This is a genomic window from Rhizobium sp. CNPSo 3670, from assembly GCF_057784555.1.
This window is the reverse complement of record NZ_JBXSOL010000007.1, coordinates 111321-168991: the sequence shown is the minus strand read 5'-3', so window position 1 is coordinate 168991 and position 57671 is coordinate 111321. Positions and strand designations below refer to the sequence as shown.

The window sequence follows — 57671 nt, the reverse complement described above, 5'->3', positions numbered from 1 at the left end:
GTGACAGACTGGCGACGCAGGAATTTTCAGAAAAGGAAATCCGCAATCTGGTTCGCCTGCTGAAGGCGATCGACGCCAATTTGCAAGCCGAAGCGCACGGTATCGAAGAACCGGACGAAGACTGAAATTTCTCCTGAAAGACGAATTGCCTCCGCCGGTTAAATCTTTTAATTAAACATTTTAAGGGGACCGCGCCGGTTGCCGTGCGGTCTTGCTGTCTTGCGTGCTGCCTGGAGGAGGACACGTGGTCCAGAAGATCAAGCTATCGACAATCGCCGAAACGCTCGGCATTTCAACAGCGACCGTATCGCTCGCCTTGCGCGACAGCCCGCTGGTGGCCGGCAATACGCGGGAGAAGATCAAGGAGCAGGCGCGCGCGCTTGGCTATATCTACAACCGGCGTGCCGCCAGCCTGCGCACCTCACGCTCGGGCATCATCGGTGTCGTCGTGCACGACATCATGAACCCTTTCTACGGCGAAATCCTGAAGGCGATCGAAAGCGAGCTCGACCGCAGCCGCCATACCTTCATTCTATCCAATCATTATGACAATGTCGAAAAGCAGCGCACCTTCATCGAGACGCTTCTGCAGCTCGGCGGCGACGGCGTCATCATGTCGCCGGCGATCGGTACCCCGCCGGAAGATCTGCAGTTGGCGGAAGAGAACGGCATGCCGGCGATCCTCGTCGCCCGCTCGATGGACGGTCTGGAGCTGCCGACCTATCGCGGTGACGACAGCTATGGCATCTCGCTCGCCACCAATCACCTGATCGGTCTCGGTCACCGCTCGATCGCCATGATCGGCGGTACGGACCAGACATCCACCGGCCGCGACCGCTACCAGGGTTATGTCAACGCCCTGCGCAAGGCGGGCATCGAAGTCGATCCGAATCTGCGCATTCCCGGGCCCCGCTCGAAGCAGGGCGGTTTCGAGGCGGCGGTGCATTTCCTCTCGCTGCCGCAGAAGCCGACGGCGGCGGTCTGCTGGAACGATCTCGTCGCGATCGGCCTGATGAACGGCATTGCCCGCGCCGGTCTGGTGCCGGGCCGCGATATTTCCGTCACCGGTTATGACGATCTCGAGGAAGCCTCGATCGCCACGCCGGCGTTGACGACCGTCTGGAACGGCCAGACCGAAGTCGGCCGTCTGGCTGCGCGCGCACTTCTCGATCGTCTTGCCGGCAGCCACGAACCTGACGGCATGCATCTCATCAAGCCGGAAATGCGCATCCGCCAGTCGACCAGCCCCCATCGGCCCCGCGCCTGAACCAGACCCCGTCCAAGAGGAAAAGCCATGTCCCGCATCGCCATTCTCGTTCCTGGGAAAATACACGAACGTGTTCTCGAAAGGCTGAAGGATCGTTTTGAAATCATCGCTGTCGCTCGCGAGGAAAGGCTGACGCTCGACAGCGACACTGCCGGCCGCATCCGCGGCGTCGCCGTCTCCGGCGCTTTTCCCGGCGCCTGGATGGACCAGTTGCCTGGTGTCGAGGTGATCGCCAGTTTCGGCGTCGGTTATGACGGCATGGATGTGAAGCGTGCAGCCGAAAAGGGCATCGTCGTCACCAATACGCCAGATGTTTTGAACGACGAGGTTGCCGATACGGCGATCGGCCTGCTCCTGAACACGATCCGCGAATTGCCGCGGGCCGAAGCCTGGCTGCGTGCCGGCAACTGGAAGCCGGGCACGGCTTATCCGCTGTCACGTTTCTCGCTCAAGGGCCGCCATGTCGGGCTCTACGGCCTTGGCCGCATCGGCCTCGAGATCGCCAGGCGGCTGGAGCCGTTCAAGGTGAAGATCAGTTATCACACGCGTTCGCGCCATGCGGATGCGCCCTACGATTATCACCCGACGTTGAAGGGCTTGGCGGAGGCCGTGGATACGCTGATTGCCATCGTTCCGAAGACGCCGCAGACGCATAAGACGATCGATGCCGATATCCTGGCCGCTCTCGGTCCGAACGGAGTTCTCGTCAATGTCGGCCGCGGCTGGACGGTTGATGAAGAAGCGCTGAGTGCCGCCCTCGCATCAGGCGCGCTCGGTGCGGCCGGCCTCGACGTCTTTTATGAAGAACCGAGCGTGCCGTCCGGCCTGCTGGAACCGGCCAATACGGTGCTGCTGCCGCACGTCGCCTCGGCCTCCGTGCCCACCCGCGTGGCGATGGCCGATCTGGTTGCCGACAATCTCATCGCCTGGTTCGAGAAAGGGGCAGCGCTGACGCCGGTGCCGGAGACGCCGCAAAAAAATTCAGCGCGGCTGAGCTCGACTGCCTCCTAGGCGGTCGCCGGTGCTGTGATAACCGGACGTTTGCCGCCGGCGTAGCTGCGGACGGCGTCGCCGAAGGCGGCAAACAGCTTGTTCGACGCCTTGTCGGTTTCGGCCCAATATTCCGGGTGCCATTGCACGCCGACGGCGAAGGCCTTGGCATCGATGACGGAAACGGCTTCCACGGTGCCGTCTTCGGCGATTGCTTCCACCTGCAGGCGCGGTGCGGTTCTGGCGATCGCCTGGCGATGCAGCGAATTCACGCGGATATCGCCTGAACCGAGAATGCCTGCTATGCAGGAGCCTTCCTTGACATGGACGGTCTGGCGGATGGCATACATGCCGTCACGGTCGACCCCTTCCGGCCGGCGATGATCCCAGATGCCGGGCTGCTCATGGATCTCGCTTGCCAGCGAGCCGCCGAGAGCGACATTCAGTTCCTGAATGCCGCGGCAGATGGCAAGCAGCGGGATGGCGCGGTCGATGGCGCGGCGGATCAGCGGCAAACTGGTGGCGTCGCGGGCGGGGTCGAAGGGACCGTCCCTGTCAGTCGCCTCGGCGCCATAGAGCGAGGGATGCACATTGCTGGCCGAGCCTGATACCAGCAGACCATCGACGCGGTCGAGCACCGCGTCGGGATCGTAGCCTGCCTCGAAGGCGGGGATCACGAAGGCCATGACGCCGGCCGCATTCAATGCGGCACCGACATATTGATGCTGCACGGCATGCCAGGTCGCGCCGTCGAAGCTGCGGATATCGGCAGGAATGGCAACGATTGGTTTCGTCATGTTTGCACCGGTAAAATCTTCTGCTCGTCGTTTTTGCCGCCAGAACGGCGGTGGAGTCAACGCCTGGCTTTGTCCGAGGACCAATTGCACCGCAAACGGCGCCGCGGCTCCGGGGCTCGCGCTAAGCTGCTGATTTTGATGGACGCCTTGCGCGCTACCTATTGCTATCCTGATGCCAAAGGTTAATAGACTAAAGCTTGAATCGCGGCCCCCTCCATGCTTAGCTCTGCCCTCGCTGCGGGTAGGGATGGATTGGCCGCGCAGTGCCATCTGTACGGGAGGTTTTTTGATGGATCGTCGTTCGTTTTTTAAGAAGGCGGGAACCGCCAGTGCCGGCGCGGTTGCGGCAACGGCGCTGGCGGCGCCTGCGATCGCGCAAGAGAATCCGAAGATCGCTTGGCGCATGACGTCTTCGTTTCCGAAGAGCCTGGATACGATCTATGGCGGTGCCGAAGACATCGCCAAGCATGTTGCCGCTGCGACCGACGGCAATTTCACCATCCAGCCTTTCGCGGCCGGTGAAGTCGTGCCGGGCCTGCAGGCTGTCGATGCGGTGGCCGCCGGTACGGTCGAGGCAGCCCACACCACCTCCTATTATTTCGTCGGCAAGGATCCGGCCTATGCCTTCGGAACAGCCATCCCGTTTGGATTGAACAGCCGCCTGACCAACGCCTGGTTCTACGAAGGCAATGGCAATACGCTGATGAACGAGTTCTACGCCACGCAGGGCATGTATGCCCTGCCGGCCGGCAATACCGGCGCACAGATGGGCGGCTGGTTCCGCAAGGAAATCAACACGCTTGACGATCTGAAGGGCGTGAAGATGCGCATTGCCGGCCTTGCCGGACGCATCATGGAGAAGGTCGGCGTCGTCCCACAGCAGATCGCCGGCGGCGACATCTACCCGGCGCTCGAAAAGGGCACGATCGATGCGGCGGAATTCGTCGGCCCCTATGACGACCTGAAGCTCGGCTTCCACAAGGTGGCGAAGTACTACTATTACCCGGGCTGGTGGGAAGGCGGCCCGACGGTGCACGCCTTCTTCAATCTGGATAAATGGAGCAACCTGCCGAAGCACTATCAGGCAGCGCTCACCGACGCCTGCGCCTTCGCCAACACCAACATGCTGGCGAAATACGACATGAAAAACCCGACGGCGCTGAAACAACTCGTTGCCGAGGGTGCGACGTTGCGCCCGTTCAGCCAGGAGATCATGGAAGCCTGCTTCCAGGCGGCAATGGGCATCTACGGCGAAATCTCGGCCAATAACCAGTATTTCAAGAAGATCTACGAGGATCAGACCGCCTTCAAGCGCGACGCCTATCTGTGGATGCAGCTTTCGGAATACACCTTCGATACGTTCATGATGATCCAGCAGCGGGCCGGGAAGCTTTAGCCTTTCCGCGACCGACATCGACGCTTTAGGCGAATGTAAGAAAAACCCCGGATCGTTGATCCGGGGTTTATTTTTGTTTGGCTATTTGGCAGGCGCGGGCGGGGCTCCCGGCAGGCCGTTCAGCGGCGGCAGGGTGAGGCCCGGTATCTGCGGCGAGCCGTTGCCGCCGCCGCCCACCGGCGGCAGGCCGAGCTGGCCGCCAAATCCCGGCACTTCGATCTTGATCGAGTTCGGATCGACCTTGGGGCCATGGTCAAGCCAGTAGGTGACCGATTGCGGCCAGAAGATCACGATCGCAACCAGAATAATCTGCATGCCGACCCAGGGCAGGGCGCCCATGTAGATATCGGAGGTCTTGACGTCCTTGCTGGCGATCGAGCGGAGGTAGAACAGCGCGAAGCCGAAAGGCGGATGCATGAAGCTGGTCTGCATGTTGACGCAGATCAGGACACCGAACCAGATCAGGTCGATCCCAAGGCTGGAGGCAACGGGCGCGAGCATTGGAATGACGATGAAAGCGATCTCGAAGAAATCGAGAAAGAAAGCCAGCACGAAGATGAAGATGTTGACGAAGATCAGGAAACCGACCGGCCCGCCGGGAATGCCCGACAGCATGTGCTCGATCCACCGCGAACCATCCATGCCCTGGAAGACCAGGCTGAAGCAGGTGGAGCCGACCAGGATCATCACCACCATTGATGTAATATGCGTGGTCGATGTCATTGCTTCGCGGATTAGCGGCCAGGTGAGACGGCGGTTCATGGCTGCCAGCGCCATTGCGCCGACGACGCCGAGCGCGCCGGCTTCCGTCGGTGTCGCAAGGCCCATAAAAATCGTACCGAGCACGAGGAAGATCAGCACGATTGAGGGCACCATGCCCATCAGCACTTTCGCCAAAAGCGCCCAGTTGAAGTCGCCGCGCACCTCTTTCGGCAGCGGTGGCATCGATTTCGGCTGGATGATCGACATCACCAGGATGAAGAGCACGAAAATCGTCACCTGCAGGATCGAGGGGCCGATGGCGCCGAGATACATGTCGCCGACCGATCTGCCAAGCTGGTCGGCGAGAACGACGAGCACGAGCGAGGGCGGGATCACCTGGGTGATGGTGCCAGAAGCGGCGATGACGCCGGTGGCAAGGCGCGGGCTGTAGCCGTAGCGCAGCATGATCGGCAGCGAGATCACCCCCATGGTAATGACGGAGGCGGCTACCGTGCCGGTGATGGCGCCGAGCACGGCGCCGACGAGGATGACGGCATAGGCGAGGCCGCCGGGAACGCCGCCGAAGAGCTTGCCGGTGCCTTCGAGCAGATCCTCGGCAAGGCCGCAGCGTTCCAATATCGCTCCCATGAAGGTGAAGAAGGGAATGGCGAGCAAGAGGTCGTTGGAGACGATGCCGAAAAAGCGCAGCGGCAGCGCTTGCAGAAAGGCTTCGCTGAAATGGCCGGTGACGATGCCGATGATGCCGAAGAACAGGCCGACGGCAGCGAGTGAAAAGGCGACCGGAAAGCCGTAGAGCATGAAGATGACCATGCCCAGGAACATGGCCGGCGGAATGATGCCGAAATCAAACAAATCCGTTCCTCCCGGGAGCGCTACTGCAGTGGCTTTTCGTATTTGGTGTCGATGCTGATTTGGCCGGTCAGCGCTGCGATCCGCTTGATCAGCTCGGAAACGCCCTGAAGGGAAAGCAGCGCGAAGCCGGCGACGAGGATCAGCTTTACGGGCCAGCGGATCAGCCCGCCGGCATTGGCCGATATTTCCCCCTGCCGGTAGGAAAGCGCGAAGAAGGGCCAGCAGAGCCAGGTGAGGAAGACGCAGACGGGGATGAGGAACAGGATGAGGCCGACAATGTCGATCCAGATCTTCGCCTTGTCGGACACTGCGCCATAAATCAGATCGACACGAACGTGCTCATTGTTGCGCAGAGCATGCGAGGCGCCGAGCATGACGACGAAGGCAAAGAGGTACCACTGGATCTCAAGCCAGCCGTTCGAACTGTAGTTGAAGGTGTAGCGAACGATGGCATTACCGGCGCTGATGAGACAGCAGAACAGGACCATATATTCGGAAAGTTTGCCCATGATCCGACTGATCGAATCAATCAGCCGGCTTGCCGCCAAAAGTGTCGACATTCGTTTCCCTTGTTCTTGTCCTGCCATTTTTCGGCAGCTTTCCCTCTTTCGAATCGGTGTAGACCACGGCCTTTGAAATTGGAAGGATAAATGCCTCTGGTTAGAGCATAGTCTAAGTCGCAACAGGCGGCAGTCGATGTTTTAACAACCTAAGCGTGGATAAATTATTTCCTTATTCTCGCCAGGAGGATGCATGATCTCGCGTAGGCTGCGGTGTTCATCCGCTGGTTTTAGAAAATTTGACCAAATGTTTGATTCGATTGAAATCAATTTTTAAAGGGTTGGGCTTAGAATCCCCGCGCACAGGGAAAGTGTGGATGAAGCCAGATAACCCGAAAAGGGTCCCTATTGATGTATATTTGTCGTTTGTGAGCTCCCTTTCCGGGAACCGCATGACGCTTCTTGTCGGCGTGATCGTTCATGTCGCGACGTGCCTTGCTGTGGCTGCCAAGACGCAATACTCCATCTACATCCTGCTGTCGGTTGCCTTCCTTCTGGTCTTCAGCGCTCGCATGGCCATCTTCCGGCAGTTCGATCATGTCGACAAACAGAGCCTGTCGCGCGCGGGAATCGAGCGTTGGGAGCGGATTCTTGTTGGCGCCGGATCCTGCACCACCGCACTCCTCGGCATCGCCAGCGGCTACGCTATCTTCGTCGTGCACGATTCCTTTGCGGAGCTTGCCTGCATTTCCGTCACCATGGCGACCATGGTTTCCGTTGTCGGGCGCAACTACGGCTCGCGCTTCGCAGTCGACCTCCAGACGGCCTTCTGCTGCCTGCCGATGATCGTCGGCAGCCTGCTGGCGCTCGACTTCTATCGCGGCGTGCTGTCGATCTTTCTCATCCCCTTTTGGCTGACGACGCGGGCGATGGCGAACGGCGTGCGCGAATTTCTGTACGAGAATGTTATCGCGCGCCGGGAAATCACCATCATCGCCGACCGTTTCGACACGGCGCTCAACAACATGCCGCATGGCCTCGTCATGGTCGATGACGAAAACCGCATCCAGGTCGTCAACCGCAAGGCCTGCGAACTGCTGAAAATCGGCGCGCCGGAGCGGCTGAAGGACCGCGATCTTGGCGCCGTGCTGCGCTATGGCGCACGCTACAGCTTCATGGACGCCTCACAGCCGGAGCTCATCCTGCGCCAGCTCACCCAGGTGGCCGAAGGCAACTTGTCGCGCACGCTCATTCACTTTCCCGAGGCCCTGTCGCTCGAATTCTCCGCCAGCCGCAGAGCTGACGGTGGCGCGGTGCTGATCTTCGAAGACGTATCCAGCCGTGTGAAGGCCGAGCAGAAGATCATGCATATGGTCCGCTTCGATGCGCTGACCGGCCTGCCGAACCGTGAATATTTCGGCCAGCTGGTGCAGGAGTATCTCGCCAAGAATCCGAGGAAATCGGGGCCGCTTGGCTTTATGGTGCTCGATATCGACGAGTTCAAACATGTCAACGACATGCGCGGTCACGTCACCGGCGACCATCTGCTTTGCGCCATCGCCGCCCGCATCAAACAGGTCTGTGGCAACGCCATCCTCGGCCGGTTGATGGGCGACCAGTTCATCGTGTTCTTCCCGCATGCGAAGGAGCCGGCCTCACTCGATCTCGAGATCCGTCGCGTGCACGCTGGGATCCAGGGCCATTATGAAGTCGACGAGCTGACCTTCCTCATTTCGCTTAGTGCCGGTTACGCCATTCTCGAAAGTTCCGCTTTTGCGATGGACGAATGGAGTGTCAAGGCGGATCTTGCGCTGTTCGAGAGCAAGTCTCGCTTCAAGGGCGGCATATCAGGCTTCGAGCGCGAGATGGACGGGCGCTATATCGAGCAGCAGAAGCTGAAAGCAGATCTTCGCGAGGCGGTCGCGGCACAGGCGCTGCACCTCGTCTTTCAGCCGATGTTCCGGGCTGACGGTTCGCGCATCGAATGCGCCGAGGCGTTGGCGCGGTGGGTGCATCCGGAGAAGGGCTCGATCCCGCCCGACGTCTTCATTCGGCTCGCCGAGGATATGGGCATCATCTCCGACATTACCCGTTTCGTGCTGTCGCAGGCCTGCAGCGAATGCATGACCTGGCCGGAGCACATCGCCGTCTCGGTTAATCTCTCGGCACGGGATTTGCGCGATGCCGACATTTTGTCGGTGGTCGCCGACGCGCTTGCCCATTCCGGGCTCAACGCGGCGCGGCTGCATCTCGAAGTCACCGAAAGCTGCCTGATCGACGAGCCGCAGGCTGTGCGCGCGATCCTGGCGGAACTCAGAGCCCGCGGCATCACGATTGCGATCGACGATTTCGGCACCGGCTTCTCCAGTCTCAGTTATCTCGACACGCTGCCGCTCGATATCGTCAAAATCGACCGCTCCTTCGTGCGGAATATCGTCGAGGATACTCGCCGCCTCAAGCTGCTGCGAGGGACGGTCAATCTCGCCCGGGAACTCGGTCTGAAGATCGTCATCGAAGGTGTCGAGACTGACGAGCAGCTCGCTCTGCTCAACAAACACCGCAGCACCGATCTGGTACAGGGCTATGTTTTCTCGCGGCCGGTGCCTTCCCAGAACATCCCACTCCTGCAACAGGGCGTCGGCCGCCGCGCGGTCCAACGTCGCCGCAACAAGGTCGCCTGAGCCTTCGGTAGCCGCCGATGTTCCTTGTGATACCCCGCCGTTAACCTTAATACTTTATAAACGGCCCGAATTATCAGATTTTCTTGCCTAAACCTCACTGACGTATGATTAATGATCCGTTAACGAGTGGATCAAAATATGTCAGACACACTGTTCACGCGTAGTGATTTCAGTACGAAAATTTTGGAAATTCTGGATCATGTCGAATATCGCCGTGTCGAAAGCAGCGAAGACATGGAGGAGGTGGAGCGGCTGCGCTACAAAGCCTACAAGGCCCACGGCGCGCTGTCGCTTGCCCCGGAAGGCCTGTTGGACGATGTCGATTTCGACAGCCATGCCTATATCTTCGGTCTCTACTATTATGGCGAACTGGTCAGTACGATCCGAATTCATTATGTGACGCCGGAGCATCGTATCAGCCGGTCCGGAGAGGCCTTTCCCGAGGCGATGGATGAGCTTCTGGACGCCGGGCTAACCTTGATCGACCCGGCGCGTTTCGCGGCGGACCCGGAGCTCACCGCCAACATGCCTTGGGTTCCCTACCTGACGCTGAGACCCGCCATCGTCGCAGCAGCGTATTTCCGGGCTGACCGCGTTATTCAGTCCGTTCGGCCCCCGCATGCCGCCTTCTATAAGCGGGTCTTCTATGCCGATACTATTGTGCCCGGCCGACTGGCGGAGAGTTACGGGGTTGATGTGACGCTGATGGCGACGAATGTGGTGGAGGTCGGGCGCAAGCTGTTGACGCGCTATCCCTTCTTCATCTCCAGCGCCAGCGAACAGCGCATGATGTTTTCGCGCAATCCCCACGATACGCTGCCGCCGCTTACCATCATCCCGACGGCGCGCTTCGTGCCGCAAGGTGAACTCGGCACCGACCTGCCGCTGTAATTTCTCCTGCTCTGCGAATGAGGAGAGGTTATGCAGCAGTGAGGAGATCCGCAGCCGGCGCCCTCACGTTTTTCCTTGCGGAAGAAGGTGGCTTGGAACCCGCGGCTGCGGCATTCTCATGCATTGCGCTTTCGCCTGTCATTGTGTAATTCGTGCAGGCAGGGACTTCCCTCGGCCTAAGAGGGAATCAGGCAGCGCAAAAGCATTTCAGGGAGACGATATTTATGGCCGAACATCATACCGGACCGGTCGAGACCGGCGCGCCGATGGATTACAAGGAACATGAGCAGACCTACAACATGTTCATTGCCGGCACGAAATACGGCACGATGCTTCTCGTCGTTCTCCTGCTCGCAATGACCGCCGGTTTCTTCGGCGGCGCCGGCCTTCTCGGCGGTCTCTTCGTCTTCATCGTTCTTCTCGCCGCCGGCATCTTCCTGTTCCGCTGATCGCGGCTGGCGCATCGGCTGAAAATCGCAATCGATTTTCGGCAAACACGATGTGTCTATTCAAGGGGGTTGGAGCGTCTTTCTGCGTCCGGGGGGACGCAGGCGCTCTAAGGGGAGGGGAGGCTTCTCCGAAGCCTTGTGAATTAGGTGCTTGGCCTGCGCAGGCGAGCCTGCGGCGGTCTGGCTGACCCGGAGGAGGGGGCAGTTGGGCAATATTGTTTTCGTTGCAAGGGAAACCACGGACGGGGAGACGCGTGTCGCGGCCTCCGCCGAGACTGTGAAGAAGATGAAGGGTTTCGGTTTCGACATCGTCGTCGAGGCCGGCGCCGGTTCGGCTTCGCGCATTCCGGACGCCGAATTCGAGGCCGTAGGCGCCAGGATCGGCAGTTTTGCCGATGCAGCCTCCGCCGACGTGGTGCTGAAGGTGCGCCGCCCGAGCCCACCGGAAATCGCGGGTTACAAGAGCGGCGCCGTTGTCATCGCGATCATGGACCCCTACGGCAATGACGAGGCGATTGCCGCACTCGCAAGCGCCGGGCTTTCGACCTTCGCCATGGAGCTGATGCCGCGCATCACCCGCGCGCAGTCCATGGACGTGCTCTCCTCTCAGGCCAATCTCGCCGGCTACCAGGCCGTCATCGAGGCCGCGGCGGTCTACGACCGCGCCATGCCCATGATGATGACGGCGGCAGGCACCGTGCCGGCGGCCAAGGTCTTCGTCATGGGCGCCGGCGTCGCCGGTCTTCAGGCGATCGCCACCGCGCGCCGCCTGGGTGCCGCAGTCTCGGCGACCGACGTGCGCCCGGCCGCCAAAGAGCAGGTCGCCTCACTCGGCGCCAAGTTCATCGCCGTCGAGGACGAGGAGTTCAAGGCGGCGGAAACGGCCGGCGGTTATGCCAAGGAAATGTCCGCAGACTATCAGGCGAAGCAGGCAGCCCTCGTCGCCGAACACATCGCCAAGCAGGATATCGTCATCACCACGGCTCTCATTCCCGGCCGGCCGGCGCCGCGGCTCGTTTCGCGCGCCATGCTTTGCTCGATGAAGCCGGGTGCGGTCGCCGTCGACCTCGCGGTTGAGCGCGGCGGCAATATCGAGGGGGTCGTTGCCGGCGAGGTCGCCGACGTCGACGGCGTCAGCGTGATCGGCTTTGCGAATATGCCGGGCCGGGTCGCGGCCAGCGCCTCGGCGCTTTACGCCAAGAACCTCGTCACCTTCCTCGAGACGATGGTCAACAAGGAAACGAAGGCGGTCGTCGTCAACCTCGACGACGAGCTCGTCAAGGCGACGATGCTGACCTATGCCGGCGACGTGGTTCATCCCGCCTTCGGCGGCGCGAAGAAGGGAGACATGTGATGGCCAGTGAAGCAATGGACAGAGCGCTGCAGCAGTTGAACGAAGCGGTGACGGCCGTTGCCACTGCAGCCGCGCAGGCTCCGGAAGCGGCAAGTGCGGCGACCGGCGGGGCGATCGATCCCTTCGTCTTCCAGCTGGCGATCTTCGTCTTGTCGATTTTCGTCGGCTATTACGTCGTCTGGTCGGTGACGCCGGCGCTGCATACGCCGCTGATGGCAGTGACCAACGCGATCTCGTCGGTCATCGTCGTCGGCGCGCTGCTGGCGGTCGGCATCTCCACAAGCGGTCTTGCGACCGGTTTCGGTTTCGTCGCCCTGGTGCTGGTTTCGGTCAACATCTTCGGCGGCTTCCTGGTCACGCAGCGCATGCTTTCGATGTACCGCAAGAAGGACAGGTGAGCGATCGATGACCAGTATCGCAGCTTTCCTCTACCTCGTTTCCGGCGTTCTCTTCATTCTGGCGCTGCGCGGCCTCTCCCATCCGGCCACCAGCCGCAAGGGCAATCTCTTCGGCATGATCGGCATGGGTATCGCCATCCTGACGACGCTGGTGCTGGCGACGCCCAACTTCGGCGGGTTCGTGCTGATCATCCTCGGCCTTGCCATCGGCGGCAGCGTCGGCGCCTATGTCGCCCGCACCATCGCCATGACCTCGATGCCGCAGCTCGTCGCCGGCTTCCACTCGCTGGTCGGGCTTGCCGCCGTGCTGGTGGCTGCCTCGGCGCTCTATACACCAGCTTCTTTCCGTATCGGCGAGATCGGCCATATCCACACCGAGGCGCGCATCGAAATGGCGCTCGGCGTGGCAATCGGGGCGCTGACCTTCACCGGCTCGATCATCGCCTTCCTGAAGCTTGACGGGCGCATGTCCGGCAAGCCGATCCTGCTGCCCTACCGGCACCTGATCAATGCAACCCTGCTGGCGCTGATCGTGCTCTTCATCATCGGCCTTGCCGCGACCGAAAGCCATTTCGACTTCTGGGCGGTCGTGGCACTGTCGCTGGCGCTCGGTGTTCTGCTGATCGTGCCGATCGGTGGCGCCGACATGCCCGTCGTCGTTTCGATGCTGAACTCCTATTCCGGATGGGCTGCGGCCGGCATCGGCTTCACGCTCGGCAATCTGGCGCTGATCATCACCGGAGCGCTCGTCGGCTCCTCCGGCGCCATCCTGTCGTATATCATGTGCAAGGGCATGAACCGCTCCTTCATCTCCGTCATTCTCGGCGGTTTCGGCGGCGAGACGGCGTCCGGCGGGACCGACACGTCAGACAGGACGGTCAAGCTCGGCTCCGCCGAGGATGCGGCCTATCTGATGGCCAATGCCTCGAAGGTCATCATCGTGCCGGGATACGGCATGGCGGTCGCTCAGGCTCAGCATGCGCTGCGCGAATTAGCCGATAATCTCAAGAAGAACGGCGTCGAGGTGAAATATGCGATCCACCCGGTTGCAGGCCGCATGCCCGGCCATATGAACGTGCTGCTGGCCGAAGCCAATGTTCCCTATGACGAGGTCTTCGAGCTCGAGGACATCAATTCGGAATTTGCCCAGGCCGACGTCGCCTATGTAATCGGCGCCAATGACGTCACCAATCCGGCTGCGCGCGACGACAAGACCTCGCCGATCTACGGCATGCCGATCCTCGACGTCGATCGGGCGAAGACCTGCCTTTTCGTCAAGCGCTCGCTTGGTTCGGGTTATGCCGGCATCGACAACACGCTGTTCTACAAGGACGGCACGATGATGCTGCTCGGCGACGCCAAGAAAATGACCGAGGATATCAACAAGGCGATCGCGCATTGAGCCGATGAGCCGCCCTTCGGGGCGGCTTTCTCATATTTCGCCCGGCACCAGCGTCATCTTCTCGACGCCGATCGCCAGGTTCAGCCCTTCCTGGGCCTGAACATTCAGAGGCTGCAGCATGAAAGCCTTATTGGTGCCGCCGGCGATCACTTTGGCGCCGGCGCCCGCACCGATGCTCGCATCAGCGCCGACTCCGTAGTATTCGCCGGCAAGGGCGAATTGCGGCATGTCGGTGCCGGTCTTTGCCAGGACCTGCCAGATCATCACGCTCTTGCCCGTCTGGCCGATGTCGAGGCCGAATTTCTCGATTTTGCCGGCATAGACCGCCTTGGCGCCGCCGGCTGCCGGTGTATAGGTGCAGATGAGGTTCTTCTGCGAGGTGACGATCAGACCCTGACCGCCATCCGATCCGCAGACCAGACGGCCAAGCGTCACATAATTTTCTGCGCTCGCCGGGCTTGCCCAGGCAGCCGCGGTCAGAGCCGCGGTGGCAATCATCGTTTGCTTGAACATGGTCCTTCTCCTTGAAAACGACCTGTCCGAAACGGGTTGAGGTGGCGATTGTTCCTGGGTTATTCCCGCTCCAGCGTGGCGCGCTGGGCTATCAGTACCCATAACAGGCCTTCAGGCCGGAAATCGACCTGCACCGTGCCACGGAAGGCGGCAGCGGCATGCGCCTTGATGACGGTCGTGCCGAAGCCCGAGCGCGACGGCTCGGTGACCGCTGGGCCGCCGCGCTCCTCCCAGGTGAAGCGGAGCAGGGCATCCGGCTTGCCTTCGTCCCTAACATCGTGCCAGTCGAAGCGGACGCGCCCCTGCGGGACGGAGAGCGCACCATATTTCACAGAATTGGTGGCGAGCTCATGCAGGGTAAGGCCCAGGTTCTGCACCGCATCCGGCTTCAGGACGAAATCTTCGCCTGTGATTTCGATCTGGTCGTGCGATTGCGGGAAGGCCTGCAGATGGATATCAACGACCCGCCGGAGCGACACGCCTCCCCATTGCTCGCTCGTCAGGAGCTCTATTGAACGCGCCAGCCCCTCAAGGCGGTCGGCGACGGCAGCCTGAAAGGCTTCGACGCTGTCGGCCTGTTTGGCCAGCTGGCGCATCATGGCCTGAGCAAGCGTGAGAAGGTTCTTGGTACGATGGACGAGTTCATGCATGACGAACCGCAGCCGGTCCTCGGTCTGGCTGCGATCGAATGAGGCGTTCGAAAGAGCGATCGCCACCTGGTTCGCCTCGATGACGCTTGTTTCCACCGGTGAGACGATGTGGCCCTGACCCATGCGGTTCGCCATGTCGGCAATCTCGCGAATGGTGGTGCGGACCTGTCTCGCGACGGCATAGGCGGCCAGTACGGCAACGAGCACGAGGGCAACTCCTCCGATGATGAGGAAACGCCAGGTGCTGAGAATCGACGCCTGCGCCACCGGCCCCCAGATCACCGTCTTCCAGGACCAGCCGGGAATTTGTGCATAACCGAGGAGCATGTGCGGCAGGATCGTCTTGTCTTCGAACACGCCCCGGGAAAAACCGAGCGCCGGCAGGATGCGCGGATCGAAGGGCGTGCCGGGTTCGAGGGCAGTCGGGCCGGCGGCAACGACCACGTGACCACTTTGATCAAGCACAGCCGCCGACCATCCAGGGGCTAGACCCTGGGTCGTTACGAGCCGGCCGAGATCCTGGGCATCCTGTGTGATGATGAGGGCGGAAACGGGATCGTTCTTTCTCGGCAGGATGACATTGTAGACCCAGTCGCCGCTGGTTCTGCCGCGGACCACATCCGACGCTTCGATGCGACCGGATTTCATTGCGGCATCGAGGGCGGCGATGTTTGTCGTCTTTCCGAGCTCCGCGCCGAAAGGTCGGCGTGTGTTCAGCAGTTGCTGGCCAGTTGCGTCGACCGCTTGGACGTAGAGCGCATTGTTCCGCAGAGCTGCTTCCGTGCGCTGGTGGAAGGAGGCGAGATCGCCGTTTTCGAGTTCCGGGGAGCTCGACAGCAGCCGCAACGTCGTCGCCATATCCTGAAGCTGGCGATCGATGATGCGCGACAGGGCAAGCGCGTCCTGCGCCGTCTCGCGCTTTAACGTGGAGCGCTGGTTGTCCTCCAACTGCAGCAGAAGCAGCGTCACGAAGGCGAAGATCGGCAATGCGATCGCCACCGCCATGGCAACCAGATAGGTGCCGATCGAAGCTTTGGGAAAAAACAGCGCCACGATCTTCATTTATTGCGCGCCGCCGCCATAGGTCCCGGTATTGCCGCGTCCTTTGTGCGTCTTGAAAGATGTGCGGCGCTGCTGTGCGCGCTGTCCGCAACAGTTTTCGTCTGCGGTCAGGAAAGCAAAGATCCGCATCTCTCGCAAACCGCCCTCAACATGTTTTCGCACACCCCGATAGCGGGCTATCGAAGCAGCCGCATGTTAGGGGGAGCAAAAGCAGGTTGCAACATCGTATGACATGCCACGGAAGACGGTGGCGGTTTTTCCGTCTCTCTTTTCAAAGCGATGCGGCGCCTTCATGACAGCTTATTCCGGCCACCCGTTGCTGCACGCGCACCGAGCCCGGTCATCGATAAATCGGTTCTGCCGAAGATTTCCTGCAACGCCAAGGTTCTGGGCATCCGATGGCCCGGCCGCCCCAATACACATACTTAGCCGGCTGGAGCGCCCACTCGGGCGAGACCATCGCGGGCCGGCTGGTATTTCGGGTCAAGCCCGACCGCATGGCGGTAGGAGCGGGCTGCCTTGGCCTTGTCGCCGCGACGTTCGTAGACAAGAGCCTGGTTGGCCCAGGATTCGGCGATATTGCCGTTGAGATCGATCGCGTGATTGAAATCGGCAAACGCGTTGTCGTCGTCATTCAGCGCGATGTAGGAGATGCCGCGGCCATTATAGGGCTCGGGCGAATTCGGGGCGAGCGAGATGGCCTTCGAGAAATCGTCGATTGCCTTATCCTGCTGATTGCGCTTCTGATAGATCAGGCCACGATTGTGATAGGCGCGGCCATCGGTCGTGCCGAGCTGGATCGCCTTGCTGAAATCGTTGAAAGCTGCATCGTCCTGTCCGGCCATGCGATACACATTGCCGCGGCCGATATAGGCGACGTCGTAGCTCGGATTGATCTGCAGGGCGGCATTGTAGTCGGCAATCGCCTGCTGCTGCTGGCCCATGTTGCGATAGACGAGCGCGCGGTTGGCATAGGCCTGGAAGAAGCGCGGGTTGATCTGCAATGCTGTATTGAAATCGTTCAGCGCCTGGCGGAACTGGCCGCTGCGGCCATAGGCGGAACCGCGGACATTATACCCTTCGGGATCCCTCGGATTGGCGTTGATAACAGCCGTCAGCGACGCGATGTTCTCTTCCGAGCCCTGCGCCTTGTCGATGCGGATTACGGCATCCGTGGTGTTGGTCGTCTCGCAGCCGGCAAGGCCGACCATGGCCGCCAGCGTCAAAGCCGGCAGGAATGCGGATTTCTGAAAGCGCCAGGCGCGGGACGGATTGAAGGTGGTATCAGCCATTCGGGCTCGCTTTCCCCATGCGGCATATCCGATTTCTGGATATGCGATCTTCAGCGGCAAACTAAAAAGGCGGCGGCGAACCCATCGCCCCCGCCACAATACATCTGAAAACGTCGAAAAAACGACGGCAACGCTTAGCGTGCGACCAGGCCTTCGCGCTGGGCGCGCTTGCGGGCCAGCTTGCGAACACGGCGAACAGCCTCGGCCTTTTCGCGAGCGCGCTTCTGCGAAGGCTTCTCGTAGTAGTCGCGCATCTTCATTTCGCGGAAAATGCCTTCGCGCTGCATCTTCTTCTTGAGAGCGCGGAGAGCCTGATCGACATTGTTATCGCGGACAAGTACCTGCACGAGAGTCACGTTCCTTTGGTTTGGTTGATGCCTGAGGCAGCGCAGCGCCAGGGGCAAAAATATAACGTTCGCGCGGCCGGAGCCTTGCGATTGGTGATGCGGGATAGCAGATCGAGTAGGGGAAGTCCAGATGGATATCGGCGGCAGTTGGAAAAATCATACCTGCCCGGCATCCTATCTCAAGCGAGCCGCTTCCGGCGGGGCCTCGTCAAGGGCGGCGATTGCCTCCTTGAGCGCCGTCCTGACCCGGAGACGATCGGCAGGCTCCAGCCGGCTCATATCCAGATGCAGGTCGAGACCTGAGAGATGTTCGCTGAGAACGCGGCTTTTGTGGTCGGCGCCGAGCCTCAGCCCGTCGACGGCATAGGGCACGACCTCGCGCTGGATGCCCTTCATGGTGATCTGCGGCAAGGGATGGGCGTCGACGATCTCGTTCACCAGCGCATAGGTTTCGTAGCTGATGACGATTTCTCCGCCCTGGGCGATCGACTGCAGCCTGGCTGCGAGATTGGCCTCCGCGCCGATGATCGTATAGTCCATGCGATCGTTGCTGCCGAAATTGCCGACGTTGCAATAACCGCTGTTGATTCCCATGCGCACGACGAAAGGCTCCTCGGTGCCGTTTCTGCGCCATCTGTCCTTGAGTTCGCCGAGGCGACGCTGCATGTCGACGGCCATGCGCAGGCAGGCTTTCGCATCTTCCTCCGGACCCTTCGTTTCCGGGTCGCCGAAGAAGACCAGCATGGCGTCGCCGATGAACTTGTCCACCGTGCCGCCATGGGCGAGGGCAATGTTCGACATTTCGGTCAGATATTCGTTGAGCATATCCGTCAGCGCTTCCGGCTGCAGCCGTTCGGTGGTCGCGGTGAAATCCTTGATGTCGGAGAAGAAAATCGTCAGGCGCTTGCGCTCGGTATGGACGACGACGTCTTTCTGTCCGCTGAAGATGCTCTTGTAGATCTGCGGCGAGAGATAACGTGAAATCTTCAGGGAAACGCTCGCCAGAAATTCGTTCGCCGCTTCGAGATCCCGGTTGGCGCCATGGATGGCGCGGGCCTGCTGGCGCTGCAGCAGAATGAAGCTGAGGCCGATGATGGCGACAAAAAGGAAATAGCAGAGCAGGTATTTGAAGGCGAAGACGTTGCTTGCATAGGGCTGCTTGATGACCACTTCCTGGATGCCGCGCACATCGCCGACCTTCCAGTCGGTCTTCGGACTTTCCGGGTGGCTGTTGTGACAGGCAACGCAAGCCTGGCCCATGACGACCGGCGTGACGAAGCGCAAGGTATCGGTCAATCCGACGCGGGTGAGGTCGCTCAACGTCCGCTGTGGATTGGCGCGCAGTGCGACAAGCGCTCGTTTCTCGAAATCGTCGAGCTCGTGGGAAGCGCGACTTTTGAACGGCAGATCGGAGACGAAGCGGTATGTGATGTTGGCCTGCTGCTCTTTTATGACGTCGCCGAGTTCCAGCGAAAGTGTCGCCGGCAGCGGGATGGCGCCGGGGATATTCGCGTAGTTGTGGGAGACGACCGTGCCTGCGGTCGCGCCGCTGGCGTGCGCGGCCAGAACGCGTCCGACGACATTGGCGGAATAGTAGGAGCGGATGCTCGATATCAGCGAGCTCATATCTCGCGCCTGGCGTCTGAGGGTATTTCCTGAGAGGTCGCTGATGTCGAGCCAGACGGCCAGCGGCAGTCCCGCCAGCATCGCCAGCACGACGACGATCAGCCAATAGCCGCTGCGGCGCACGGCGGTTTCGGAAATCACGGGGGCCCCTCACTCTTCCATATAAAAGCATTGGCGCTTCGCGCCGTTACAAGAACATTTCACCGCGCGTCCGACAAGATCGAAGACGTGTCGTCCAAGCAAAGCGTGGAAACGACGGCGTCGCCAAATTTGAAGATGCCGTTGCGCCGACCGGCAGGAAGCGGAAGGCTGGAAAGCGAAAAGAAGCGTCGGGGCGCATGAGTGAATGGCGTCCGGGCAGAAAGCGGCGTAGCCTGTCGTTTGGGAGAGGGACACCGGTTGAGATGATGACGCGCGTGCAGCAAATCGGTGTCGTTGTCGGACTGGTGATCGTGGCTGCGCTGACGATGCTGCGGGCAGATGATCCCGGGATCTTCAAGCTGATCCGTGGGGTGACCTTCGACGAGTACCAACGCCTGCTTCCGCGGACATTCGAGCCCATGCCGGTCCATGTGATCGACATTGATGAGGCGTCGCTGCGCGAGTTCGGCCAATGGCCGTGGCCACGGGACCGGTTGGCCCTGCTGGTGGACCGGCTTTCTGACATGGGCGCTGCGGCCATCGCCTTCGACGTTCTCTTTTCAGAGCCGGACCGGCTGTCGCCGCGCAACGTCGTGCGCGAGGTGGCGGGGGTTGATCCGTCCCTGGCAGAGAAGCTTCCCGACAATGACGAGATCTTTGCCCGCTCGATCTCCGGCAAACCCGTCGTGCTCGGTTTCGGCCTTTCCAACGAGGGCAGTTACCGGCCGCCTGTCAAGGCTGGTTTTGCTTTCACCGGGGAAAGCCCCGTCTCGGCTCCGCCCTATCTTGCGGCATCGACGCCGCTCAGGCCGCAATTGGAAGCCAATGCCGCAGGGCTCGGCCACATCAGCCTCAATCCCGGCAATCCTTCGCCGGTGGTGCGGGCGGTGCCGTTGTTCCTGACCGACGGCGTGCAGCTCTATCCCAATCTCGCGGTCGAGGCGCTGCGCGTCGCGCAAGGTGTATCGACGTATGTATTGGCCGGCGCGCCCGATCGCGCCGGCGTGATGACATCGGCAAAGATCGGCGATTTCGTCGTGCCGCTGACGGCGGCGGGCGAATTTTGGCTCTATGTCAGCCCCGACCGAGCCGAGCGCTATATCTCCGCCCGCCAGGTACTCGCCGCCGGAGGCGCCTCTCCCGAGATCTCCGCCGCCATTGACGGCAGCATCGTCTTCATCGGCACCTCGGCGGCAGGCCTGCAGGACATCCGCGTCACGGCGCTCGGCGAGAACGTTCCCGGCGTTTCGATGCATGCGCAGGTCGTCGAACAGATTCTCTCCGGCCATTTCCTGTCGCGGCCCGACTGGGCGGACGGGCTGGAAATTCTCACGATCGCGGTGCTCGGATGCCTGCTCGTCGTGGTAACGACCTTCGTCAGTCCCGCCGTCGCACTGGTCTGCGGCCTGCTCATTACCGCAATGGCGCTCGTGGCCTCCTGGCTCTCCTTTCTTTATGCGGGGCTTCTTCTCGATCCATTGGCTCCGATCGTCAGCGGATCGGTTATCCATTTTGCCGCAACCTCGTTCCGCATTCTGGTGATCGACCGGGAAAGGCGCGAGGTGCGGCGCGCCTTCGGACATTATCTTTCTCCGTCTCTGCTGCATCGCATCGAGCATAACCGCGATGCCTTGCGCCTCGGTGGAGATGACCGGGAACTGACGGTAATGTTCGTCGACGTCAGGAACTTCACTGAAATCAGCGAACGGCTGGCGCCGACTGATGTCGTTGCCTTCCTGAATACATTGCTCGACGCGCTGAGCCGCCATGTCGTGGCTAACGAAGGTACTCTCGACAAGTTTATCGGTGATTCGATCATGGCATTCTGGAATGCGCCGGTTGATGTAGCGGATCACGAAATCAAGTCGGTTCGCACGGCGCTCGCCATGCGCGAGACACTCGCCGAACTGAACGCCGGCGACGCCTTCGGCTTCGGACCCGATCAGGAGGTCGGCATCGGCATCGGCATCCATACAGGCGTTGCCTGTGTCGGAAATATGGGCGCCAAAACCCGCTTCAACTATTCGGCTGTCGGAGATGCGGTCAACGTCGCGGCCCGCATCGAGTCGTCCTGCAAGGAGGTCGGCTTCGATATCCTCGTCTCCGACAGCACGGCTCGCTCCGTGCAGGGGATGGCGGTGATCGAGGCCGGCGCCCTCTCGCTCAAAGGGAAGAGCAGCCGGACGCAGATCCTTGCGGTCGTCGGCGATGAACGCGTCGCAGCATCCCAAGAATTCGCCGCGCTCGAGCTCGCCCACAAGCAACTGATGCAGGCCCTGCAATCGCATTCGCGGAACAGCCGGAAGCTTATCGGCGCGTCAAAGCTCAGGGCCGTGCAAGTGCTCGGCGGTCTGGCGGAATTCTACGAGCGTGTATCGGGCAGGACCGATCATTTTCGCGAAGTGCCGAAGGCGGTCGAAGAGAGCGCCGCAGACTGACCGGCCTCAGCGACCGCGATTGAAATCGCGGCTCCTATGGTGGTTCCGATCATTGTCACCATCACCATCACCAGCACCTTCATGATCATGATGGTGATCGCGACCTCCATCATGCTGGCGGTCGTGCCCCCGATGATCCAGACCGTGATTTCCCGGCTTGCCGTCCTCGTCATGCCGGCTATGACCCTCATGCTTATCGGGCCTGTCCGGCTTATCGTGGTCGGGTCTATCATGATGGGGCTTGTCGTGGTGCGGCATTTCCGGCTTCTGCGGTCGCTCCTTTTGTGGCTCGGCCTCTCTCTGTGGCGGATCCTGTCTTTGCGGAGCGGGTGCAATTGCCGGCGGCGGCCGGTCTCGTTCGCTTCTTTCCGGCACCAGCGAAGCCATATTGCATCCGCCGAGCAGGCCGAGGCCACCCGAAAGCCGCTGGTTGCCGGAGAGGAAGGGCAGAGCGCGCTCATTTCCAAGCTTCTGGAGGACGTTACGCTCCACTCGTCGGGCCGCCGTCATGTCGCCGTTCGGTTTGGCGATAACGCAGTCGCAGCGTTGCTGCAGCTGCCGGCACCCGCCGGGGCCGCAAAAGCGGGCCGCGCCGTTCAACAGGACGACGGCCGTGGTGCCGTCAGGGCCGACATAAAAATCGAATGCGGTGCCGCGCACGCCGATCGTGCCTGCAGGCGTCAGAATTTGATAGGCCGAGGACTTCGAAGTGCCGCTTACCCAGCGGAAGGTCCCCTTGGCGGCCTTGATGGTGAGTTGCTTGACCGATTGGGTGTCGTCGAAAACATATCTGTCGATGACGACGGAGGACCCCCAGCCGACCGCAAGTTTGGTGCCGTCTCTAAATACAAACTGGCCCAGCCCAGACTGCGAAGTCTTGATGCGTTCGTCGCGGTGAACGCTTGTGTTGACTTCGATCGGGCCTGCTTGTCCAGTCACCTCGGTCTTGATGACCACAGCCTGGCCGACCGGCTCGGCGGCAGTTGCCAACCGGAAGCCGCATAGCGCAATGAAAAGCGCCTGGAATAAAAGCCGCCCCCAGCACATGATACACCAACCCCGGCAACGGGGAAAAATTAACATCATACTAACTGCTTGTCTTTTCACCCTCTTGGGCTAGTCAGGTCTGCCGCCAAGGGGAAGGCCGGACCTTCGCAAGATCCTGCAGGATGACGTTCGTTTGAGTTTGGGAAGCGGCGCTTGACACCATCGCAAATTGCTCAGTTTTCGACACGATGTCGTTCAGTGTCAAAAGTGAAGCTCTCGCGCGTCGCAAAACAGCCGTTGTGCCGCATTTGGATTTGCGATTTGTATGGGCGCGAGTACAGCCCTTGCCCGAAGGAGAAGAAGGCGGATGCGGAAATATTCGGTTTTTGCCGTGGCGCGGGAGGCCCTTCGCGGCCACAGAGGTTGGGAGAAGCAGTGGACTTCGCCGGAGCCGCGCGCCGAATACGACGTCGTTATCATCGGCGCTGGCGGACATGGCCTGGGAGCCGCCTATTATCTTGCGAAGGAGCACGGCATCACCAATGTGGCGGTGCTCGAGAAGGGCTGGCTCGGCGGCGGCAACACCGGGCGCAATACCACCATCATCCGTTCGAACTATCTCTATGAAGAGAGCATGCACATTTACGAGCATTCGATGAAGCTCTGGGAAGGGCTTTCACAGGAGCTCAACTACAATGTGATGTATTCGCCGCGCGGCGTGATGATGCTCTCGCACAATATTCACGACCAGCAGTCGTTCAAGCGACACATCCACGCCAACCGGCTCTACGGCATCGACAATGAATGGCTGACGCCGGAGCAGGCCAAGGCTTATTGTCCGCCGCTCGACATCTCCGCCAGCGCGCGCTATCCGATCAACGGTGCGGCACTGCAGCGTCGCGGCGGCACGGCGCGGCACGATGCGGTGGCCTGGGGATATGCGCGCGCAGCCTCCGATCGGGGTGTGCACATCATCCAGAACTGCGAAGTGACTGGTATCCGGCGCGGTCCTGACGGACGGGTGACCGGGGTCGAGACCTCGCGCGGCTTCATCGGCGCCAGAAAGGTCGGCGTATCGGCCGCGGGCCATACCTCGACAATCATGAAGATGGCGGATGTGCGCGTGCCGCTGCAGTCGAGCCCGCTGCAGGCGCTGGTCTCCGAGCCGCTGAAGCCGATCTTCCCCTGCGTCGTCATGTCGAACACGGTGCATGCCTACATCTCCCAGTCCGACAAGGGCGAGCTCGTCATCGGCGCCGGTACCGACCAGTATAATTCCTATTCCCAGACCGGCGGGTTGCAGATCATCACGCATACGCTCGACGCCATCTGCGAACTCTTTCCGATGTTCCGGCGCGTGAAGATGATGCGGCAATGGGGCGGCATCGTCGACAATACGCCGGACCGTTCGGCGATCCAGTCAAAGACGCCGGTTCCCGGGCTTTACGTCAATTGCGGTTGGGGCACCGGCGGCTTCAAGGCAACGCCGGGCTCGGCCAATCTCTTTGCGCACCTCATCGCCCGCGATGAAGCGCACAAGTTCAATGCCGGCCTGACGCTGGAACGCTTCCGCAGCGGCCGGCTGATTGATGAAGCGGCGGCTGCGGCGGTGGCGCACTGATGATGAACGTGTTCGCTCAGATACCCGCTTCTTTGGTTATTCACGCCCTCATCCGCCTTGAAAGCACCTTCTCCCTGCTGGGGAGAAGGGGAGGAGAAGGAAATCTCACATGCTGCTGATCCATTGCCCTTATTGTCAGGAAGAGCGTTCCGAGCTCGAATTCCGCGGTGCGGGTGACGCGCATATTGTGCGGCCCGCTGATATCGCCTCGGTCTCGGACGAGGAATTTGAAGAATACTTCTTCCTGCGCGACAACCCGAAGGGGCTGATCTTCGAGCGCTGGCGGCATATTCACGGCTGCGGCCGGTTCTTCAACGCGGCGCGCGATACGGTGAGCGACAAGTTCATCATGACCTACAAGGCGGGCGAGCCGAAGCCGCGGATCGGTGCCGAGGCCGAACAGCATAGCCCTGTCGAGACCTATGAAGCGGTGGAAGGAGAGGCCCAATGAGCGGTGCTAATCGTATCGCCGGGAAGGGGCGTCTGACGCCTGCAAAGACCGCGCGCTTCAGCTTCGACGGCAAGAGCTATACGGCGCTGGAAGGCGATACCGTCGCTTCGGCGCTGATCGCCAACGGCATTCATCTCGTCGGCCGCTCGTTCAAATATCATCGGGCTCGCGGCATCCTCTCGGCAGGCGCCGAAGAGCCGAACGCGCTGATCGATGTCGCGCGTGACAAGGCGCGCAAGCAGCCGAACGTCCGCGCTACGGTGCAGGAAATCTTCGACGGCATGATCGTCCAGTCGCAGAACCGCTGGCCTTCGCTTGCCTATGACGTCGGTGCGGTCAACAACCTGATGTCGCCGTTCTTCGCCGCCGGCTTCTACTACAAGACCTTCATGTGGCCGCGCTCCGCCTGGAAACATGTCTACGAACCGTTCATCCGCCGCGCTGCCGGTCTCGGCGTCGCGCCGACGGAAGAAGATCCGGACCATTATGCCAGCCGCTACGCCCATTGCGACGTGCTGGTGGTCGGCGCCGGGGTGGCCGGGCTTTCGGCAGCGCTGGCCGCGGCCGAGACCGGCGCGAAGGTGATCCTCTGCGACGAGCAGGCGGAAGCCGGCGGCGCGCTGCGCTACGATGCCGGCATCAGGATCGACGGACAGGATGGTTACGCCTGGGCGCAGAAGACCGTGGCGCGGCTGAAGGCGATGGACAATGTCGAAGTGCTCACCCGCACGACCGCCTTCGGCTACTACAACCATAATTTCGTCGGCCTTGCCGAGCGCGTCACCGATCACATGGCCAAGCCTTCGCGTGATCTGCCGCGCGAGCGGCTGTGGCAGGTCCGGGCCAAGCGGGTGATTCTCGCCACCGGCTCGATCGAGCGGCACATGGTATTTCCCAACAACGACCGGCCCGGCATCATGCTCGCCTCGGCGGGGCGGATGTACCTCAATCATTACGGTGTCGCCGTCGGAAACAATGTCGGCATCTACACGGCGCACGACTCTGCCTATGAGGCGGCTTTCGATCTCAAGCGGGCCGGTGTTTCGGTCGCCGCCATCGTCGATTGCAGGCAGGCGCCGGGTGCTGAAGTGCTGGCGGAGGCGCGTGCACTCGGCATAGATGTTCTTACCGGCCAGTCGGTCATCAATACGGCGGGGCGGCTGCGCATCTCATCGATGACAGTAGCGCGCAACGGCGGCGGTTCGCCGCGCAAGATCCCGGTCGATGCGCTTCTGGTTTCGGCCGGCTGGACGCCATCCGTGCATCTGTTCTCGCAGTCCCGCGGCAAGGTGGCCTTCGAAGCGGAAAGCCAGCGTTTCCTGCCCGGCACCTATGCGCAGGATTGCCTTTCGGTCGGCGCCTGTAACGGCACCGACGACCTGCAGCGAACGGTCGAGGAATCGCTTGCCGCAGGCGAACTGATGGCGCAGGCCGCGGGCAAGAGCGGCGGCGGGAAAATCACGATTTCGGCCGAGCAGCCCTATGACTGGACGGGCGGGATGATCGGCGCTGCCGAAGGCGCCGGACCGAAGACGAACGCCAAGGCCTTCATCGATTTCCAGCATGACGTCTGCGCCAAGGATATCCGCCTTGCCGTGCGCGAAGGCATGCATTCGATCGAGCATATCAAGCGGTTTACGACCAACGGCATGGCCTCGGATCAGGGCAAGCTTTCGAATATGCATGGCCTGGCGATTGCCGCCGAAATGCTCGGCAAGGAAATCCCGCGGGTCGGTCTCACGACTTTCCGCGCACCCTATACGCCGGTGACCTATGGTACGCTGATCGGCCATTCACGCGGAAAGCTGTTCGATCCGACGCGCAAGACGCCGCTGCACGACTGGGAAGAAGCGCAAGGCGCCGTTTTCGAGGATGTCGGCAACTGGAAGCGCGCCTGGTTCTATCCGCGCTCGGGCGAGAACATGCACCAGGCGGTCGCGCGCGAGTGCCGGACGGCCCGCGAGTCGGCAGGCATCTTCGATGCCTCTACGCTCGGCAAGATCGAAGTGGTAGGCCCGGATGCGGCGAAATTCCTCAATCTGATCTACACCAATGCCTGGGACACGCTGAAGCCCGGCAAGGCGCGCTACGGCATCATGACACGTGAGGACGGGTTCGTTTATGACGACGGCGTCGTCGGGCGTCTGGCAGAGGATCGTTTTCACGTGACGACGACGACAGGCGGAGCGCCGCGTGTTCTCCATCACATGGAAGATTACCTGCAGACGGAATTCCCCGATCTGAAGGTGTGGCTGACTTCGGTGACCGAACAATGGGCTGTCATCGCCGTCCAGGGACCGAAGGCGCGCGAGATCGTCGAGCCTCTCGTCGAAGGGGTCGATCTTTCCAACGAGGCCTTCCCGCATATGAGCGTTGCCGAGTGCACGGTCTGCGGCGTACCGGCGCGGCTCTTCCGCGTTTCCTTCACGGGAGAAATCGGTTTCGAAATCAACGTGCCGGCCGACTACGGCCAGTCGGTGCTCGAAGCGGTCTGGGCCAATGCCGAACCGCTCGGCGCCTGCGTCTACGGCACTGAGACCATGCACGTCCTCCGCGCTGAGAAGGGCTATATCATCGTCGGCCAGGATACGGACGGGACCGTGACCCCCGACGACGCGGGCGTCGCCTGGGCCGTTTCGAAGAAGAAGAAGGACTTCGTCGGCATTCGCGGGCTGCAGCGGCCGGACCTCGTCAAGGAGGGACGCAAGCAGCTCGTCGGCCTCGTTACCAAGGATCCGAAGTTGGTGCTCGAAGAAGGCGCGCAGGTCGTCGCTAGCCCGAACGAGCCGAAGCCGATGACGATGCTCGGCCATGTCACATCGGCCTATTGGTCGGAAAATTGCGGCAGGTCGATCGCCTTCGCTCTGGTCGCCGGCGGCCGGGCGCGGATGGGCGAGACGCTCTATGTGCCGATGCCGGACCGGACGATCGCCGTCGAAGTGACGGATCTGGTATTCTTTGACAAGGAAGGAGGCCGCATCCATGGCTGATGTCGCAATTCGCAAGCCGGCGCTGGCCGGCCGTCTCGGCGGCTCCGCCACTGTGCGTCTGGCCGTCGCACCGCCGGCAAGCCGCGTGGCGCTGCGCGCGCCGGCGGGGTCGCTCAAAGCACTTTCTTTGGCTCTGGGCCTCTCTGTGCCGACCACGCCGAAGACGTCCGGCCGCGCCGGTGCGCGCTCGGCGCTCTGGCTCGGGCCGGACGAGTGGCTGTTGATCGATGAGGCCGGTGGCGATCTGATGGCGGCATGTTCCAGCGCCGGCGCGCTCCATTCGGCGACCGACGTTTCCCACCGCAACGTGGCGGTCATCGTCTCCGGGCCGGGTGCGGAGGCGACGCTCGCGGCCGGCTGCCCGCAGGACCTGTCGCTGTCGTCCTTTCCAGTCGGCGCGGCCTCGCGCACGGTCTTCGGCAAGGCGGAGATCGTACTTTTCCGCACGGAAGAAGACACGTTTCGGGTGGAGTGCTGGCGGTCGTTTTCCGATTACGTCTTCGGGCTGCTGGCCGAGGCGGCGGAAGATGCCGCACATTGAGATCGCGACAATTTGGCTCAGGGATAGAGAATGCTGCACCATGCTTCCCTCGGCGTCTCCGATATCGAGCGGTCGGCGGCATTTTACGATGCCGCTTTCGCCGCGCTCGGTTATGTCAGGGTCTGGGACGACATCAGGCCGGGGCAGGTAGGGCAGGCGGTCGGCTATGGCCTTCCTGGCGGCGGGGACAAGTTGGCGATCAAACATGGGCCTGATGGCCAGCGTCCGCCGGGTTCGGGTTTTCATATGGCCTTTGCCGCACCAAGTCGCCAGGCGGTTGACGGATTTCATGCGGCGGCAATCGCGCATGGCGGCCGTGACAACGGCGCTTCAGGTCCGAGGCCCCACTATGGCGAGCATTATTATGCTGCCTTCGTAATCGATCCGGACGGACATGCTCTCGAAGCGATGATCAACTCACCGGAATAACAAGAGCCGCGATTGCCTACGCGTCTTCCGGGCGGTCCTTGGGATCGAACTGGATGATGGTGATCCATCTTGCCGTCAGGGCCGGCTTCTTCTCGTTTTCGATTTCGATCGTCACGTCGTAGGTGGTCATCAGCATGCCGCCGCCGCGGAAGCGGGCGTCGGAGAGCAGGAAGCGGCCGCGAACACGGGCGCCGCTCCTGACGGGGGTCATGAAGCGGACCCGGTCGAAGCCGTAGTTGATGCCCATGGTCTGCTCGCGCACCCTCGGCAGGCAGTTGTAGTTCATCGCCGACAGCAGGGACAGCGTCAGGAAACCATGGGCGATCGTGCCGCCGAAGGGGCTTTCAGCGGCGGCGCGCTCGGGATCGACATGAATGAACTGATGGTCGTCGGTCGCCCCCGCAAAGGCGTCGATCATTGTCTGATCGACGGTAATCCAATCCGAAAGACCCGTTTCCATGCCGATCAATCCCCGCACGTCGGAGAGTGAAATTTCCGTGACCATGAATTCCTCGTGAGAAAAGCCGCCGGGCAAAGCCTTATCGTGCATTCATGACGATTGCGACAAGGATTTGAGTGAGTTGGGGGAGGCGCTCATTTTTCTACGAAAAAGGCGACGGAGCGTGGCTCGACGGTCACGCTGGCACCGGCCTTCTTCGCTCCCTCCGGCGTCAACTGGCGCCAGCCCGGCTCATTCTCTGGCGGGAGCGTAAAGAGCTGGCGGCTCTCGGAACGATTGAAAAGCACGGCAAGCCGGGTCTGTTTGCCGCGCGAGGAGCGGTCGCCTGTGGTAAGCAGCATGCCGAGGGTCGAGAGCGACGGCGTCTCCCATTCCGCAACGGTCATCGGTTCGCCGGAGAGTGAGATCCATTCGACGTCGCCGTTGCCGGAAAGGAAGCCCGTTTCGGAAAAGACGGTAAAGCGGCGGCGCAGTCCTGCGACGAAAGCGGTATGGGCGACGAGATCCTCGTTCAGCGCCTTCCAGTCCAGCCAGGTGATCTCATTGTCCTGGCAATAGGCATTGTTGTTGCCGCGCTGGCTGCGGCCGCCCTCGTCGCCCGCCGTCAGCATGATGCTGCCGCGGGTGGCAAAGAGCGTTGAGATCAGCGCCATGGCGTCGTTGATCCGCCGCTTGCGGATACTGGGATAGAGGGTCTCGCCTTCGACGCCGTTGTTCCAGGAATGGTTCTCGTTGTGACCGTCCCGATTGTGCTCGCCGTTGGCGTCATTGTGCTTGCCGGCATAGGAGACGAGGTCCATCAGTGTGAAGCCATCATGGGCGGCGAGGAAATTGACGCTGCGCGTCTCTTTGCCGTCGTTGCGGGAGAAGATGTCGGAGGAACCGGCAAGCGCAGTTGCGAGCGAGCCGGTCTTCCATTGGTCGCCACGCCAGTAACAGCGCAGATCGTCGCGAACCCTGTCATTCCATTCGAGGAAGGACAGCGGGAAGTTGCCGAGCTGGTAACCGCCCGGACCGATATCCCAGGGTTCGGCGATCATGATGCGGTCGGCAAGCAGATCATCGGCAAGGATCGCAGCGAGCGTTCCGCCCTCGCGCTCGAAGCCGCTCGCGGTGCGGCCCAGCACCGGGGCGAGATCGAAACGGAAACCATCGACGCCGGCGTTGAGCACGAAATGCCGCAGGCTGTCGATGACGAGGCGCCTGACCTCGGGATGGTCGCAGGCGATCGTGTTGCCGGTACCGGTGTCGTTGATCAGTTCGCCGGGGCTGTTTCGGGCGTGGCGGTAATAATGCAGGTTGTCGAGGCCGCGCAGCGACAGCGTCGTGCCATAGCGGTCGCTCTCGCCGGTATGGTTGAAGACGAGATCGAGGATGACGGCGATGCCTTCGGCATGGAGAGCGGCGACCGTCCTGCGCAGTTCCGCCATGCCGCGGGGGACAATCCGCGGATCGAGCGCCATTAGGCCGACGGGGTTATAGCCCCAGCCGTTTGTGAGACCGAGCGGCGGCAGATGGCGCTCATCGATCCAGGCGGTAATCGGCATCAGTTCGATGGCATCGACCCCGATCCGCTTCAGATGCGCGATAACGGAGGGATGGGCAAGGGCTGCGACCGTGCCGCGTTCGGCTTCCGGCACGTCGGGGTGAAGGATGGTGAAGGGCCGCACCGCCACTTCATAGATAAAACCGCCCGGTTTGAAGAGCGGCTTGTCGATTGCGGCTGGTGTGTCGGTGGTGACGATCGCCTTCGGCATAAGATCCTGGCTGTCCTCGCCGTAGAGCCCGAGGCGGGGATCGTAGCGGAACGGTCGGTCGATTTCCTTGGCGTAGGGATCGATCAGCAGTTTGGACGGGTCGAACCAGAGGCCGTTGTCGGGCGCATAGATGCCGTCGGCACGATAGCCGTAGCGGGCACCTTGACCGAGGCCGTCGACGAAGAGGCGATGGATGTGGTTGCCATCGCGAGCCATCGGCAGGCGCGCAAATTCCCTGTTGCCGTCACCTTCGAAGAGGCAGAGTTCGATCTGCGTGGCGTGATGCGACCACACGGCAAATTCGACGCCGGTCTCGAAGACGATCGCACCCCGCGCCGAATTGCTGTCCCGCATGTCCCGCCCCGGATCAGGTGATCACGGTTGGCTCATCGCGTCCCGTGCGCTCACGAATGCTGGCAATGCTTTCGGCGGCCGCAATCAGATCGGCGAGCGCTTCCTGCGTTTCGATGTTGTGACGAGTCGAATCCGGCTCGTAGCGCTCGATATAGACGCGCAAGGTTGCGCCAGACGTGCCGGTGCCGGAGAGACGGTAGACGACGCGGGAGCCGCCCTCGAAGAGCACGCGGATGCCCTGATGCTCGCTCACCGACTTGTCGATCGGGTCGTGGTAGGCGAAGTCGTCGGCTTTCTCGACCTTCAGGCTGCCGATGTTCTTGCCGGCCAAGGTGGAAAGCTGGCTGCGGAGATTGTCCATCAGGCCATTCGCCGCGTCGGTGTCCAGGCCTTCATAATCGTGGCGCGAATAATAGTTGCGGCCGTAGGTCTGCCAGTGCTGGGTGACGATGTCGGCGACGCTCTCGCCGCGCACGGCAAGGATGTTTAGCCACAGCAGCACGGCCCAGAGGCCATCCTTCTCACGGACGTGATTGGAGCCCGTGCCGGAGCTTTCCTCACCGCAGATCGTCGCCATGCCGGCGTCGAGCAGGTTGCCGAAGAATTTCCAGCCGGTCGGTGTCTCATACATGCCGATGCCACGCTTTTCGGCGACGCGGTCGGCCGCGCCCGATGTCGGCATCGACCGGGCGATGCCGGCGAGACCGCCGGAATAGCCGGGGGCGAGATTGGCGTTGGCGGCAAGGATCGCCAGGCTGTCGGAAGGGGTGACGAAGATGCCGCGGCCGATAATGAGGTTGCGGTCGCCGTCGCCGTCGGACGCGGCGCCGAAATCGGGGGCGTCCTCGCCCATCATCTCATCGAAGAGTTCCTTGCAGTGAACCGGATTCGGGTCGGGGTGATGACCGCCGAAATCCGGCAGCGGCATGAAATTGCGCACCGAACCGAGGGGAGCGCCAAGACGATTTTCGAAGATTTCCTTGGCGTAGGGTCCGGTGACGGCGCTCATGCCGTCGAAGGCGATGCGGAAACCGAGACTGATCAGATTGCGGATGGCGCCGAAATCGAACAGTTCTTCCATCAGCGCGGCATAGTCCTCGACCGGGTCGATGACCGAGAGGATCATGCCGCCGGGAAGCTCGTCCTTGCCGATGCGGTCGAGATTGACGTCGGCGAAATCGGCGATCTTGTAGCTGTCGATTGTCTTGGAGCGCGCATAGATCGCGTCGGTGATCTTCTCCGGCGCCGGGCCGCCATTATTGATATTGTATTTGATGCCGAAGTCTTCGGTCGGGCCGCCGGGATTGTGGCTGGCGGAGAGGATGATGCCGCCGAAGGCCTTGTACTTGCGGATGATGTGGGAGGCGGCCGGCGTCGACAGAATGCCGCCCTTGCCAACCATGACCTTGCCGAAGCCGTTGGCAGCGGCCATCTTGATCGCCTTCTGGATGACTTCGCGATTGTAGTAACGTCCGTCGCCGCCGATGACGAGGCACTTGCCCTGATAGCCTTCTAGCGAATCGAAGATCGCCTGGATGAAATTCTCGGCATAATTCGGCTGCTGGAAGACCGGAACCTTCTTACGCAGACCGGACGTGCCGGGTTTCTGGTCCAGATAGGGCGTGGTGGGTACGGACTTGATCATTTTAGGTCACATGCCTTTCGAGACGAGGCTTGAATAGAGGGCAGCGTAGCGTTCGGCGCTCTTCTCCCAGGAGACATCCGATTTCATGCCTTGCTTTTGCAATTGGGTCCAGAGTTTTCGGTCCGCGTAAAAATGCATTGCACGGCGGATTGCCTGTAGCATGCCCGTTTCGGTCACGGGTGAGAATTGTATGCCGGTTGCTACTTTCGCCGCAAGTGCGGCGTGATTGGCGTCGATCACGGTGTCGTTCAATCCGCCGGTGCGGGCGACGATCGGCACGCAGCCGTAACGCAGGCCGTAAAGCTGGGTGAGGCCGCAGGGTTCGAAGCGCGACGGGATGATGATGGCGTCGCAGCCGGCCTGCATCAGGTGCGACATCGGTTCGTTATAGCCGATCGACACGCCGATCCGGCCGGGATGGCGGCTGGCGGAGGCAAGCAGCGCGCCTTCGAGCGCTGCTTCGCCGGAGCCGAGCACGACGAGTTTGCCGCCCATGGCGACGATCTGGTCGGCGACGTTGGCGACGATATCCATGCCCTTCTGCCAGGTGAGGCGGCTGATCACGCAGAAGATCGGCGCATCGTCATTGTCGAGGTGGAAGAACTCGGCGATCGAGCGGCGGTTTTCCTCGCGGTTCTTCAGCGTCGTCGGGCCATAATGGGTGTGGACGACGGGGTCGGTCGCCGGGTTCCAGACATCGGTGTCGATGCCGTTGACGATTCCATGCAAATCGTCGATGCGGGTGGCGATGACGCCTTCGAGCCCCATGCCGAATTCCGGCGTCAGAATTTCGTCGGCATAGGTGGGGCTGACTGTCGTGACCGCATGGGCAGTCTGCAGGCCGCCCTTGAGGAAGCCGACGGTGCCGTAATATTCGATGCCGTCCATGGCGAAGGCATGACCTGGCAGACGCAGACCGGCAAAAATCTCCGGGCCGAACTGGCCCTGGAAGGCGATATTGTGAATTGTCAGCACGCTCGGCAGTTCCGGGGTCGGATAATAGCGCATGTAGACCGAGGTCAGCGCCGCCTGCCAGTCATGAGTGTGGACGAGATCAGGCCGCCAGCCGGGCAGCAGTCCGGCGCCGATTTCGGAAGCGGCAAGCGACAGGGCGGCGAAACGGCGCCAATTGTCGGGATAATCCTTGCCAAGCGGATCAAGATAGGGACCGCCCGGCCGCTCGTAATAGGCGGGCGCGTCGAGGACGAGCAGATCGAGACCCTCATGTTCAACCTCGAGCACGGTCGCCCGCTCACCGAGCAGGTCCGGGAATTCGAGTCTGACGACAGGGTCGCGAATGACCTTCATGACGGCGGGGTAGCCGGGCAGGAGGGTCTTGGTCTCGACCCCGAAGGCTTTCAGAGCAATTGGCAGGGCACCTGACACGTCGGCCAGACCCCCTGTCTTGATCAAGGGGAAGACTTCGGACGAAACCGAAAGAACTTTCATACGTCAGATATCCAGCTTGTCGATCATCGGTTGGGTGATCAGGCAGATGCCCCCTTCCGACCGCCGGAAGCGTTTGGCGTCGAGATCGGGATCCTCGCCGACGACCAGCCCTTCGGGAATGACGACACCATGGTCGATCACGACGTTCTTGAGCTGCGCCCGCCGTCCGATCTTCACATTCGGCAGGATGACCGCCCCTTCCAGCTTGGAAAAGGAATTGGCCCTGACGCCGGTGAAGAGCAGGCTTTTGTTGAGGCTGGCGCCTGAGATGATGCAGTCGCCTGACACGACGGAGGAGGTGGCCGAACCGCGGCGGTCGTCGTCGTCATGGACGAACTTCGCCGGCGGGGTGATCTCGGCATAGGTCCAGATCGGCCACGACTTGTCGTAGATATCGAGCTCCGGGACGATGGCCGTCAGATCGATATTGGCCTGCCAGTAGGCGTCGATCGTGCCGACGTCGCGCCAGTAGGGCTCGTGCTCGAAATCGGAGCGGACACAGGATTTGGCGAAGCGGTGGGCGACGGCCTTACCGTTTTTGACGATATAGGGGATGATATCCTTGCCGAAATCGCGGCTCGATGTCGGGTCGGCGGCGTCGCGGCGTAGCGCATCGAGCAGGAACTTGGTGTGGAAGACATAGATGCCCATCGAGGCGAGCGCGAAATCCGGCTTGTCGGGAATGCCGGGGGGATCCGCCGGCTTTTCGATGAAAGCGAAGATCTCATCCTTTTCGTTGACATGCATGACGCCGAAGCCGGTCGCTTCCATGCGCGGCACTTCCAGGCAGCCGATCGTCACGTCCGCGCCGGAATCGACATGCTGCTGGAGCATGTATTCATAGTCCATCTTGTAGACATGGTCGCCGGCGAGAATGACCATGTATTCGACGCCGTAATCCTCGATAATATCGATGTTCTGATAAACGGCGTCGGCGGTGCCTTCATACCATTGCGTTTCGGAAACGCGCTGCGAGGCAGGCAGGATGTCGAAGCTTTCGTTTCGCTCCGGGCGGAAGAAGTTCCAGCCGCGCTGCATGTGGCGGATCAGCGAATGCGCCTTGTATTGCGTCGCGACGCCGATGCGGCGAATGCCCGAATTCAGCGCGTTGGACAGCGCGAAATCGATGATGCGCGCCTTGCCGCCGAAATAGACGGCGGGCTTGGCACGCCGGTCGGTGAGTTCCTTGAGACGGCTCCCCCTGCCGCCCGCCAGAACGTAAGCCATTGCGTCGCGGGCAAGTGGCTGAATACGCTTCTCTACCATTTTCTCCTCCCACCAGTCTTAATTTTCAGGTTCAAGCATGATTGTCGCCAAGGGCGGCAGCGTGATCGAGCAGGTGATATTGCCGCCGGCATCGACGGCCTGCACGCGTCCGCCATTGCCCTTCCCGCTACCGCCATAGATGTCGGCATCGGTATTCAGAATCTCCCGCCAGCGGCCTGCGGAAGGCAGGCGTAACAAGTAGTTCTCGCGGTAGACGGGAGTAAAGTTGGTGATGACGACGATCGGCTTCTGGCCCGGCGCCTTGCGCTGCCAGGCGAAGACTGAATTCTCGCCGTCGTCGGCAATCAGCCATTCGAAGCCGTCGCCCTCGCAGTCACGCTCATGCAGGGCGGGCTTGCTGCGATAGGTGAAGTTGAGATCGCGCACCAGGCGCCGCATGCCCTCGTGCATACGATATTGCAGCAGGTTCCAGTCGAGCGATCGATCCTCGCTCCATTCGCTCCACTGGGCGAATTCCTGGCCCATGAACAACAGCTTCTTGCCGGGATAGCCCCACATGTAAGCGTAGTAGGCGCGCAGATTAGCGAACTTCTGCCAGTCATCGCCCGGCATCTTGGCGATCAGCGAGCCCTTTCCGTGAACGACCTCGTCGTGCGACAGCGGCAGGACGAAATTTTCCGAATAGGCATAGAGGAGGCCGAAGGTGAGCTCGTTATGATGGTGTTTGCGGTGCACCGGGTCGCGCTTCATATAGCTCAGCGTGTCATGCATGAAGCCCATGTTCCATTTGAAACCGAAGCCGAGCCCGCCTTCATGCACGGGTTGCGAGACTTTTGGCCAGGAGGTCGATTCTTCGGCGATGGTCATGACGTTGGGATGCTGGCCGTAGATGCGGGTGTTGAGGTCCTGCAGGAAGCGGACGGCTTCGAGGTTCTCGTTGCCGCCATATTCATTCGGAATCCATTCGCCGTGCTTGCGGGAATAATCGAGGTAGAGCATCGAGGCGACGGCATCGACGCGCAGGCCGTCGAGATGGAATTTCTCGGCCCAGTAGAGGGCATTGTTGACCAGATAGGAAACCACTTCGGTGCGGCCGAAATTGTAGATCGCCGTGTTCCAGTCCGGATGGAAGCCCTTGCGCGGATCTTCGTGCTCGTAGAGCGCCGTGCCGTCGAACCAGCCGAGGCCGTGTTCGTCGGTCGGGAAATGCGCCGGTACCCAGTCGAGGATGACGCCGATGCCCACCTTGTGGCAGCCGTTGACGAAGCGGGCGAAGCCTTCTGGCTCGCCGAAGCGGGCAGTCGGCGCATAAAGGCCGGTCGTCTGGTAGCCCCAGGAGGGGTCGTAGGGATGCTCGGTGATCGGCAGAAATTCGATATGGGTGAAACCCATGTCGACACAATAGGGGATGAGGCTGGAGGCAAGTTCGTCCCAAGATAGCATGGTGCCGTCCTGCCGGCGCTGCCAGGAGCCGGCATGCACCTCATAGATCGAGATCGGCTGTCGGCGCTTGTCGGTTTCGCGCCAGTGCTTCAGATGGGCCTCATCCTCCCAGACCTGCTCCAGCTCGGCAGCGGCGATCGAGGCGGTCTTGGGTCTGAGCTCGCTGCGGCGGGCGAAGGGATCGGCCTTCAGCGGCAGCAACACGCCGTCGTGGCCGCGAATCTCGAACTTGTAGGCGACGCCGAGCGGCACATCGGGAGCGAAGATTTCCCAGATGCCGCTGTCGGCGCGAAAGCGCATGACATGGCGGCGGCCGTCCCAACCGTTGAAATCGCCAACCACGGAAACGCGCTGGGCGTTCGGCGCCCAGACCGCGAAGTGGATGCCCTGCGCGCCGTCATGCTTGATGAGATGGGCGCCCATCTTGTCGAACAGGCGCAGATGCGAACCTTCACGGGCGAAATAATCGTCCATCGGCCCAAGCACCGGCCCGAAGCTGTAGGGGTCGGTGACTGCCCATTCGGCGTCACCACGCCGGGCGCGGTAGCGCACCGGCTGCAGCTTCGCGAGCGAAACCGGCCCGGCGAAGAACCCGTCGGCGTGGAGCTGATTCAATTCGCCGATGATGCCGCCATCGAGCGTCATGGCGGTCACTTCCTCGGCACCCGGGATGAAGCACCGGGCAACGAAAGCGTCGCCGGCTTGGTGCACACCTAGGATGGCAAAGGGATTGGAATGCGAGCCGGCAAGGATCGCCGTGATTTCATCTGCCGAAATTTCCCAGGAAAGCTTTACTTCAGGGAGGGTTTTCGGCGTTTTCATCCGGCTCTCCAGATTTCGTCTGCATATTGCCTGATCGTACGGTCGGAGGAGAACCAGCCCATCCGTGCGGAATTGTTGATCGTCTTCGTGTACCAGGCCGCCTGGTTGGTCCAGATCTGGTCGACGTCGCGCTGGGCCTGGGCATAAGCGTCGAAATCGGCGGCGACCATGAACCAGTCATGCGAATAGATGCCGTCGATCAGCGCCGTGTAGCGATTACGGTCATCGGGCGAGAAGACGCCGGAACCGATGGCTGAGAGCGCCTGGGAGAGTTCGCGGGAGCCTTCGATAATGGCGCGGGGATTGTGGCCATCACTGCGGACCTTGGCGACCTCGTCGGCCCTAAGGCCGAAGATGACGATGTTATCCTCGCCGACATTGTCACGCATCTCGACATTAGCGCCGTCGAGCGTGCCAATCGTCAGCGCGCCGTTGAGGCCGAACTTCATATTGCCGGTGCCGGAGGCTTCCATACCGGCGGTCGAAATCTGCTCGGAAAGGTCGGCGGCGGGAACCATGACCTCGGCGAGCGAGACATTGTAGTTGGGCACGAAGACGACCTTCAGCAGGCCGCGCACCGACGGGTCGTTGTTGATGGTGCGGGCGACGTCGTTGATCAGTTTGATGATGAGCTTGGCGTTGTAATAGCTCGGCGCCGCTTTGCCGGCGAAGAGTTTTACGCGCGGCACCCAGTCCAGTTCCGGATGCGAGCGGATCTGGTCGTAAAGCGCGACGGCTTCGATGATGTTCAGAAGCTGGCGTTTGTATTCATGGATGCGCTTGATCTGGATGTCGAACATCGCCGAGGGATCGAGCTTCACGCCCATGCGGCTGGCGACGAGATTGGAAAGGGCCACCTTGTTGGCCCGCTTCACTGCGGCAAACTTCTGCTGGAAGCTCGGGTCCGAAGCATGGGCCTCGAGCGGGCGCAGCTTCTCGGCGTCATCGAGGAACTCATCGCCGATCGCCTCGCGGATCAGACCGGTGAGGCTGGGATTGCACTGCTGCAGCCAGCGACGCGGCGTTATACCGTTGGTCTTGTTGTTGATGCGCTCGGGGTAGAGCTTGTGCAGGTCGGCGAACACCGTGACCTTCATCAGGTCGGTGTGCAGGGCCGAGACGCCGTTGATCGAGTGCGAGCCGATGAAGGCGAGATTGCCCATTCGCACGCGGCGGTCGCCGCTTTCCTCGATCAGCGAAATCGAGCGGATTTCGCTGTCGGAGAAGTTCTTGCCCTTGCGGGCATCAAGCAGGATCTTGGCATTGATCGCGTAGACGATCTGCATGTGGCGCGGCAGCAGGCGCTCGAAGAGCGGAACCGGCCAGCTTTCCAAGGCTTCGGGCAGAAGCGTGTGGTTGGTGTAGGAAAAGGTGCGGTGGGTAATATCCCAAGCCTGGTCGAAATCCATACCGTGCACGTCGCAGAGCAGGCGCACCAGTTCGGCGACCGAGACGGCCGGATGGGTGTCGTTCAGCTGAATGGCCACCTTGTCAGGCAGCGAGGTGAAATCGTCATATTGCTGCAGGTGGCGGCGAAGAATGTCTTGCAGCGATGCAGACGAGAAGAAGAACTCCTGGCGCAGGCGCAGTTCCTGGCCGGCAGGGGTGGCGTCGGCGGGATAGAGGACGCGGGTCAGGCTTTCGGCCTTGTTGCTTTCGCGCAGCGCGCCGATGTGGTCACCGGCGTTGAAGGCATCGAGCAGGATCGGGTCGATCGGCTGCGCCGACCAGAGGCGTAGCGTGTTGACTCGTTTTCCCCGCCAGCCCACGACCGGAGTGTCGAAGGCGGCGGCGATGACGCGCTCGGCCGGCTTCCAGACGTAGCGCGGCTGGTCGTCATGGGTGGTAATGAATTCGACAGAGCCCCCGAAACCGATTTCATAGGAGCTCTCGCGGCGCTCGAATTCCCAGGGATTGCCGTGGGCGAGCCAGTTCTCGGGCAGCTCCACCTGCCAGCCGTCGGCCATCTGCTGCCGGAATAGGCCGTGGACGTAACGAATGCCGTAGCCATAAGCCGGAACATTGACCGTCGCCATGCTCTCCATGAAACAGGCGGCGAGGCGGCCGAGGCCACCATTGCCGAGCGCTGCATCCGGCTCCAGGCCGGCAATGACATTGACGTCGACGCCGAGCGAGGCCAGCGCATCGCGAACCTCTTCCATCAGGCCGAGATTGGACACGGCATCGCGCATCAGCCGGCCGATCAGGAATTCGAGCGAAAGATAATAGACGCGCTTGGCGCCGGTCGCATAGACCTCGCGTGTGGAGGCCATCCATTTGTCGATGATACGGTCGCGCACCACCAGGATCGTCGCCGTCAGCCAGTCATGCGGCTTTGCCACCTTGGCATCCTTGCCGATGCGATAGGTCAGACGTTCGATGATTTCCTCAGCGAGAATTTCCGGCCTTGAGCTGCGGGGAGCGGGAGAGGGGATAACCGGCTTGGAAACGGTATTCATGGTCAGATCTCGCCAATTTTAATTTGGTATCAGGCTGTTATGCCTGATTTAATCGATTTGTCGCCTGCGCTTGCGACAGTTTATGCATCGTTAGGAAGCACTTGCAACAAAGGATTTGGACAAACGAAAAAATTGCGAAAGCTTCATAATCAGATCGCCGAGGAGGGTTGATTTCAATCGCCTTTCCCGATCGGACGGGTGGGCTATCGATAATGAAAAGCCGCGCCGGTTTGTTCCGGCGCGGCTTTTCATTCGGTTCCTCGCCGGCATCTCAATTCGTCAGGCGCGTCATCTGTGCGGAGGCCTTCGCTCCGATCGCTTTGAACGCTGCGAGGAGGTCTTCCATTTTTTCGGCCTGGAAATAATGGGAGTCGTCGGAGGCACAATAATGCAGCAAGGCCTGTCCGCCCGCCGGCGCCATGAAGGCGATCGTATAGATCTCGATGCCCTTGGATTTGGCAGTGTCGCATGTTGCCTTGGTCAGTGTGTCATATGAACGGCCGCCGCTGCTATCGTTATTATTGTCGCCGTCGGTCATGAAGACGATGTACTTTTGGGGTATTTGGCCAGTCTTCAGCTTATGGGCGGAATCTTCGGCGTCATTCCCCGCAGCATTCTTTGCCGTCAGGGACGAATAGGCCGTGTTCATCGCGCCGCTCGAATTCGTGCCGCCATTCGCCTGAAGTGCGTTGACATAGCTCGAGACCCCAGAAGTTCCCCAGGCAAGAGTGCTGGGTGTATATTGAACGATATCGTAAGATACTGCGCCAGTGCGCACGTATTGGGCGTTGGGATCGGCGCTGTTCAGCTGGCCGAAGAGATTGCCGGCGGCGATCTTAAGCGCCTCGATCTTGGTGTAGTAATTTGTGCGGCTACCGGTGCATTTGTCGTAAACCCACTTATCATTCTTGCTGTTGTAGTGAAGGTTGCAGTCGTAGGTGTATGATTCCGTCGGAACATCCTTATTAACGGTCGCGGTATCCTCTCCCATCGATCCCGATTTATCGAGCGCCAAATACATCGAGATGGAGCCCTGAGTCTGCGAATGGCCGCCGACCGTCGTGCCGGACGTCGAAAGGTGTTGCGTGGTGAAACCGACCGCTTGCATCAGCGGATTGACCTTCAGGTCGTAGCTTGGCGAAACCGTTACCTGATAGGATGTCGAATTTCCCGACGTGTTTGTCTGCACGGTAACGCCAGTCGCGCTTTTAATGTCGACGCCGCTTTGCAGATAATTCGCCATTTGCCCGGCGACAAAATTCCGCGCAAAGGCTTCGGCCTCAGAGGTTTGGATCGTGCTATTCGCTAGCGCGGTGGCGGTGGCAAGCGCCGCCGAATCGGCCGCCTCCTGCAATTGCTGTTTGGAGAGCAGCATATCTCCGACCTGAATCGCCAAGCCGGCGGCGCCGAGAAGAACCGGCGCCAAAATCGCCGTCATAATTCCGAAATTACCGCCTCGATCGCTGAACATGCGACGCAGGCAGGGACGCAAAATGGAGGTGCTCATCATGTTCACCCAACTGGAAACCCTGTGAGGTGATTTACGCACGCTGCTTCTTTATGCAGTCCTTACGGCGTCAATAGAATTTTAACGAATTGGCTGATTTTTCCAATTTTGGGATCATTTCAGCGGAATGACGTCGACCGCCTGAACGGCGCGTTGGCCGCCATAGCTTTTCAAGACGCCGATGACGGGGACGACGTCGGAATAGTCCCGGCCATAGGCGACCACAATATGGTCCATGCCGGCGGGGATGTTGTTGGTCGGGTCGAGTTCGATCCAGCCGATCGTCTCGCCGCACCAGACCCGCACCCAGGCATGCATCGCGTCCGCTCCTTCCAGCCTTTCCTTGCCGGGGGGCGGAATGGTGCGCAGGAAGCCGGAGACGTAGCCGGCCGGAATGCCGAGGCTTCTGAGCGCCAGGATCATGACGTGGGTGAAATCCTGGCAGACGCCGCGCTTCAGCCTGAACGCTTCGAGCGGGGTCGTGTCTACTGCGGTTGCGTCGGAATCGTAGGTGAAATCCCTATTGATGCGGGCGCAGAGCGCATGGGCGATCTGCATGGCTGTCAGCTGGGGCGTGACGCAGCTTCGTGCGTAATCGCCAATCTCGCGCGTCTGCGTCAGGCGCGGGCTGTCGCCAAGAAAGTGATGCGGCGAATCCGGCGCAAGTGACCAGACGCCGGATATTTCCTCCGGCAGGTCGGCAAGCAGCGGCGAGAAATCGGCGGCGATCGGCTGGCTTTCGACCTGCACACGGGCCTGCATGCGAATGTCGAGCGTCTCATGCGGCGTCCGCAGCATGAAGGAGGTGGCGGGATGCTGAAAGAAATCGACGAAATGAGACTGCTCGTCCGGCGTCGGCGAAACGGTGATCGAGCCGGCGACCAGGCGTTGCCGGTTGCTCAGCGACAGCGGCATCAATCGCATGATATGGCGAGCGCCGGAGGCCGGCACGTCGTAGCTGTAACTCATGCGGAGCGAGAGATCGTAAAGCACTGCCATCAGCCGAGATAGGTCTGGGCGAGCAGATCAGAAAGCTGCTCCAACTCGCGTTCGAGCCGCTGGTAGACCTCTATCCCCATGCCCTCCGGCGTCATTACCGCCAGACCGGAATGAAGCCGCATCGCCTCGCGGTAGAAGGGCGACATCTGCCCATTGATCAAGGCGTTCGGCAATTGCTCGACCTCATGATGGATTTCGTTCACCTGGAAGAGGACCGAGCGCGGATTGAGGGGGTCGAGCGCCAACAGGTCGGTGACGGTCAGCCTTGCTGTATTGACGTTGTAGCGGCGGCGGTGAGTCATGACGCTGTCGCCGATCTCGAGCAGCATGTCGAGCGCGCCGTCGGGCGCTTCCGGGCCGGACATGTGGCCGAGCAGGCGCGTCATGTGCAGGCCGCGCTCGATATAGCGGCCGAGGGAGAGGAAACGCCAGCCCATGAAGCGGTACATGTTCTCGTGCACGAGGCCGGCGAAGCCCGCGAGCTTGCGCAGGAGGATCGTCATCGCATGGCTGGCGTCATCGCCGGCAGTGACGGTGGCGTGAAAGCGGCGGGCGGTTTTGGCGAGATCGTTGAGGGCGAGCCAACCATCGGGCGAGAAGCGGTCGCGGATGTTGCTGGCGGAATAGACGGCGCTGTCGATGTTGCGCAGGAGCCTCTCGGGCACGGGCTCGGCGGTATCGATATCGACGGCCGCGAGATAGGCGGAGACGTCGGCGAGCAGCGGCTGGCTCGGATCGGCGGCTTCGGCATAACGCGCATGCCAGGCGCGCAGGATCCGCAACGCCCCTTCGGCGCGTTCGATATATCGGCCGAGCCAGAACAGATTGTCGGCCGCCCGGCTCGGCAGGCTGCCCGGCATGTTGCGGGTGAAGCTGCCTTCGGCCGGCAGCAGGGTGTGGCGCTCGACCGGCTTGTCGCTGACGATCCAGACGTCGGCGGCTGCTCCGCCGGACTGCATGGCGATCGCCGAGACGTCGGCGCCGGAGCCGATGCGGGCAAAACCGCCGGGCATGATCTGCCAGCCGTTTGCCGTGCGGGCAGCGAAGACGCGCAGCGACATCGGCCGCGGCATGAGTTTGCCATTCACCCAGGCGGGCGTCGTCGACAACGTGACGACTTCCTGACCGACCAGTTTCTGACCGTCCGAATTCAGCCAGTTGGCGATGGAATCTTTGGCCGTTGCCCGCAGCGACGAGCCGAGCACGGATTCGCCGTTGTCGTCGAAGAAAGGCGCACGGGAATAGGCCGGGCCGATTACCATTTTCTCGATATTCTTGGCGACCTGCTCGCGCTCTTCCTTCTGGCCGCACCACCAGGTGGCAATCGACGGCAGTCTCAGATCCTGCCCGAGCAGATGCCGGCAGATGGTCGGCATGAAGGCGAGAAGCGCCCGGGTTTCGAGAATGCCGGTGCCGAGCGCGTTGACGATGGTGACGCTTTCGGCGCGCAGCGCTTCCACGAGACCGGGCGTGCCGATATGCGAATTCTGGTTCAGCTCCAGCGGGTCGGCAAAGGCCGAATCGAGGCGGCGCCAGAGCACGCCGATCGGCTTCAGGCCGGCGACGGTGCGGACCATGACGCGGCCCTTGACGACGGCGAGATCCTCGCCCTCGAGCAGCATGAAGCCGAGATAGCGGGCAATGTAGGCGTGTTCGTAATAGGTCTCGTTGGCAGGACCTGGCGTCAGGACGGCGATGCGGTCGTCGCCTGAATGTTTCATGTCCTGCAGCGCATCGCGGAAGGCGCCGAAGAACGAGGCGAGGCGGTGGACGGGCGTTTCGGCATAGATGTCGGAGAAGGCGCGGGTCGTCGCGACGCGGTTTTCAAGCGCGAAGCCGGCGCCGGAGGGAGCTTGGGTGCGATCTGCCAACACCCACCAATTGCCGTCAGGCCCGCGGCCGATTTCGAAGGCGCAGAAGTGCAGATAGTGGCCGGATGCCGGCCGGATGCCGGCCAGCGGGCGCTGAAATTCGGGATTGGCGGCGATCAGCGCCGGCGGCAGGAATCCTTCCTCGACCAGCCGGTTCTCGCTGTAGATATCGGCAATGATCGCCTCCAGGAGGTCGGCGCGCTGGACGAGGCCTGCCGACAGCGCCTGCCATTCGCGCTCGTCGATCAGCACCGGGATATGCGAGATCGGCCAGGCGCGTTCGCCGGCTCCCTTGCTGCCATAGGCACGGTAGAAGACGCCGGCGTCTCTGAGGTAGCGGTCGGCGCGGGCGAAACGCTCCGCGAGATCCTTTTCCGACATTGCGCCGAGATGCGAGAGGAAACGCTGCCAGACGGGGCGGACCGCGCCTTTATTGTCGACCATCTCGTCGGCGGTGCCGGGAAGCGGCGCATAGCCGAAGGCCGCATCCTTGCCGATGCTGCTCTCCGCCTCTTGCCTGCGCTCCACTGCCGGTCTCTTACCCATCAAACCCAACCTCACCCTCGGCCTCTGCCCCCGGGTCTCAAATGCCGGCAGGCCGCCTCAGATCCAGCGTCAGCGGGAATTCCGGCGAACCCGTCTCGGCGCGCGGGATGAAACCGCCCGCCGTATGCCCCCACGGCTCGAAGCGGGCCAGCCGCCTTGCTTCCGCCTCGTTGCCGTTGACCGGGAAGGTGTCATAGGTCCGGCCGCCCGGATGGGCAACATGATAGATGCAGCCGCCAATCGAACGCTTCGACCATGTATCATAAATGTCAAAAGTCAAAGGTGTGCTGATCGGCAGCACCGGATGCAAGCCCGAAGCCGGCTGCCATGCCTTGTAGCGAACGCCGGCGACCGATACGCCCGACGTGCCGGTCGGCGTCAGCGGCAGGACGCGGCCGTTGCAGGTGACGGTGTAGCGCGCGGTATTGCTGGTTTCGAAGCGTACCTGCAGGCGTTCGACGGACGAATCGACATAGCGAACCGTGCCGCCGATCGCGCCTTGCTCACCCATGACGTGCCAGGGTTCCAGCGCCTGACGCAGTTCCAGCTTCGATCCTTCATAGTCGACCTCGCCGCAGAAGGGGAAGCGGAATTCGAGTTGGGCCTTGAACCATTCAGGGCTGAGATCGAAGCCGTTTTGACGCAAGTCCGCCAGCACATCGAGGAAGTCGGCCCAGACATAATGCGGCAGCATGAAGCGGTCGTGCAGCGAGGTTCCCCAGCGCACGAACTTGCCGTCGGCCGGTTTCATCCAGAAGCGAGCGATCAGCGCACGCACCAGCAGCTGCTGGGCCAGCGACATGCGGGCATTCGGCGGCATTTCGAAACCGCGGAACTCCACCAGGCCGAGGCGGCCCGTCGGGCCATCGGGGGAGAAGAGCTTGTCGATGCAGATTTCGGCGCGATGGGTATTGCCGGTCACGTCGATCAAGAGGTTGCGGAACAGGCGGTCGACGAGCCAGGGCAAAGGCTGCTGGCCGCGGCCGGGCGCCGGGATCTGCGCCAGTGCGATTTCCAGCTCGTAGAGGCTGTCGTGGCGGGCTTCATCGATGCGCGGCGCTTGGCTGGTCGGGCCGATGAACAACCCGGAGAAGAGGTAGGAAAGCGAGGGATGGCGTTGCCAGTGCAGCACGAGGCTCTTCAGCAAATCCGGGCGGCGCAGAAAGGGGCTGTTGTTCGGATTGCTTCCGCCGACGACGACATGGTTGCCGCCGCCGGTGCCGGTATGGCGGCCGTCGATCATGAACTTGTCGGCGCCGAGACGGCTCTGGCGGGCCTCCTCGTAGATGGCAGTGGTGATGTCGACCGTTTCTTTCCATGTCGAGGACGGATGAATGTTGACCTCGATGACGCCGGGATCCGGGGCGACGCGGATGACGTTGATGCGCTCGTCTTGCGGCGGCGGATAGCCTTCGATGTGAACGGCGAGACCGAGAGCGGCGGCCGCTCGTTCGGTCGAGGCGATGAGATCGAGATAATCTTCGAGCGTTTCTGTGGGCGGCATGAAGACGCAGAGGCGGCCATCGCGCGGCTCGACGGAAATCGCGGTGCGGACGTGGCCGCCGATCTCGTTCAACGATTGAGGTGCCGCCGGTTGCTGGCCGGTGAAGGGCTGGAAGTGCGCGGCCTGTAGCGGACGCCCGCTATCCTCGGCGAAATCCGGCAGTTCCGGGCGCTGCACAAACGGATCGAGCGGGTTGATATAGGGATATTGCGAGGGCGGGATATAGGCGAGCGAATTGAGCGGCAGACGATAGCCGACCGGGCTGTCGCCCGGCACGAGGAAGATGCGGCCGCGCCGCGTCGACCATTTCTCGCTCGTCCAGGTGCGGCCGCTGGCGCGCGCGTTCCAGGCCTGAACAGGCAGGACATAACCGGTCGGGCGGGTCAGTCCGCGATTGAAGACACGGGCGATACGGCTGCGCTCCTCGGCGTCCTTGAGTTTGGAATTCGCCGGATCGACATTCTCCGGCAGGTTCGCTTCCTTGGTGAGCCATTCGGCGGGATCCTCGAAGGCCGGCGCGACATATTCCGGGGACACATCCAGCTCGCCGGCAATCGCCGTGAGCAGCCGGCCGGCATCATCCTCCGTGACCTCATAATTGCGGCCCTCGGTGGCGACGAGATTGTCATCGGACCAGATCGGCAAGCCATCTTTGCGCCAGTAGAGCGAGAAGGTCCAGCGCGGCAGGCTTTCGCCCGGATACCATTTGCCCTGGCCGTAATGCAGAAAGCCGTTCGGGGCGAAGCGGGTGCGAAGCCGGCGGATGAGCGCGTCCGCCTTTTCGCGCTTGGTCGGGCCGACGGCCTCGGTGTTCCATTCGGCGGATTGAAAATCGTCGATCGAAACGAAGGTCGGCTCGCCGCCCATGGTGAGGCGCACATCCTCGGTTTCGAGGATACGATCGACTTTCTCGCCGAGTTCGTTGAGTTCGTTCCAGCTGTCATCGGAGAAGGGCTTGGTGATGCGCGGATGCTCGGCAACGCGCGAGACCTTCATATCGAAGGCGAATTCGGTTTCGGCCTCGCCGAAATAGCCGCCGGAAATGGGGGCAGCGTTGCGGTAATGCGGCGTCGCTGCAAGCGGGATATGGCTTTCGCCGGTCAGGAGGCCGGAGGTCGGATCGAGGCCGACCCAGCCGGCACCCGGCAGATAGACCTCGGCCCAGGCATGCAGGTCGGTAAAATCGACTTCGGTCCCGGAGGGGCCATCGAGCGCCTTCAGGTCAGGCGTCAGCTGAATGAGGTAGCCGGAGACGAAGCGCGCGGCAAGGCCGAGATGGCGCAGGATCTGGACGAGCAGCCAGCTGGTGTCGCGACAGGAGCCTTTGGCGTTTTCCAACGTCTCTTCCGGCGTCTGCACACCGGCTTCCATGCGGATGACATAGCCGATCTGCCGCTGCAGGCGGGCGTTCAAACCGACGACCATATCGATCGTCGGCTGGCCCGGCGACCAATCGAGCGTCGGCAGCAGTGCCTTGAGACGCGGGCCGGCGGGCTCCGGCGTCATGTAGATCGACAGATCCTCACGGATGGTTTCAGGATAGTCGAACGGCCACTTTGTCGCCTCCTCCTCTACGAAGAAATCGAAGGGATTGTAGACCGTCATGTCGGCGACCAGGTCGACCTCGATCTTGAACTCGGTCACGGGATCGGGGAAGACGTAGCGGGCGAGGTAATTGCCGTAGGGGTCCTGCTGGAGGTTGACGAAGTGGTTGGAGGGCGTGACCTTCAACGAGTGGCTGAGCACCCGCGTCTTCGAATGCGAGGCCGGTTTCAACCGGATGATCTGTGGGCCGAGGCGGACCGGTTTGTCGTAGGTATAATGCGTCAGATGATAGATGCTGGCTTTGATCGACATATTTCTCTTTTTATCCGGCGCGCATCATTGTGCGGCTTGCTGTTCCCGAAGTCAGTGTGTGCAATGCAGCGAAAGAAAGCAAGGGCCGAACGTCGAGGACCCGGCGGCTTTTACGCCGCTTTGGCGAAGGTGACCGCCGCCTTCAGACCCTTGCCGCCCGCGCCCGGTTCCAGCGTCAGGGCGGCGTTGAAAAGATTGGCGATTTCTTCGACGATCGGCAGGCCGAGGCCGGCGCCGGGCGCGCCGGAATCATTGCCGCGCGAAAAGCGCCTGCGGACCGCCTCCAGCTTCTCGCTGGGAATACCGGGACCATTGTCCTCGACTTCGAGGCGAACCGTGTCGGCGGCTGCGATGATGCGGACGGTGACCTCAGCCCCCTTGCCGGCATAGGCGATGGCGTTGCCGGCGAGATTGCGCAGCATCTCGCCGATCAGCAGCGGCTCGGCGCGGATCATGGCCGGGCTTTCGCCCTCGAAGCCGAGATCGATACCGGCGACGGCGGCCGTCGGGATCTGCTCGCCGGTGATTTCCTGAGCGATTGCCGCAAGGTCGATGGCGGAGGCGGTCAGCGCCTCCTTGGCCGTGGCGGCATCGATCTTCGCCATCAGGAGAAGCTGAGCAAGGATGCGCTCGGCATGCGCCACGGCCTGGTCTCCCTTCAGCGCCGCCGCCTGGGCTTCATCAAGCGCGCCGGCGCGGGCGGAAAGGGCGAGCTGGGTGCGGATGATCGCTAAGGGCGTGCGCAACTGATGGCTGGCGTTGCCGGTGAAATTGCGCAGCGCATCGAGGGCCGACTGCAGGCGGACCATGAAAGAGTTCACCGTATCTACCAGCGGCTCGACCTCGCTCGGCACGGTTTGTTCGATCGGATGCAGATCGCCAGGGCTGCGTTCGCCGATAGCGTCGCCGAGCTTGTAGAGCGGGCGGAGCGCCACCGTGACCGATATCCAGACGATCACCGCCGCGCCCAGGATCATGAAGGCGAGACGCAGCGCCGAACGTACGAGAATCGCCTGCGTCAATTGCCGACGGGCGATGGTGGTTTCGGCGACCGTCACAACGAAGGGCACGGAGCGGATGCCCGTCGAGGCCGAGCGCTCGAGAGTGGCGATGCGGATCGGTTCGCCGCGGAAGCTGTCGTCGGCAAAGGCCGCGGCATTGCCGGGCGTTTTCTTCAGGACCGGCAGGGATTGATAGCCGGTGATGAATTGACCCGGAGGGCCGTCAACACGGTAGAAGACCCGGTCCTGCGCCGCCGAGGTCAGCATTTCAAGAGCGACATAGGGAATGTCGACCTGCAATGTCCCGTCTTCGGCGACGACGACGCGTTCGGCAATTGCCAGAGCAGAGCCGGCGAGCACGCGGTCGGAGACGATATTCGACGTCTGGACCGCTTCGCGATAGGTATCGGCGAGCGCCAGCGTGCCGATGACGGCGGTCGAGATCAGCAGCCAGAAGAGCAGCCGGCGCCTGAGGGAGTAGGCGGCTTTCATGAGGCCCCGGGCAGCTTGTCGAGATAGTATCCGATGCCGCGGGCAGTCTTGACCGTCAGGCCGTGCGGCGAGAGGCGTTTCCTCAGCCGGCTGACATATTGCTCGATGGCGTTTGCGGAAATATCGTCGTCGAAGGCCGTCAGCGACTGGATGATCGCCTCCTTGGCCACGACCTTGCCGGCCCGCATGAAGAGGATTTCGAGCAAGCCGAGTTCGCGGGCGGGAATATCAAGCGGGGTATCGCCTGATGAAAAGGTGCGGGAATTGAGGTCGAAGGAAATGCCGCCGAAACCGACGGTCGCCGAACGCAGCCCGGCCTGGCGGCGCAGCAGCACGCGTACGCGGGCCTCGAATTCGGTAATATCGAACGGTTTGATCAGATAATCGTCGGCGCCGAGATCGAGACCCTTCACCCGTTCTTCCGGCGTGCCCCGCGCCGTCAGGATCAGGACGGCTGCTTGGTTCTGCCGGGCGCGCATGGCGCGCAGCACGTCGAGCCCGTCCATCTCGGGCAGGTTGAGGTCGAGAATGACAAGATCGAAATTTTCCGCGGCGATAACCGCATTTGCGGATGCGCCGTCATGCACGACGTCGACGGCATGGCCCGTGCCGCGCAAAATCGCCGACAGGCCGTCGGCCAACGCGATATTATCTTCTGTGAGCAGGATGCGCACGGATGTTCCCTCTGTTTTCAAAGGAGATTACAGAGGTGGCTGAGCGATGTCATAGCGATTTTCAAAATTCGGTGAATGGCGGGGGACGGGATTTCAGCTCCCGGTCCTCTCGACCCGTTCACGTTCCGTCATTGCGATCGCCAACAATTTCCGAAAGCGGGGATCCTCGCGGATGTTGTCGAGGTCGGAATCATTGTCGAACCATTTGATATGATAGACGGAGCTGTGCGGCAGCAGCTTCTCGAGCAGGTCGATTGCTCGGTCGGTATCGCCGAGGACGGAATAGACGCAGGCAAGATTGTACTGGGCGACAATGTCGTCGGGATCGATGGCGATCGCCCGGGCGGCCCAGTCGCGCGCCCGCTTCGCATCGCCGAGATGGGCAAGCGCCAGCGCGCCGCGATGGGCCGGGCCGGAGTTTTCGGGATTGAGATTCAGCGCACGTTCGGCGCGCAGCAGGCCGAGTCGTGCCCAGTTTTCCGTATCCACCGGACGGCCGAGGGAGCGGTAGGCCGACATCAGATGGATCGGCGAGACGTAGTCGTCAGGGCGGATTTCGGCGGCGCGGGTGAAATATTGAACGGATTTGGCAAAGTTGCCGCGCATGAAGAAGAACCGGGCGTAATGAAAATTCGCCTCGAAAAGGTTCGGGTCGAGCGTGAGGGCACGTTCGAAGGCAGCCGCCGCACGATCATCGAGACCGCTCTGATGCAGGGCCAAGCCATGCGAGGCGTGGGCCTCGGGAAGATCGGGGTCGAGCTGAAGGGCCCGTGCGCTCATATCGAGAATGCGCCTCAGCGGCACATCGTCGGGCGCCCAGTCGCGGATCGCAGCGTCGCAATCGGCGATGCCGGCATAGGCCCGGGCATAATCGGGGTCAAGTTCTACCGCCTTGCAGAACATGCGCCTTGCGAGCTCGAGATAGGATTTTGTCCAGGTGTGGGAGAGCTGGCGACCCCTGAGATAATAGGTATAAGCCTCGACATTGGCCGTCGGTTCGTTGGCGATTGCCTTCTTCTCCTCCGGCAGCAGGCGCACCTTCAGCTGACTGACGATCGCCTGTGTGATCTCGTCCTGGATGGCAAAGATGTCGGTAAGGTCGCGGTCGTAACGTTCGGCCCAGAGATGGTCGCCATTGGCAGTGTCGATCAGCTGGCCGGAGATGCGTACGCGCTTGTCGAAGATCCGTACGCTTCCTTCGAGCACATAGCGCACACCGAGTTCCTGGGCGAGGCGCTTCAACTTCACCGATATGCCCTTGTAGGTAAAGATGGTGTTGCGCGGCACGACGTGCAGGCTCGAGATCTTAGAAAGATCGGTGATGATGTCTTCGGTGATGCCATCGGAAAAATAATCCTGATCGGCGTCACCGCTCATATTTGTGAAGGGCAGCACGGCAATGAAGCAGGTATTGCGGTTCTCAGCCACCAGCCTGGTGGAGGAGGGCGGCGCCAAGGTGACGGTGTAGACCTGAACGGGCTGCCTGATATTCTTCAGCATGTGCTCGCCGATGAACTCGAAGCCGAGATTGAGGCGCGAGCCGACCTGGTCGCGCACGGAGGCCGACACGGCGATGCCGCCCGGTGCTGCGATACGCTCAAGCCTTGCGGCAAGATTGACGCCGTCGCCGAATATGTCGCCGTTCTCGACCACGACATCGCCGAGATTGATGCCGATGCGGAATTCAACGCGCTCGTCCTTCGGCACGTTCTCGTTGCGGGCCGACATGCTGCGCTGTATTTCGGCAGCGCAGGCGACGGCATTCACCACGCTCTGGAATTCGGCAAGGATGCCATCGCCGGTGAGTTTGACGATCCGGCCCTTGTAGTCGGAAATCCGAACGTCAATCAGCTCGCAGCGATGGCGGTTCAGCGCCTGCAAGGTGCCTGACTCATCCATGCCCATCAGTCGGCTGTAGCCGACGACATCCGCAGCGAGAATAGCGCTCAGTCGTCGTTCCATGACCCCTCCCATGGATCTTCCCAGGATAGTCTAGCTTTTTCTAGAGTTTTTGTCGCGTAGAGTCGTCCCCGAAAACAAGTTCGGGCGGCTTCGACGTTTTGACGCGGCAGCGCGACCATATATCGTCGCGGTTCTTCATCAATACTCTAAAGGGGTGAAGCATAGAACTGATCGCTAATCCTTTGTGGTGAAGAGGCCGTTCCCGTTGAGGAAAGCGACATTATTGTCCGGATCGATGTTTCCCGGTCGGCAGCTTCGATCCAGCGCCCTTGCTCCTCTCTGTTCGCTCAGGCATTGTTGCTGCATGAGGAGAATTTGCATTTTGCTGCTGGCGTTCTGGCCGGGTTGCGTCCTGGCGGACCAAGCCTTCTTTCCGGCGAAGTCGGGCGATGCCGCCGCACCGGTGCTGACGGTCTATTCCTCGCTCGACGAGCCGTTGGCGCAGCCGATGATCCGGGGTTTCCAGGAGGCCAATCCTGACGTCGCGGTCAAATACGAGGACATGCTGACCGGCGAAATCTACGACCGAATTGTCGGGGAGACGGATGCCGGCAAGAAGACGGCGGATTTTGCCTTTTCCTCGGCGATGGACCTGCAGGTGAAGCTTTCCAACGACGGCTATGCGCAGGTCAGCAATCTGCCGATGAGTGCGGCCTGGCCGAAATGGGCGAACTGGCGCAACACCGCCTATGCGCTGACCTTCGAGCCGGCGGTATTCGTCTATCACAAGCCGAGCTTTGCGCACGAGCCGGTGCCGAGCTCGCGGGCGGAATTCGTGGACTATCTGAAGCGCAAGGGCAATGCGGTCTATGGCCGGATCAGCACCTACGATATCGAGCGATCGGGCGTCGGCTTTCTTTTCATGGCGCGCGACCAGGAGCAATTCGGCGACATCTGGTCGGTGATCGGCGCGATGGGCGCGGCCGGCGTCAAGCTCTACTCGACGAGCTCGGCGATCCTCGAACGCGTCGCCGACGGGCGCTTCGTGCTCGGCTATAATATTCTCGGTTCCTACGCCGCCGACTGGGCTTCGCGGCACCCCGATGTCGGCATCGTGCTGCCGAAGGACTATACGGTGGTGATGTCGCGCATCGGGCTGGTGCCGCAGGCTGCAGCCGAGCCGGAGCTCGGCCGCCGCTACCTTGCCTTTTTTATGTCGAAGGAGGGCCAGACGATCATGGCGCGCGAGCTGCAGATCCCGGCAGTCAGCCCGGAGGTGGCGGGGGAGAACACTGCCAATACGCTGCAGGAACTGCTCGGCGCCCAACTTCGGCCGGTGCCGGTCAGTCCCGGGCTGATGGTCTATCTCGATCAGGTAAAGCGTGCGCGGCTGATCGCGCACTGGAACGAGGTTCTGCGGGCACAGTGAAGAAGGCCAGCTTTTGGCCCGTTCATGACCTCAATATCTGTTACACCTCGGCGGGCTGCTGGCCCAATTACGGCAAAAAAGCGGCTTCTCCTTCTGGATATCTGGCCGATGTCAGCTAGATGACAGGTTGTTGTGGTGGCTTTGGCTACTTCTTCTCCGTGGAGGCGGAGAATTGAAGTTTGGGAGGCATTCCGCTCGTCATTCAGGACAACTGCGTCCGCTGGCCGGCCACCCCTTCCGATTCACTCGAGAATAACAGGCGGTTCGCTCAACCGCCCACGGAGGACACATCGTGAAGCATACGTTCATCGCAACCATTCTTGCAGCCGCCATCGCGCTGCCGGCCTATGCTGCCGACTACACCATCATCGCGCCGGCCGCTCCCGGCGGCGGCTGGGACCAGACGGCCCGTTCCCTGCAGGCTGCGCTGCAGCAGGAGAAGATCGCCGGCAACGTACAGGTCCAGAACGTCCCCGGCGCTGGCGGTACCATCGGCCTTGCGCAGTTTGCCAGCCAGGCTGCCGGCAATCCGAATTCGCTGATCGTCGGCGGCTATGTCATGGTCGGCGCCATCCTCACCAACAAGTCGCCGGTGACACTTAAGGACGTGACGCCGATCGCCCGTCTGACCGGCGAATATGAAGCCATCGTCGTTCCTGCCTCGTCCGATATCAAGACGATGGCCGATCTGGTCGCGGCGCTGAAGAAGGATCCGGGTTCGGTTTCCTGGGGCGGCGGCTCGGCCGGCGGCACCGACCACATCACCGCTGGCCTGATCGCCAAGGCTTCCGGCGTCGACCCGACGAAGATCAACTATGTCGCCTTCTCCGGCGGCGGTGAAGCGCTCGCAGCCATTCTCGGCAACCAGGTCACAGCAGGCGTTTCGAGCTACAGCGAGTTCGAATCGCAGGTGAAGGCAGGCATGCTGCGTCTCCTCGCCGTCTCCAGCGACAAGCGTATCGACGGCGTCGACGCCCCGACGCTGAAGGAGGCCGGCACCGACGTCAGCATCCAGAACTGGCGCATGGTCGCCGCAGCCCCTGGCCTGTCGGACGACGAAGTTGCCAAGATCACCGCCGATTTCGAGAAGCTGCACAGCTCTGCCACCTGGCAGGAAACGCTGAAGACCAAGGGCTGGGCCGACACCTATCTGTCCGGCGACGCCTTCAAGGCGCAGCTCGAAAAGGACGTCTCCGCCACAGAGGGCATTCTTAAAGAGATCGGACTTGTTCAATGAGCGAGGATAAGACCTCCTCGGCAACCGAGCGCCGCCCTGATCGGGCGGCGTTCATCATTGCCGTTTTCCTCTTCGCCATCGCCGGTGTGATGGCCTGGGATGCAACGCATCTGAAAACGATCGCACAGTACGCCCGCATCGGTCCGGCGACGGTGCCTGAGGTTGTGGCGTTCGGGCTCTTCTGTCTTGGCGTCTGGACTGCCGCCGAAGCTTGGCGCGGCGAGTTTCCGGAACGAGAAAAGCAAGAAGTGGCACCCGTCATCTGGATCGTCGCGGGTCTTGCCTGCCAGATGCTGCTTCTGCGCGTTGCCGGCTTCTCGATTGCGACCGGTATTCTGTTTGCACTGACCGCACGCGGCTTCGGCAAACGCAAGCTCTGGATCTCGCTGCCGATCGGCATCGTTTTCAGCTTCATCGTCTGGGCGATCTTCTCGCAGCTCCTGCAGCTGACGCTGCCGGCCGGCCCGCTCGAACATCTGTTCTTCTGACAGCGCGGGACGCGCTGTCAGCTCTTTTGATTTTTCGCGGCGACCGATTGCGAAGGCACGGACGGGAACGCCGCCTGGGACACCAAGATGAGCACATTCGAATTCCTATGGCAGGGTATCCTGGTTGCGATGCAGCCGATGAACCTGGTTTATGCGCTGGTCGGCGTGACGCTCGGCACGGCCGTCGGCGTGTTGCCCGGCATTGGCCCGGCGCTCACTGTGGCGCTGCTGCTGCCGGCCACCTACAAGCTCGATCCGGGCGGCTCGCTGATCATGTTCGCCGGCATCTATTACGGCGGCATGTATGGCGGTTCGACGACGTCGATCCTGCTCAACACGCCGGGTGAAAGCGCATCGATCGTCACCGCGCTCGAAGGCAACAAGATGGCGCGGGCCGGGCGCGGCGGACCCGCATTGGCGACGGCAGCGATCGGCTCCTTCGTCGCCGGCCTCATCGCCACGCTCGGGCTCGCCTTCATCGCGCCCTACATCGTCAAGCTGGCGCTGGTCTTTGGGCCGCGCGAATATTTCGCGCTGATGGTGCTCGCCTTCGTCACCGTCTCCTCGGCCTTCGGAGATTCGGCGCTTCGAGGCCTGACCGCGCTGTTCATCGGTTTCGCGCTCGCGATGGTCGGCATCGACCAGCAGACGGGGCAGGCCAGGCTTTCCTTCGGCATCCCCGACCTGCTCGACGGCGTCGAAGTGACGACGCTTGCGGTGGCGATGTTCGCGATCGGCGAGACGCTCTATATAGCAGCGCAGGGCAACCGGGTCGCGGAGCAGGTGGAGGCGGTCAAGGGTTCGCTCTGGATGAATGCACAGGACTGGTCGCGCTCCTGGAAGCCCTGGCTTCGCGGCACGCTGATCGGTTTCCCGATCGGCGCGATGCCGGCGGGCGGCGCTGAAATCGGTACCTTCCTGTCCTACTCGACCGAAAAGCGGCTGGCGAAGAACCCGGAAGAATTCGGCCATGGCGCGATCGAAGGCGTGGCCGGACCGGAGGCGGCGAATAATGCGTCAGCCGCCGGCACGCTGGTGCCTCTCCTGACCCTAGGCCTGCCGACGACGGCGACGGCGGCGATCATGCTCGCCGGCTTCCAGCAATACGGGCTGCAGCCGGGGCCGCTCCTGTTTGCCACCAATCCGCAGCTCGTCTGGGGACTGATCGCCAGCCTGCTCATCGCCAATGCAATGCTGCTCGTCCTCAACCTGCCGATGATCGGGCTCTGGGTGCGGCTGCTGACCATTCCGAAGCCATGGCTCTATGCCGGCATCCTGCTGTTTGCGACGCTCGGAACCATCGGCGCCAACCCTTCCGTGTTCGAGCTCGGCATGCTGCTCGCCTTCGGCCTGCTCGGTTATGTGATGCGGCTCTTCGGCTATCCGATCGCGCCTGCCGTCGTCGGCCTCATCCTCGGGCCGCTGGCCGAGCAGCAGCTGCGCCGCGCGCTGGCGATCAGCCAGGGCGACGTGACGACGCTGGTGACGTCACCGATCGCGGCAGGCCTTCTCATCGTTGCGGCGGCTGCCTTCCTGATCCCGCTGATCCTGCGCATCCGCGGTCGGGGCCAGGTGCTGTCGCAGCTGGCGGCAAACGAAGACTAGAAGAAAAAGACAACCTTACCCCTGCCTGGAGGCCGGCCATGGTACCATGCGCCGGCCTCTTCTTTTTGCATGGCTGCGGTGATTTTCCGTGCATTGTAGATGTGACAGCGCACCGCCATCTATGAGTGGTCAATCATAAAGCAAGAGGAACAGGA

At 61.7% G+C, this 57671-nt stretch carries 43 protein-coding genes (1 of these 43 only partly in view); 20 read left to right on the top strand and 23 right to left on the bottom strand.

The features are described from left to right. The 3 genes from AC13QO_RS09615 to AC13QO_RS09605 all read left to right on the top strand — a co-directional run. On the top strand, window positions 1-125 hold the 3' end of the coding sequence (locus tag AC13QO_RS09615) for a MarR family winged helix-turn-helix transcriptional regulator (RefSeq protein ID WP_183698678.1). It extends 388 nt beyond the left edge of the window; only the last 125 of its 513 coding nucleotides appear in the window; the start codon falls outside the window, past its left edge; its stop codon occupies window positions 123-125. A 119-nt stretch (window positions 126-244) separates the two neighbouring features. Further along, window positions 245-1267, top strand: coding sequence for a LacI family DNA-binding transcriptional regulator (locus AC13QO_RS09610; protein ID WP_020922290.1), 1023 nt, complete (start codon window positions 245-247; stop codon window positions 1265-1267). A gap of 27 nt (window positions 1268-1294) precedes the next feature. Continuing rightward, window positions 1295-2278, top strand: coding sequence for a 2-hydroxyacid dehydrogenase (locus tag AC13QO_RS09605; protein WP_488540524.1), 984 nt, complete (start codon window positions 1295-1297; stop codon window positions 2276-2278). Here AC13QO_RS09605 and AC13QO_RS09600 read toward each other — a convergent pair. Beyond that, the gene (locus tag AC13QO_RS09600) at window positions 2275-3054 is read right to left on the bottom strand and encodes a gamma-glutamyl-gamma-aminobutyrate hydrolase family protein (RefSeq protein WP_221112653.1); all 780 of its coding nucleotides are present in this window, start codon (window positions 3052-3054) and stop codon (window positions 2275-2277) included. The genes AC13QO_RS09605 and AC13QO_RS09600 overlap by 4 nt on opposite strands. A 289-nt stretch (window positions 3055-3343) precedes the next feature. On the opposite strand from AC13QO_RS09600, the gene AC13QO_RS09595 reads away from it, so the two are divergent. After that, complete coding sequence (locus AC13QO_RS09595) at window positions 3344-4450, top strand: TRAP transporter substrate-binding protein (RefSeq protein WP_064804998.1); 1107 nt, start codon at window positions 3344-3346, stop codon at window positions 4448-4450. A gap of 81 nt (window positions 4451-4531) precedes the next feature. Here the strand turns inward: AC13QO_RS09595 and AC13QO_RS09590 are convergent, their stop codons facing one another. Together AC13QO_RS09590 and AC13QO_RS09585 are read right to left on the bottom strand one after the other, a co-directional pair. Then, window positions 4532-6025, bottom strand: a complete 1494-nt coding sequence (locus AC13QO_RS09590; protein WP_085779492.1) for a TRAP transporter large permease — start codon at window positions 6023-6025, stop codon at window positions 4532-4534. A gap of 20 nt (window positions 6026-6045) precedes the next feature. Further along, window positions 6046-6585, bottom strand: a complete 540-nt coding sequence (locus tag AC13QO_RS09585; protein ID WP_085779491.1) for a TRAP transporter small permease subunit — start codon at window positions 6583-6585, stop codon at window positions 6046-6048. A 317-nt stretch (window positions 6586-6902) separates the two neighbouring features. Here AC13QO_RS09585 and AC13QO_RS09580 point away from each other — a divergent pair, with 317 nt between their 5' ends. The 6 genes from AC13QO_RS09580 to AC13QO_RS09555 all read left to right on the top strand — a co-directional run bounded on the left by AC13QO_RS09580 (window position 6903) and on the right by AC13QO_RS09555 (window position 13700). Further along, a complete protein-coding gene (locus tag AC13QO_RS09580; protein WP_488540523.1) occupies window positions 6903-9206 on the top strand; it encodes a putative bifunctional diguanylate cyclase/phosphodiesterase in 2304 nt (767 codons plus the stop codon). A gap of 138 nt (window positions 9207-9344) precedes the next feature. Next, window positions 9345-10097: an N-acyl amino acid synthase FeeM domain-containing protein gene (locus AC13QO_RS09575; RefSeq protein ID WP_085779489.1), complete on the top strand. Its 753-nt coding sequence runs from the start codon at window positions 9345-9347 to the stop codon at window positions 10095-10097. A 224-nt stretch (window positions 10098-10321) separates the two neighbouring features. Next, entirely contained in the window at window positions 10322-10546 is a 225-nt protein-coding gene (locus AC13QO_RS09570; protein ID WP_011426827.1) for an aa3-type cytochrome c oxidase subunit IV, read from the top strand. A 205-nt stretch (window positions 10547-10751) separates the two neighbouring features. Continuing rightward, window positions 10752-11900 carry a Re/Si-specific NAD(P)(+) transhydrogenase subunit alpha gene (locus tag AC13QO_RS09565; protein ID WP_488540522.1) on the top strand — a complete coding sequence of 383 codons (1149 nt, stop codon included), beginning with the start codon at window positions 10752-10754 and terminating at the stop codon, window positions 11898-11900. Continuing rightward, window positions 11900-12298: a proton-translocating transhydrogenase family protein gene (locus AC13QO_RS09560; protein WP_085779487.1), complete on the top strand. Its 399-nt coding sequence runs from the start codon at window positions 11900-11902 to the stop codon at window positions 12296-12298. Before AC13QO_RS09565 ends, AC13QO_RS09560 begins: the two co-directional genes overlap by 1 nt. 7 nt (window positions 12299-12305) lie before the next feature. Continuing rightward, the gene (locus tag AC13QO_RS09555; RefSeq protein ID WP_285192527.1) at window positions 12306-13700 is read left to right on the top strand and encodes an NAD(P)(+) transhydrogenase (Re/Si-specific) subunit beta; all 1395 of its coding nucleotides are present in this window, start codon (window positions 12306-12308) and stop codon (window positions 13698-13700) included. Between the two features lie 30 nt (window positions 13701-13730). Here the strand turns inward: AC13QO_RS09555 and AC13QO_RS09550 are convergent, their stop codons facing one another. The 5 genes from AC13QO_RS09550 to AC13QO_RS09530 form a co-directional block, all read right to left on the bottom strand. Then, window positions 13731-14213 carry a DUF992 domain-containing protein gene (locus AC13QO_RS09550; protein WP_085779485.1) on the bottom strand — a complete coding sequence of 161 codons (483 nt, stop codon included), beginning with the start codon at window positions 14211-14213 and terminating at the stop codon, window positions 13731-13733. A gap of 59 nt (window positions 14214-14272) precedes the next feature. Continuing rightward, entirely contained in the window at window positions 14273-15925 is a 1653-nt protein-coding gene (locus AC13QO_RS09545; protein WP_488540521.1) for a sensor histidine kinase, read from the bottom strand. Between the two features lie 425 nt (window positions 15926-16350). Continuing rightward, window positions 16351-17217: a tetratricopeptide repeat protein gene (locus AC13QO_RS09540; RefSeq protein WP_085779483.1), complete on the bottom strand. Its 867-nt coding sequence runs from the start codon at window positions 17215-17217 to the stop codon at window positions 16351-16353. Window positions 17218-17351: 134 nt separating this feature from the next. Then, window positions 17352-17564 carry a 30S ribosomal protein S21 gene (gene rpsU, locus AC13QO_RS09535; protein WP_003585885.1) on the bottom strand — a complete coding sequence of 71 codons (213 nt, stop codon included), beginning with the start codon at window positions 17562-17564 and terminating at the stop codon, window positions 17352-17354. Between the two features lie 174 nt (window positions 17565-17738). Further along, window positions 17739-19271 carry an adenylate/guanylate cyclase domain-containing protein gene (locus AC13QO_RS09530; protein ID WP_488540575.1) on the bottom strand — a complete coding sequence of 511 codons (1533 nt, stop codon included), beginning with the start codon at window positions 19269-19271 and terminating at the stop codon, window positions 17739-17741. Window positions 19272-19597: 326 nt separating this feature from the next. Between AC13QO_RS09530 and AC13QO_RS09525 the strand changes: the two genes are divergently transcribed. Continuing rightward, window positions 19598-21769, top strand: a complete 2172-nt coding sequence (locus AC13QO_RS09525; RefSeq protein ID WP_488540574.1) for a CHASE2 domain-containing protein — start codon at window positions 19598-19600, stop codon at window positions 21767-21769. Window positions 21770-21775: 6 nt separating this feature from the next. Here the strand turns inward: AC13QO_RS09525 and AC13QO_RS09520 are convergent, their stop codons facing one another. After that, entirely contained in the window at window positions 21776-22816 is a 1041-nt protein-coding gene (locus tag AC13QO_RS09520; RefSeq protein WP_488540520.1) for a FecR family protein, read from the bottom strand. Window positions 22817-23123: 307 nt separating this feature from the next. Between AC13QO_RS09520 and AC13QO_RS09515 the strand changes: the two genes are divergently transcribed. The 5 genes from AC13QO_RS09515 (at window position 23124) to AC13QO_RS09495 (ending at window position 28788) form a co-directional block, all read left to right on the top strand. Continuing rightward, on the top strand, window positions 23124-24377 hold the full coding sequence (locus tag AC13QO_RS09515) for a sarcosine oxidase subunit beta family protein (RefSeq protein WP_085779480.1): 1254 nt from the start codon (window positions 23124-23126) through the stop codon (window positions 24375-24377). Window positions 24378-24486: 109 nt separating this feature from the next. Beyond that, window positions 24487-24828, top strand: a complete 342-nt coding sequence (locus AC13QO_RS09510) for a sarcosine oxidase subunit delta (protein ID WP_085779479.1) — start codon at window positions 24487-24489, stop codon at window positions 24826-24828. Next, window positions 24825-27818, top strand: a complete 2994-nt coding sequence (locus tag AC13QO_RS09505) for a sarcosine oxidase subunit alpha (protein ID WP_285192530.1) — start codon at window positions 24825-24827, stop codon at window positions 27816-27818. Before AC13QO_RS09510 ends, AC13QO_RS09505 begins: the two co-directional genes overlap by 4 nt. After that, window positions 27811-28359, top strand: a complete 549-nt coding sequence (locus tag AC13QO_RS09500) for a sarcosine oxidase subunit gamma (protein ID WP_488540519.1) — start codon at window positions 27811-27813, stop codon at window positions 28357-28359. Before AC13QO_RS09505 ends, AC13QO_RS09500 begins: the two co-directional genes overlap by 8 nt. Before the next feature lie 30 nt (window positions 28360-28389). Further along, complete coding sequence (locus AC13QO_RS09495) at window positions 28390-28788, top strand: VOC family protein (protein WP_488540518.1); 399 nt, start codon at window positions 28390-28392, stop codon at window positions 28786-28788. Between the two features lie 16 nt (window positions 28789-28804). Here the strand turns inward: AC13QO_RS09495 and AC13QO_RS09490 are convergent, their stop codons facing one another. The 14 genes from AC13QO_RS09490 to AC13QO_RS09425 all read right to left on the bottom strand — a co-directional run bounded on the left by AC13QO_RS09490 (window position 28805) and on the right by AC13QO_RS09425 (window position 52817). Continuing rightward, window positions 28805-29293, bottom strand: a complete 489-nt coding sequence (locus tag AC13QO_RS09490) for a MaoC family dehydratase (protein WP_097597230.1) — start codon at window positions 29291-29293, stop codon at window positions 28805-28807. Between the two features lie 89 nt (window positions 29294-29382). Beyond that, window positions 29383-31359, bottom strand: a complete 1977-nt coding sequence (glgX, locus tag AC13QO_RS09485; RefSeq protein WP_488540517.1) for a glycogen debranching protein GlgX — start codon at window positions 31357-31359, stop codon at window positions 29383-29385. Window positions 31360-31372: 13 nt separating this feature from the next. Further along, a complete protein-coding gene (locus tag AC13QO_RS09480; protein WP_085779474.1) occupies window positions 31373-33004 on the bottom strand; it encodes an alpha-D-glucose phosphate-specific phosphoglucomutase in 1632 nt (543 codons plus the stop codon). A 6-nt stretch (window positions 33005-33010) separates the two neighbouring features. Beyond that, window positions 33011-34453, bottom strand: coding sequence for a glycogen synthase GlgA (gene glgA / locus AC13QO_RS09475; protein WP_085779473.1), 1443 nt, complete (start codon window positions 34451-34453; stop codon window positions 33011-33013). 3 nt (window positions 34454-34456) lie between these two features. After that, window positions 34457-35719, bottom strand: a complete 1263-nt coding sequence (glgC, locus tag AC13QO_RS09470) for a glucose-1-phosphate adenylyltransferase (RefSeq protein WP_285192535.1) — start codon at window positions 35717-35719, stop codon at window positions 34457-34459. Between the two features lie 18 nt (window positions 35720-35737). Then, the gene (gene glgB, locus AC13QO_RS09465) at window positions 35738-37945 is read right to left on the bottom strand and encodes a 1,4-alpha-glucan branching protein GlgB (protein ID WP_221112642.1); all 2208 of its coding nucleotides are present in this window, start codon (window positions 37943-37945) and stop codon (window positions 35738-35740) included. Continuing rightward, window positions 37942-40404 (bottom strand): glycogen/starch/alpha-glucan phosphorylase, encoded by a 2463-nt coding sequence (locus AC13QO_RS09460; protein ID WP_488540516.1) that lies wholly within the window; start codon window positions 40402-40404, stop codon window positions 37942-37944. The genes glgB and AC13QO_RS09460 overlap by 4 nt, the downstream gene beginning before the upstream one ends. Before the next feature lie 271 nt (window positions 40405-40675). Beyond that, window positions 40676-41911, bottom strand: coding sequence for a pilus assembly protein TadG-related protein (locus AC13QO_RS09455; protein WP_488540515.1), 1236 nt, complete (start codon window positions 41909-41911; stop codon window positions 40676-40678). A gap of 114 nt (window positions 41912-42025) precedes the next feature. Further along, a complete protein-coding gene (locus tag AC13QO_RS09450; RefSeq protein WP_285192704.1) occupies window positions 42026-42913 on the bottom strand; it encodes a transglutaminase family protein in 888 nt (295 codons plus the stop codon). Continuing rightward, window positions 42910-45327, bottom strand: coding sequence for a circularly permuted type 2 ATP-grasp protein (locus AC13QO_RS09445; RefSeq protein ID WP_285192539.1), 2418 nt, complete (start codon window positions 45325-45327; stop codon window positions 42910-42912). The genes AC13QO_RS09450 and AC13QO_RS09445 overlap by 4 nt, the downstream gene beginning before the upstream one ends. Before the next feature lie 37 nt (window positions 45328-45364). Next, the gene (locus AC13QO_RS09440) at window positions 45365-48688 is read right to left on the bottom strand and encodes a transglutaminase family protein (RefSeq protein ID WP_488540514.1); all 3324 of its coding nucleotides are present in this window, start codon (window positions 48686-48688) and stop codon (window positions 45365-45367) included. 110 nt (window positions 48689-48798) lie between these two features. Continuing rightward, window positions 48799-50181: a sensor histidine kinase gene (locus AC13QO_RS09435; protein ID WP_488540513.1), complete on the bottom strand. Its 1383-nt coding sequence runs from the start codon at window positions 50179-50181 to the stop codon at window positions 48799-48801. Next, window positions 50178-50855 carry a response regulator gene (locus tag AC13QO_RS09430; RefSeq protein ID WP_085779464.1) on the bottom strand — a complete coding sequence of 226 codons (678 nt, stop codon included), beginning with the start codon at window positions 50853-50855 and terminating at the stop codon, window positions 50178-50180. The genes AC13QO_RS09435 and AC13QO_RS09430 overlap by 4 nt, the downstream gene beginning before the upstream one ends. A gap of 93 nt (window positions 50856-50948) precedes the next feature. Further along, complete coding sequence (locus AC13QO_RS09425) at window positions 50949-52817, bottom strand: TPR end-of-group domain-containing protein (protein WP_097597240.1); 1869 nt, start codon at window positions 52815-52817, stop codon at window positions 50949-50951. A 322-nt stretch (window positions 52818-53139) separates the two neighbouring features. Here AC13QO_RS09425 and AC13QO_RS09420 point away from each other — a divergent pair, with 322 nt between their 5' ends. From AC13QO_RS09420 to AC13QO_RS09405, 4 genes are all read left to right on the top strand, one after another. Further along, complete coding sequence (locus tag AC13QO_RS09420; RefSeq protein WP_488540512.1) at window positions 53140-54186, top strand: ABC transporter substrate-binding protein; 1047 nt, start codon at window positions 53140-53142, stop codon at window positions 54184-54186. A gap of 292 nt (window positions 54187-54478) precedes the next feature. After that, complete coding sequence (locus AC13QO_RS09415) at window positions 54479-55423, top strand: Bug family tripartite tricarboxylate transporter substrate binding protein (protein WP_020922265.1); 945 nt, start codon at window positions 54479-54481, stop codon at window positions 55421-55423. After that, window positions 55420-55911, top strand: coding sequence for a tripartite tricarboxylate transporter TctB family protein (locus AC13QO_RS09410; RefSeq protein ID WP_285192543.1), 492 nt, complete (start codon window positions 55420-55422; stop codon window positions 55909-55911). The genes AC13QO_RS09415 and AC13QO_RS09410 overlap by 4 nt, the downstream gene beginning before the upstream one ends. Before the next feature lie 87 nt (window positions 55912-55998). Beyond that, window positions 55999-57516 carry a tripartite tricarboxylate transporter permease gene (locus AC13QO_RS09405; RefSeq protein WP_488540511.1) on the top strand — a complete coding sequence of 506 codons (1518 nt, stop codon included), beginning with the start codon at window positions 55999-56001 and terminating at the stop codon, window positions 57514-57516. The last annotated feature ends 155 nt before the right edge of the window (window positions 57517-57671 follow it).

Coding starts and splice junctions, on each gene's coding strand:
- AC13QO_RS09520 (WP_488540520.1), bottom strand. CDS start 22,816: ATGTGCTGGGGGCGGCTTTTATTCCAGGCGCTTTTCATTGCGCTATGC.
- AC13QO_RS09595 (WP_064804998.1), top strand. CDS start 3,344: ATGGATCGTCGTTCGTTTTTTAAGAAGGCGGGAACCGCCAGTGCCGGC.
- AC13QO_RS09580 (WP_488540523.1), top strand. CDS start 6,903: ATGAAGCCAGATAACCCGAAAAGGGTCCCTATTGATGTATATTTGTCG.
- AC13QO_RS09445 (WP_285192539.1), bottom strand. CDS start 45,327: ATGGGTAAGAGACCGGCAGTGGAGCGCAGGCAAGAGGCGGAGAGCAGC.
- AC13QO_RS09560 (WP_085779487.1), top strand. CDS start 11,900: ATGGCCAGTGAAGCAATGGACAGAGCGCTGCAGCAGTTGAACGAAGCG.
- AC13QO_RS09545 (WP_488540521.1), bottom strand. CDS start 15,925: ATGAAGATCGTGGCGCTGTTTTTTCCCAAAGCTTCGATCGGCACCTAT.
- AC13QO_RS09575 (WP_085779489.1), top strand. CDS start 9,345: ATGTCAGACACACTGTTCACGCGTAGTGATTTCAGTACGAAAATTTTG.
- AC13QO_RS09510 (WP_085779479.1), top strand. CDS start 24,487: ATGCTGCTGATCCATTGCCCTTATTGTCAGGAAGAGCGTTCCGAGCTC.
- glgA (WP_085779473.1), bottom strand. CDS start 34,453: ATGAAAGTTCTTTCGGTTTCGTCCGAAGTCTTCCCCTTGATCAAGACA.
- AC13QO_RS09530 (WP_488540575.1), bottom strand. CDS start 19,271: ATGCTGGCGGGACTGCCGCTGGCCGTCTGGCTCGACATCAGCGACCTC.
- AC13QO_RS09585 (WP_085779491.1), bottom strand. CDS start 6,585: ATGTCGACACTTTTGGCGGCAAGCCGGCTGATTGATTCGATCAGTCGG.
- AC13QO_RS09540 (WP_085779483.1), bottom strand. CDS start 17,217: ATGGCTGATACCACCTTCAATCCGTCCCGCGCCTGGCGCTTTCAGAAA.
- AC13QO_RS09525 (WP_488540574.1), top strand. CDS start 19,598: ATGACGCGCGTGCAGCAAATCGGTGTCGTTGTCGGACTGGTGATCGTG.
- AC13QO_RS09440 (WP_488540514.1), bottom strand. CDS start 48,688: ATGTCGATCAAAGCCAGCATCTATCATCTGACGCATTATACCTACGAC.
- AC13QO_RS09505 (WP_285192530.1), top strand. CDS start 24,825: ATGAGCGGTGCTAATCGTATCGCCGGGAAGGGGCGTCTGACGCCTGCA.
- AC13QO_RS09480 (WP_085779474.1), bottom strand. CDS start 33,004: ATGATCAAGTCCGTACCCACCACGCCCTATCTGGACCAGAAACCCGGC.
- glgC (WP_285192535.1), bottom strand. CDS start 35,719: ATGGTAGAGAAGCGTATTCAGCCACTTGCCCGCGACGCAATGGCTTAC.
- AC13QO_RS09515 (WP_085779480.1), top strand. CDS start 23,124: ATGCGGAAATATTCGGTTTTTGCCGTGGCGCGGGAGGCCCTTCGCGGC.
- AC13QO_RS09405 (WP_488540511.1), top strand. CDS start 55,999: ATGAGCACATTCGAATTCCTATGGCAGGGTATCCTGGTTGCGATGCAG.
- AC13QO_RS09495 (WP_488540518.1), top strand. CDS start 28,390: ATGCTGCACCATGCTTCCCTCGGCGTCTCCGATATCGAGCGGTCGGCG.
- AC13QO_RS09500 (WP_488540519.1), top strand. CDS start 27,811: ATGGCTGATGTCGCAATTCGCAAGCCGGCGCTGGCCGGCCGTCTCGGC.
- AC13QO_RS09455 (WP_488540515.1), bottom strand. CDS start 41,911: ATGAGCACCTCCATTTTGCGTCCCTGCCTGCGTCGCATGTTCAGCGAT.
- AC13QO_RS09570 (WP_011426827.1), top strand. CDS start 10,322: ATGGCCGAACATCATACCGGACCGGTCGAGACCGGCGCGCCGATGGAT.
- AC13QO_RS09600 (WP_221112653.1), bottom strand. CDS start 3,054: ATGACGAAACCAATCGTTGCCATTCCTGCCGATATCCGCAGCTTCGAC.
- AC13QO_RS09435 (WP_488540513.1), bottom strand. CDS start 50,181: ATGAAAGCCGCCTACTCCCTCAGGCGCCGGCTGCTCTTCTGGCTGCTG.
- glgB (WP_221112642.1), bottom strand. CDS start 37,945: ATGAAAACGCCGAAAACCCTCCCTGAAGTAAAGCTTTCCTGGGAAATT.
- AC13QO_RS09550 (WP_085779485.1), bottom strand. CDS start 14,213: ATGTTCAAGCAAACGATGATTGCCACCGCGGCTCTGACCGCGGCTGCC.
- AC13QO_RS09460 (WP_488540516.1), bottom strand. CDS start 40,404: ATGAATACCGTTTCCAAGCCGGTTATCCCCTCTCCCGCTCCCCGCAGC.
- AC13QO_RS09425 (WP_097597240.1), bottom strand. CDS start 52,817: ATGGAACGACGACTGAGCGCTATTCTCGCTGCGGATGTCGTCGGCTAC.
- AC13QO_RS09555 (WP_285192527.1), top strand. CDS start 12,306: ATGACCAGTATCGCAGCTTTCCTCTACCTCGTTTCCGGCGTTCTCTTC.
- AC13QO_RS09490 (WP_097597230.1), bottom strand. CDS start 29,293: ATGGTCACGGAAATTTCACTCTCCGACGTGCGGGGATTGATCGGCATG.
- AC13QO_RS09605 (WP_488540524.1), top strand. CDS start 1,295: ATGTCCCGCATCGCCATTCTCGTTCCTGGGAAAATACACGAACGTGTT.
- glgX (WP_488540517.1), bottom strand. CDS start 31,359: ATGCGGGACAGCAATTCGGCGCGGGGTGCGATCGTCTTCGAGACCGGC.
- AC13QO_RS09410 (WP_285192543.1), top strand. CDS start 55,420: ATGAGCGAGGATAAGACCTCCTCGGCAACCGAGCGCCGCCCTGATCGG.